Source organism: Microlunatus kandeliicorticis (assembly GCF_014137855.1).
GTDB classification, from domain to species: Bacteria; Actinomycetota; Actinomycetes; order Propionibacteriales; family Propionibacteriaceae; genus Microlunatus; species Microlunatus kandeliicorticis.
On the sequence record NZ_JACGWT010000003.1, the window covers coordinates 1 to 56,912 of the forward strand.

The 56,912-nt window shown below is 72.7% G+C and carries 56 protein-coding genes (1 of these 56 running past the window's edge); 22 read left to right on the plus strand and 34 right to left on the minus strand.

All coding sequences use genetic code 11. The annotated features are described in order from the left end of the window. Positions 1–129: 129 nt before the first annotated feature. Positions 130–900 carry an enoyl-ACP reductase FabI gene (gene fabI, locus FHX74_RS09100; RefSeq protein ID WP_182559842.1) on the minus strand — a complete coding sequence of 257 codons (771 nt, stop codon included), beginning with the start codon at positions 898–900 and terminating at the stop codon, positions 130–132. 64 nt (positions 901–964) lie between these two features. Continuing rightward, positions 965–1,690, minus strand: coding sequence for a beta-ketoacyl-ACP reductase (fabG, locus tag FHX74_RS09105; RefSeq protein ID WP_182559843.1), 726 nt, complete (start codon positions 1,688–1,690; stop codon positions 965–967). A gap of 183 nt (positions 1,691–1,873) precedes the next feature. Between fabG and FHX74_RS09110 the strand changes: the two genes are divergently transcribed. Together FHX74_RS09110 and FHX74_RS09115 are read left to right on the plus strand one after the other, a co-directional pair. Beyond that, a complete protein-coding gene (locus FHX74_RS09110) occupies positions 1,874–2,329 on the plus strand; it encodes a DUF3099 domain-containing protein (protein WP_182559844.1) in 456 nt (151 codons plus the stop codon). 40 nt (positions 2,330–2,369) lie between these two features. Then, on the plus strand, positions 2,370–2,540 hold the full coding sequence (locus FHX74_RS09115) for a hypothetical protein (protein ID WP_328823729.1): 171 nt from the start codon (positions 2,370–2,372) through the stop codon (positions 2,538–2,540). 7 nt (positions 2,541–2,547) lie between these two features. On the opposite strand, the gene FHX74_RS09120 is transcribed toward FHX74_RS09115, so the two are convergent. The 3 genes from FHX74_RS09120 to fdhD form a co-directional block, all read right to left on the minus strand. After that, positions 2,548–3,378: a phytanoyl-CoA dioxygenase family protein gene (locus tag FHX74_RS09120; protein WP_235970539.1), complete on the minus strand. Its 831-nt coding sequence runs from the start codon at positions 3,376–3,378 to the stop codon at positions 2,548–2,550. 74 nt (positions 3,379–3,452) lie between these two features. Beyond that, complete coding sequence (moaA, locus tag FHX74_RS09125; RefSeq protein ID WP_182559846.1) at positions 3,453–4,457, minus strand: GTP 3',8-cyclase MoaA; 1,005 nt, start codon at positions 4,455–4,457, stop codon at positions 3,453–3,455. Positions 4,458–4,473: 16 nt separating this feature from the next. Further along, the gene (fdhD, locus tag FHX74_RS09130; protein WP_182559847.1) at positions 4,474–5,313 is read right to left on the minus strand and encodes a formate dehydrogenase accessory sulfurtransferase FdhD; all 840 of its coding nucleotides are present in this window, start codon (positions 5,311–5,313) and stop codon (positions 4,474–4,476) included. Between the two features lie 15 nt (positions 5,314–5,328). Here fdhD and FHX74_RS09135 point away from each other — a divergent pair, with 15 nt between their 5' ends. The 5 genes from FHX74_RS09135 to FHX74_RS09155 all read left to right on the plus strand — a co-directional run bounded on the left by FHX74_RS09135 (position 5,329) and on the right by FHX74_RS09155 (position 8,795). After that, the gene (locus tag FHX74_RS09135; RefSeq protein ID WP_220483743.1) at positions 5,329–5,583 is read left to right on the plus strand and encodes a DUF6457 domain-containing protein; all 255 of its coding nucleotides are present in this window, start codon (positions 5,329–5,331) and stop codon (positions 5,581–5,583) included. 10 nt (positions 5,584–5,593) lie between these two features. Next, on the plus strand, positions 5,594–6,496 hold the full coding sequence (locus FHX74_RS09140; RefSeq protein WP_182559848.1) for an SURF1 family cytochrome oxidase biogenesis protein: 903 nt from the start codon (positions 5,594–5,596) through the stop codon (positions 6,494–6,496). A gap of 26 nt (positions 6,497–6,522) precedes the next feature. Then, positions 6,523–7,077, plus strand: coding sequence for a GNAT family N-acetyltransferase (locus tag FHX74_RS09145; RefSeq protein ID WP_268926007.1), 555 nt, complete (start codon positions 6,523–6,525; stop codon positions 7,075–7,077). Positions 7,078–7,171: 94 nt separating this feature from the next. Beyond that, positions 7,172–7,933, plus strand: a complete 762-nt coding sequence (locus FHX74_RS09150; RefSeq protein WP_182559849.1) for an SDR family oxidoreductase — start codon at positions 7,172–7,174, stop codon at positions 7,931–7,933. A 22-nt stretch (positions 7,934–7,955) separates the two neighbouring features. Continuing rightward, a complete protein-coding gene (locus tag FHX74_RS09155; RefSeq protein WP_182559850.1) occupies positions 7,956–8,795 on the plus strand; it encodes a putative RNA methyltransferase in 840 nt (279 codons plus the stop codon). Positions 8,796–8,817: 22 nt separating this feature from the next. On the opposite strand, the gene FHX74_RS09160 is transcribed toward FHX74_RS09155, so the two are convergent. The 11 genes from FHX74_RS09160 to FHX74_RS09210 form a co-directional block, all read right to left on the minus strand. Beyond that, positions 8,818–10,746 (minus strand): ABC transporter ATP-binding protein, encoded by a 1,929-nt coding sequence (locus FHX74_RS09160; RefSeq protein WP_182559851.1) that lies wholly within the window; start codon positions 10,744–10,746, stop codon positions 8,818–8,820. Between the two features lie 175 nt (positions 10,747–10,921). Then, positions 10,922–11,743: a helix-turn-helix domain-containing protein gene (locus tag FHX74_RS19825; RefSeq protein ID WP_328823730.1), complete on the minus strand. Its 822-nt coding sequence runs from the start codon at positions 11,741–11,743 to the stop codon at positions 10,922–10,924. Positions 11,744–11,930: 187 nt separating this feature from the next. Continuing rightward, complete coding sequence (locus FHX74_RS09170; RefSeq protein WP_182559852.1) at positions 11,931–13,529, minus strand: ABC-F family ATP-binding cassette domain-containing protein; 1,599 nt, start codon at positions 13,527–13,529, stop codon at positions 11,931–11,933. A gap of 102 nt (positions 13,530–13,631) precedes the next feature. Then, entirely contained in the window at positions 13,632–14,057 is a 426-nt protein-coding gene (locus FHX74_RS09175; protein WP_182559853.1) for a metal-sulfur cluster assembly factor, read from the minus strand. After that, on the minus strand, positions 14,054–14,509 hold the full coding sequence (gene sufU / locus FHX74_RS09180) for a Fe-S cluster assembly sulfur transfer protein SufU (protein WP_182559854.1): 456 nt from the start codon (positions 14,507–14,509) through the stop codon (positions 14,054–14,056). Before sufU ends, FHX74_RS09175 begins: the two co-directional genes overlap by 4 nt. Before the next feature lie 11 nt (positions 14,510–14,520). Next, positions 14,521–15,762 (minus strand): cysteine desulfurase, encoded by a 1,242-nt coding sequence (locus FHX74_RS09185; protein ID WP_182560389.1) that lies wholly within the window; start codon positions 15,760–15,762, stop codon positions 14,521–14,523. A gap of 95 nt (positions 15,763–15,857) precedes the next feature. Then, entirely contained in the window at positions 15,858–16,637 is a 780-nt protein-coding gene (sufC, locus tag FHX74_RS09190; RefSeq protein WP_182559855.1) for a Fe-S cluster assembly ATPase SufC, read from the minus strand. A 33-nt stretch (positions 16,638–16,670) separates the two neighbouring features. Next, a complete protein-coding gene (locus FHX74_RS09195; protein ID WP_182559856.1) occupies positions 16,671–16,991 on the minus strand; it encodes a non-heme iron oxygenase ferredoxin subunit in 321 nt (106 codons plus the stop codon). Further along, positions 16,991–18,217, minus strand: coding sequence for a Fe-S cluster assembly protein SufD (gene sufD / locus FHX74_RS09200; protein ID WP_182559857.1), 1,227 nt, complete (start codon positions 18,215–18,217; stop codon positions 16,991–16,993). The genes FHX74_RS09195 and sufD overlap by 1 nt, the downstream gene beginning before the upstream one ends. 309 nt (positions 18,218–18,526) lie before the next feature. After that, on the minus strand, positions 18,527–19,948 hold the full coding sequence (sufB, locus tag FHX74_RS09205) for a Fe-S cluster assembly protein SufB (RefSeq protein ID WP_182560391.1): 1,422 nt from the start codon (positions 19,946–19,948) through the stop codon (positions 18,527–18,529). 95 nt (positions 19,949–20,043) lie between these two features. Beyond that, positions 20,044–20,820 (minus strand): helix-turn-helix transcriptional regulator, encoded by a 777-nt coding sequence (locus tag FHX74_RS09210; RefSeq protein ID WP_182560390.1) that lies wholly within the window; start codon positions 20,818–20,820, stop codon positions 20,044–20,046. A gap of 177 nt (positions 20,821–20,997) precedes the next feature. Between FHX74_RS09210 and FHX74_RS09215 the strand changes: the two genes are divergently transcribed. Continuing rightward, a complete protein-coding gene (locus FHX74_RS09215) occupies positions 20,998–21,831 on the plus strand; it encodes an ABC transporter permease (RefSeq protein WP_182559858.1) in 834 nt (277 codons plus the stop codon). Beyond that, positions 21,832–23,064, plus strand: coding sequence for an ABC transporter ATP-binding protein (locus FHX74_RS09220; protein WP_328823731.1), 1,233 nt, complete (start codon positions 21,832–21,834; stop codon positions 23,062–23,064). A gap of 35 nt (positions 23,065–23,099) precedes the next feature. On the opposite strand, the gene FHX74_RS09225 is transcribed toward FHX74_RS09220, so the two are convergent. Both FHX74_RS09225 and FHX74_RS09230 read right to left on the minus strand, forming a co-directional pair. Next, the gene (locus tag FHX74_RS09225) at positions 23,100–23,810 is read right to left on the minus strand and encodes a polysaccharide deacetylase family protein (protein ID WP_182559859.1); all 711 of its coding nucleotides are present in this window, start codon (positions 23,808–23,810) and stop codon (positions 23,100–23,102) included. Positions 23,811–23,830: 20 nt separating this feature from the next. Next, a complete protein-coding gene (locus tag FHX74_RS09230) occupies positions 23,831–25,504 on the minus strand; it encodes a glycosyltransferase (protein ID WP_182559860.1) in 1,674 nt (557 codons plus the stop codon). Between the two features lie 203 nt (positions 25,505–25,707). Between FHX74_RS09230 and FHX74_RS09235 the strand changes: the two genes are divergently transcribed. Both FHX74_RS09235 and FHX74_RS09240 read left to right on the plus strand, forming a co-directional pair. Continuing rightward, complete coding sequence (locus FHX74_RS09235) at positions 25,708–26,685, plus strand: UDP-glucuronic acid decarboxylase family protein (RefSeq protein WP_182559861.1); 978 nt, start codon at positions 25,708–25,710, stop codon at positions 26,683–26,685. Further along, positions 26,682–27,674, plus strand: coding sequence for a glycosyltransferase family 2 protein (locus FHX74_RS09240; protein ID WP_182559862.1), 993 nt, complete (start codon positions 26,682–26,684; stop codon positions 27,672–27,674). Before FHX74_RS09235 ends, FHX74_RS09240 begins: the two co-directional genes overlap by 4 nt. Before the next feature lie 16 nt (positions 27,675–27,690). Here the strand turns inward: FHX74_RS09240 and FHX74_RS09245 are convergent, their stop codons facing one another. Then, the gene (locus tag FHX74_RS09245) at positions 27,691–28,773 is read right to left on the minus strand and encodes an ATP-dependent DNA ligase (RefSeq protein ID WP_182559863.1); all 1,083 of its coding nucleotides are present in this window, start codon (positions 28,771–28,773) and stop codon (positions 27,691–27,693) included. Positions 28,774–28,850: 77 nt separating this feature from the next. Between FHX74_RS09245 and FHX74_RS09250 the strand changes: the two genes are divergently transcribed. The 4 genes from FHX74_RS09250 (at position 28,851) to FHX74_RS09265 (ending at position 33,439) form a co-directional block, all read left to right on the plus strand. Further along, complete coding sequence (locus tag FHX74_RS09250; protein WP_182559864.1) at positions 28,851–29,600, plus strand: ABC transporter ATP-binding protein; 750 nt, start codon at positions 28,851–28,853, stop codon at positions 29,598–29,600. Next, positions 29,597–30,373 (plus strand): ABC transporter permease, encoded by a 777-nt coding sequence (locus tag FHX74_RS09255; RefSeq protein WP_182559865.1) that lies wholly within the window; start codon positions 29,597–29,599, stop codon positions 30,371–30,373. The genes FHX74_RS09250 and FHX74_RS09255 overlap by 4 nt, the downstream gene beginning before the upstream one ends. Next, complete coding sequence (locus FHX74_RS09260) at positions 30,361–31,263, plus strand: COX15/CtaA family protein (RefSeq protein ID WP_182559866.1); 903 nt, start codon at positions 30,361–30,363, stop codon at positions 31,261–31,263. The genes FHX74_RS09255 and FHX74_RS09260 overlap by 13 nt, the downstream gene beginning before the upstream one ends. 136 nt (positions 31,264–31,399) lie before the next feature. After that, positions 31,400–33,439 carry an ATP-binding protein gene (locus tag FHX74_RS09265; protein WP_182559867.1) on the plus strand — a complete coding sequence of 680 codons (2,040 nt, stop codon included), beginning with the start codon at positions 31,400–31,402 and terminating at the stop codon, positions 33,437–33,439. On the opposite strand, the gene FHX74_RS09270 is transcribed toward FHX74_RS09265, so the two are convergent. Then, the gene (locus FHX74_RS09270) at positions 33,372–34,220 is read right to left on the minus strand and encodes a helix-turn-helix domain-containing protein (protein ID WP_182559868.1); all 849 of its coding nucleotides are present in this window, start codon (positions 34,218–34,220) and stop codon (positions 33,372–33,374) included. The genes FHX74_RS09265 and FHX74_RS09270 overlap by 68 nt on opposite strands. A 71-nt stretch (positions 34,221–34,291) precedes the next feature. On the opposite strand from FHX74_RS09270, the gene FHX74_RS09275 reads away from it, so the two are divergent. The 3 genes from FHX74_RS09275 (at position 34,292) to FHX74_RS09285 (ending at position 38,742) form a co-directional block, all read left to right on the plus strand. Then, entirely contained in the window at positions 34,292–35,113 is an 822-nt protein-coding gene (locus FHX74_RS09275; RefSeq protein ID WP_182559869.1) for a phytanoyl-CoA dioxygenase family protein, read from the plus strand. Positions 35,114–35,360: 247 nt separating this feature from the next. Then, positions 35,361–37,604, plus strand: coding sequence for an ATP-binding protein (locus FHX74_RS09280; RefSeq protein ID WP_182559870.1), 2,244 nt, complete (start codon positions 35,361–35,363; stop codon positions 37,602–37,604). Positions 37,605–37,644: 40 nt separating this feature from the next. Next, a complete protein-coding gene (locus tag FHX74_RS09285) occupies positions 37,645–38,742 on the plus strand; it encodes a glycoside hydrolase family 172 protein (protein ID WP_182559871.1) in 1,098 nt (365 codons plus the stop codon). A gap of 181 nt (positions 38,743–38,923) precedes the next feature. On the opposite strand, the gene FHX74_RS09290 is transcribed toward FHX74_RS09285, so the two are convergent. The 3 genes from FHX74_RS09290 to FHX74_RS09300 form a co-directional block, all read right to left on the minus strand. Beyond that, a complete protein-coding gene (locus tag FHX74_RS09290) occupies positions 38,924–39,457 on the minus strand; it encodes a 2'-5' RNA ligase family protein (RefSeq protein WP_182559872.1) in 534 nt (177 codons plus the stop codon). Further along, positions 39,458–39,892 (minus strand): VOC family protein, encoded by a 435-nt coding sequence (locus FHX74_RS09295; RefSeq protein WP_182559873.1) that lies wholly within the window; start codon positions 39,890–39,892, stop codon positions 39,458–39,460. It abuts the gene before it with no gap. Between the two features lie 191 nt (positions 39,893–40,083). Then, complete coding sequence (locus FHX74_RS09300; protein WP_328823732.1) at positions 40,084–41,100, minus strand: heme o synthase; 1,017 nt, start codon at positions 41,098–41,100, stop codon at positions 40,084–40,086. A gap of 493 nt (positions 41,101–41,593) precedes the next feature. On the opposite strand from FHX74_RS09300, the gene tkt reads away from it, so the two are divergent. The 3 genes from tkt (at position 41,594) to pgl (ending at position 45,750) form a co-directional block, all read left to right on the plus strand. After that, positions 41,594–43,813: a transketolase gene (gene tkt, locus FHX74_RS09305; protein ID WP_182559874.1), complete on the plus strand. Its 2,220-nt coding sequence runs from the start codon at positions 41,594–41,596 to the stop codon at positions 43,811–43,813. Positions 43,814–43,874: 61 nt separating this feature from the next. Then, positions 43,875–44,987, plus strand: coding sequence for a transaldolase (gene tal, locus FHX74_RS09310; RefSeq protein ID WP_182559875.1), 1,113 nt, complete (start codon positions 43,875–43,877; stop codon positions 44,985–44,987). A gap of 7 nt (positions 44,988–44,994) precedes the next feature. Next, positions 44,995–45,750 (plus strand): 6-phosphogluconolactonase, encoded by a 756-nt coding sequence (pgl, locus tag FHX74_RS09315; RefSeq protein ID WP_182559876.1) that lies wholly within the window; start codon positions 44,995–44,997, stop codon positions 45,748–45,750. A 100-nt stretch (positions 45,751–45,850) separates the two neighbouring features. Here the strand turns inward: pgl and FHX74_RS09320 are convergent, their stop codons facing one another. From FHX74_RS09320 to FHX74_RS09370, 11 genes are all read right to left on the minus strand, one after another. Further along, positions 45,851–46,207, minus strand: coding sequence for an RNA polymerase-binding protein RbpA (locus tag FHX74_RS09320; protein ID WP_182559877.1), 357 nt, complete (start codon positions 46,205–46,207; stop codon positions 45,851–45,853). Positions 46,208–46,319: 112 nt separating this feature from the next. Continuing rightward, positions 46,320–46,565 (minus strand): preprotein translocase subunit SecG, encoded by a 246-nt coding sequence (secG, locus tag FHX74_RS09325; RefSeq protein WP_220483790.1) that lies wholly within the window; start codon positions 46,563–46,565, stop codon positions 46,320–46,322. A gap of 103 nt (positions 46,566–46,668) precedes the next feature. Continuing rightward, a complete protein-coding gene (gene tpiA, locus FHX74_RS09330) occupies positions 46,669–47,460 on the minus strand; it encodes a triose-phosphate isomerase (RefSeq protein ID WP_182559878.1) in 792 nt (263 codons plus the stop codon). Between the two features lie 71 nt (positions 47,461–47,531). Then, positions 47,532–48,722 carry a phosphoglycerate kinase gene (locus tag FHX74_RS09335; protein ID WP_182559879.1) on the minus strand — a complete coding sequence of 397 codons (1,191 nt, stop codon included), beginning with the start codon at positions 48,720–48,722 and terminating at the stop codon, positions 47,532–47,534. Positions 48,723–48,955: 233 nt separating this feature from the next. After that, positions 48,956–49,960, minus strand: coding sequence for a type I glyceraldehyde-3-phosphate dehydrogenase (gene gap / locus FHX74_RS09340; RefSeq protein ID WP_182559880.1), 1,005 nt, complete (start codon positions 49,958–49,960; stop codon positions 48,956–48,958). Positions 49,961–50,227: 267 nt separating this feature from the next. Continuing rightward, positions 50,228–51,211: a DNA-binding protein WhiA gene (gene whiA / locus FHX74_RS09345; RefSeq protein WP_182559881.1), complete on the minus strand. Its 984-nt coding sequence runs from the start codon at positions 51,209–51,211 to the stop codon at positions 50,228–50,230. 76 nt (positions 51,212–51,287) lie between these two features. Further along, positions 51,288–52,250 carry a gluconeogenesis factor YvcK family protein gene (locus FHX74_RS09350; RefSeq protein WP_182559882.1) on the minus strand — a complete coding sequence of 321 codons (963 nt, stop codon included), beginning with the start codon at positions 52,248–52,250 and terminating at the stop codon, positions 51,288–51,290. After that, entirely contained in the window at positions 52,247–53,086 is an 840-nt protein-coding gene (rapZ, locus tag FHX74_RS09355; protein ID WP_328823789.1) for an RNase adapter RapZ, read from the minus strand. The genes FHX74_RS09350 and rapZ overlap by 4 nt, the downstream gene beginning before the upstream one ends. Positions 53,087–53,320: 234 nt before the next feature. After that, a complete protein-coding gene (uvrC, locus tag FHX74_RS09360; RefSeq protein ID WP_182559883.1) occupies positions 53,321–55,306 on the minus strand; it encodes an excinuclease ABC subunit UvrC in 1,986 nt (661 codons plus the stop codon). Positions 55,307–55,390: 84 nt separating this feature from the next. Further along, positions 55,391–56,008: an NAD(P)H-dependent oxidoreductase gene (locus FHX74_RS09365; protein ID WP_182559884.1), complete on the minus strand. Its 618-nt coding sequence runs from the start codon at positions 56,006–56,008 to the stop codon at positions 55,391–55,393. 75 nt (positions 56,009–56,083) lie between these two features. Further along, complete coding sequence (locus FHX74_RS09370) at positions 56,084–56,698, minus strand: Rieske (2Fe-2S) protein (protein ID WP_182559885.1); 615 nt, start codon at positions 56,696–56,698, stop codon at positions 56,084–56,086. A 135-nt stretch (positions 56,699–56,833) separates the two neighbouring features. Between FHX74_RS09370 and FHX74_RS09375 the strand changes: the two genes are divergently transcribed. Then, positions 56,834–56,912, plus strand: partial view of an ADP-ribosylglycohydrolase family protein gene (locus FHX74_RS09375; RefSeq protein WP_182559886.1) — the start only. Its footprint extends 1,805 nt past the window's final position; 79 of the gene's 1,884 nt are visible here — the first part of the coding sequence; the start codon lies at positions 56,834–56,836; the stop codon falls past the right edge of the window.

Sequence of the window (56,912 nt, forward strand, 5' to 3'; positions counted from 1 at the left end):
CGGCCCGGGCGACGTCGAGCTCCAGCAGCGGCCCGATGTCGAGGGTGACCTTGGCCGCCGGCCGCGGGAAGTAGAGGTTGGGTCCGACCAGCAGCCGGAACTCGGTCAGGCTCCGCGGGTCGGGCACGGTCAGGCCCCGGTCGAGTGCAGGCCGCCGTCGACGTGGACCATCTCGCCGGTGGTCCTGGGGAACCAGTCGCTGAGCAGCGCGACCACGGCCTTGGCCGCCGGCACGCCGTCCTTGGGGTCCCAGCCGAGCGGCGCGCGCTCACCCCAGACGTCGTTGAAGGCGCTGCCGCCGCCGATGGCCTTCTTGGCCAGGGTGTCGATCGGGCCGGCTGCGACGAGGTTGACCCGGACGTCGTCCGGACCGAGATAGCGGGCCAGGTAGCGGCTGGTCGACTCGAGCGCCGCCTTGGCCACCCCCATCCAGTCGTAGACCGGCCAGGAGACGGTGGCGTCGAAGGTCATCCCGACCACCGAGGACCCGGGCCGCAGCAGCGACTTGACCGCCATGGTCAGCGCGCTCAGCGAGTACGCCGACACGTGCAGGGCCTGCCCGACGTCCTCCCACGGCGTGCTGAGGAACTTGCCGCCGAGCGCGGTCTCCGGGTTGGCGTAGGCGAGGCTGTGCACCAGCCCGTCGAGACGGTCGGTGTGCTCGGCGATCTCGCCGGCCACCCGCGCGAGGTGGTCTGCGTTGGTCACGTCGACCTCGAGCAGCGGCGGCACCGGGTCGAGCTTCTGGAGCACCCGGCGGGTCAGGCTCATCGCCCGCCCGAAGTTCGACACCAGCACGGTGGCGCCTTCCGCCTGCGCGATCCGCGCCACGTGGAAGGCGATCGAGGTGTCCAGGGTGATGCCCGTGACCAGCACGGTCTTGCCGTCGAGAATGCCCACTGTCCGTCGCTTTCTGTGGTGGTGAGGTCCTGCGGGGATGCTGCTGGCGGTGCGGCCGGGCGGCTCAGTGACCCATGCCGAGACCGCCGTCGACCGGGATCACCGCGCCCGAGACGTAGCCGGCACCGTCGCCGGTCAGCCAGGCCACGGTGTCGGCGACGTCGTCGATGGTGCCGAGCCGGCCAGTCGGGATCTGGGCCAGGTAGGCCTTGACCTGCTCCTCGCTGAGCTCGGCGGTCATGTCGGTCTCGATGAACCCGGGGGCGACCACGTTGGCGGTGACACCCCGGCCGCCGAGCTCGCGGGTCAACGACCGCGCCAGACCGACCAGCCCCGACTTCGAGGCCGCGTAGTTGACCTGGCCGGCCGAGCCGAGCAGCCCGACCACCGAGCTGATCAGCACCACCCGGCCGAACCGCTGCCGCATCATCGCCCGGGTGGCCCGCTTGACCACCCGGAACGCGCCGGTGAGGTTGGTGGCGATCACGGCGTCCCAGTCCTCGTCGCTCATCCGCAGCAGCAGGGTGTCGCGGGTGATCCCGGCGTTGGCGACCAGGATCTCGACCGGGCCGTGCGCCTGCTCGATCTCGGTGAACGCGGCGTCGACCTGCCCGGCGTCGGTGATGTCGCAGGCGATCCCGAGGACGCCCTCGGGCGCCTCACCGCTGCGGGAGGTGGTGGCCACCTTGTGCCCGGCGGCGGCGAAGCGCTGGGCGAGCCCGCGCCCGATGCCACGGCTCCCCCCGGTGATCAGCACGCTGCGGGCGGTGGGGCTGGTCGGCTCGCTCACGGCGTCACGCTATCGAGTTGCACCCCCTGGGGGTGCATCGGGCGAGCCGCCGCCCGTCGAATCAGTCGTGGAGGTCCCTACCGGAGCTGTGACCGAGACCACGGTCCGGGGCCGGACGTCCCGGAGGACGGACGTCGTCCGGACCGATCGGCCTGAGAATCCACCGAGCGTAGGGTGAACGACATGGCAGTGACAGGGCACGACGCGCGGCAGCACCAGCCGAACGTCATCACCACGGCGCGCAGCGGCAACAGCCGGGAGTTCGCGCACCGTCAGCGCCAGTACGTCATCGCGATGGGCATCCGCACCCTGTGCTTCCTGCTGAGCACGATCCTCTTCTTCACCCACGTCATCAACGGCTGGGTGTGTGCCGTGCTGTTCATCGGCGCGGTGTTCCTGCCGTCGGTCGCGGTGGCGATCGCGAACCAGAGCAACACCCGCCACGACGAGCAGGAGCAGTTCCAGACCGTCGCCCCGGCCGACGCCCGTCAGCTGACCACCGGCCCGGAGCCCGAGGTGGTCGAGGGCACCGTCGAGGACGACTTCGGCACCGTGCCCCCGCGCCCGACCACGGACCGGTTCAGCGCCCGGCAGCACGTCCCGGACGACCGCCAGGCCGATGACCGCGGCGCCGCCTGAGCCCACCGTCTGCTCGGCGCGGGGCTGTCAGGCGCCGGCGGTGTGGGACCTTCGCTGGAACAACCCGAAGATCCACACGCCCGACCGGCGCAAGCACTGGCTGGCCTGCGACGAGCACCGTCCGACGCTGACCTCGTTCCTGTCCGCGCGTGGCTTCCTGCGCGAGACCGAGCCGGTCGGTGCCGACGACCCGCTTGACGACGCGACCTGACCCGCGCTCAGCGCTCCCAGAGCACCGGGTTGAGCTCGGAGTCGACCGTGCCGCCCGGCCGGACGCCCGGCATCCAGGTGGCGAGGTCGCGGACCTGGTTGTCGTTGGTCGGTTCGGTGACCACCATGTCGGCGTCGACGTAGATCATCGTCATCACCCGGCGCGGCTGGGTCCCGCTGTTCGCCCCCGCGCGGTGGAACGTCCAGCCGAGGTGGAAGCTGACGTCGCCGAGGGCGTAATCAGTCTCGTCGAGGGGAAAGTCGCGCTCGCTGAGCTCCTGCTGGAGCAGCCGCTCGGACTCGTCGCTGATCGGCAGGTCGCGGCCGAACTCGACGGTGTGGCTGCCGCGGGCGAAGGCGAGCGGGCCGAGCTCGCGCGGGGTGTCCTGGAGCGGGATCCAGACCGTCACGCACCGGTCGGTGGCGAACGGCCAGTAGTACTGGTCGGCGTGCCACGGCGTCACCCCGCCGCCGGGCTCCTTGTAGAGCGCCTGGTCGTGGTACATCCGCACCCCGCGGACGCCGAGCAGCTCGGTGGCCACCCGGGCCAGGTCGGCGGAGAACGCGAACGCCTGCACCTCGGAGCTCTGCTGCCAGATGTTGGAGACCTGGAGGAACGCCTTGCCGTAGGTGTCACGCTCGGCCAATGGCAGGTGCTGGGTGTTGAGCTCCACCACCTTGTCGCTGATCAGCGGCGCCCAGGCGGCCAGCACCGCGGGATCCAGCACGCCGGGCAGCCGGACGAAGCCCTCGCGGTCGAACCTCTCCCGCACCCGGTCCTCGACGGCGAACTCGGTGGTCACGGCGGGCGGGGTCACGGCGGGAGACGGCATCGTCATATATCGATTGTGCGCCCTCACCAGGGACGACGGGGCCGGCCCGGGAGATCGGGCGACCGGTCGTGCCCGCCGGATCAGCCGCCGATGGCCGACATCGGCCGGTCGGGCTGCAGGAACGTCGGGTCGTCGATGCCGTGCCCGGCCCGCTTGGTCGCGACCGCGGCCAGCCACCGCTCGACCAGCGCGTCGTCGTCCGCCCCGGCCCGCAGCGGGGCGCGCAGGTCGGACTCCTCGCGGGCGAACAGGCAGTTGCGGAGCTGGCCGTCGGCGGTCAGCCGGACCCGGTCGCAGGCCCCGCAGAACGGCGCGCTGACCGCGGCGATGATCCCGACCCGGTGCTCGGTGCCGGCCACCCGGAACAGCTCGGCCGGGGCGCTGCCCCGGGCCAGCTGGTCGGCCGGGTCCTCGACCAGCTCGACGTGCTCGCTCAGCCGGGCCCGGATCTCGGCGGCGGTGATCATGGTGCTGCGGCGCCAGCCGTGCTGCGCGTCCAGCGGCATCTGCTCGATGAACCGGAGCTGGACGCCGGTCTCCATCGCCCAGGCCAGCAGCGGCCAGGCCTCGTGCTCGTTGACCCCGCGGAGCAGCACCGCGTTGATCTTGACCGGATCGAGCCCGGCGGCCCGGGCGGCGGCGACGCCGGCCAGCACGTCGGCGTGCCGGGGGCGACGGGTGATCCGCTGGAACAGGTCGGGGTCGAGGGTGTCGAGCGAGATGTTGATCCGGTCGACGCCCGCGGCGGCCAGGCCCTCGGCGCGGGCGGCCAGCCCGATGCCGTTGGTGGTCAGCGCGATCGCCGGCCGCGGGGTCAGCGCCGCGATCGCCGCGACCAGCGGTTCGAGCCCGCGACGCAGCAGCGGTTCACCGCCGGTCAGCCGGACGGTACGGATGCCCAGCCGCTGCACAGCGAGCCCGATCAGCCGGACGATCTCGTCGTCGGTCAGCAGCTCCTCGCGGGCCAGCCAGTCGAGGCCCTCGGCCGGCATGCAGTAGTCGCAGCGCAGGTTGCACCGGTCGGTCAGCGAGACCCGGAGGTCGGTGGCGACCCGCCCGAAGGAGTCCCGCAGCAGTTGCGTCATTTGGAGCGATTCTAGTTTACGGACCGGTGACCCGGTGCGGGTGGCTGTAGACGTTGAGTGTCTCCCCGCGGACGAACCCGGCCAGGGTCAGCCCGGCGCGCTCGGCGAGCTCGACGGCGAGGGTGCTCGGAGCCGACACCGCGGCCAGCACCCCGATGCCCGCCTGGACCGCCTTCTGGGTCAGCTCGAACGACGCGCGGCCGGACACCACCAGCACGGTGTCCGCCGCGGGCACGGCGTCCTGCCCGAGCGCCCAGCCGACCACCTTGTCGACCGCGTTGTGCCGGCCGACGTCCTCGCGGACGCAGAGCAGCTCGGCGGCCCCGTCGGCGTCCACCCGGGCCAGCCCGGCGGCGTGCAGTCCCCCGGTCCGTTCGAACGCCGCCTGGTGCTCGCGGAGCCGGTCGGGCAGCCGCCGGAGCGTCTCGACCGGCAGCACCGGACCGTCGGGCAGCAGCGCCGGCCGGGTCCGGTCGAGCACGGTGTCGATCGAGGTCGTCCCGCAGATCCCGCAGGCGCTGCTGGTCAGCACGTTGCGCCGCAGCCCCGGCTCGGGCGCCGGGACCCCGTCGGCCAGCGCGGCGTCGATCACGTTGTAGGTGTTGAGGCCGTCCGGGCCGGTGCCCAGGCAGTAGCGGAGCGCGCGGACGTCACCGGCGGCCACGACGATGCCCTCGCCGTAGAGGTAGCCGAGCACCAGCTCGAAGTCCTCGCCCGGCGTCCGCATGGTGACCGAGAACGGCTCACCGCCGATCCGGATCTCCAGCGGCTCCTCCACGGCCAGCCGGTCCGAGCGCCGCGACCAGACCTCGCCCGCGAGATGCCGCACCGGTCGGCGCCGGCTCACCTGTGCCATGCGACCATCCTGCCCGTGACCGACGACGCGATCGAACGCTGGCTGGAACGGGCGGCGCAGGCGGCCGGTCTGGACGGTCCCGCGCTCGACCACGCCACCCGGCGGGCGGTCCTCGACCTGGCCCGCGACGCCGCGCACGCCGTCGAGCGTCCGGCCGCCCCGCTGACCACCTACCTGGCCGGGATCGCGGTCGGCCGCGGGGCCGATCCGGCCGAGGTCACCGCCCGTCTCTCGGCACTGGCTCAGGAGGGGCTTCCGGCAGCGGAATAGGCTCGCAGACGTGAGCGACCGGACCGTGGTGCAGACCCCGGCCGACGCCGACCTCGCGCCGGACGAGCAGCCGCCGGGTGGCGCGGCGGCCGGGACGACCGAGGAGCAGACGAACGCGGAGGAGCCGGCCCGCCCGGTGCGCCCGCTGTGGCAGCGCTGGGTGGCGCTGATCCTCTTCGTCGCCGTGATGGGCACGATCTTCGTCAACATGGGCGACTGGCAGCTGCGCCGGCTGCACCAGCGCCGAGCGGCCAACGCCGTGGTGATCGCCAACGAGAACCGGCCGGTGGTGCCGTTCCAGCAGATCTTCACCGCCCCGATCGGCAAGGCCAACGAGTGGAAGCCGGTCTCGGCGACCGGCACCTTCGACGCCGCCCACCAGTACATCGTCCGGTACCGCGACAACGGCGGGGCCAACGGCTACGAGGTGGTCACGCCGCTGATCCCCTCCGACGGGTCGATGGCCGTGCTGGTCGACCGGGGGTTCATCGCCACCGACAACAGCTCCGCCATCCCCACCACCGCGCCCCCGCCGCCGAGCGGGCAGGTCACCCTGACCGGCCGGGTCCGGCGGAGCGAGGCCGGCAACCGGGCGGCGATCACGCCGGTGGACAACCAGATGCGGCTGGTCAACGCCTACGCGATCGCGACGACGCTGCCCTACCCGGTCCGCGACGGCTACATCGACCAGCTCCAGGTCACCCCGGCCCAGACCGGCGGGTTCCAGGTCAAGGTGCTGCCCGAGCTGTCCGACGGACCGCACTTCTGGTACGCGGTGCAGTGGTTCATGTTCACCGGGATCGGCATCGCCGGCGTGGTGGTCTTCATCCGCGGCGACCTCCGCGAACGCCGGGCCGCGCGCGAGGGCGTGCCGCCCACGCCGCAGGGCCAGCGACGACGCCGCCGCCGCTGACCGTCGGGCTGGTCCGGACCGCCCGGCTGCGTCTCGAGCCGCTGGGACCGGAGCACCTCGACGCCGTCCACACCATCTACGCCGACCCGCGGACCTGGCAGCACCTGCCGTCGGCGCGGTTCAGCCGGCGCGCCCAGACCCGGCGGATGATCGCCGGGTCGGTGCTCAGCCGCGAGCTGACCGGGCTGGGCAGCTGGGCGGTCCGGGTGGTGCTCGACGGGACGCCCGGACCGGTGATCGGGACGGCCGGCTGCACCGTGCTCGACGCCGACGCCTGGAACCTCGGGTACCGCTTCGGTCCCGACGCCTGGGGTCACGGGTACGCCAGCGAGGCGGCCACCGCGGCCCTCGACGCCGCGCACCGGGTCCGTCCGGACCTGCCGGTCACCGCCCGCGCCCTGACCAGCAACCCCGCCTCGCTGCGGGTGCTGGCCCGGATCGGGCTGGTCGAGCGCTGGCGCGGACGTTCGGACGAGGCGGCCGTCGCCGACCCCACCGGTGCGCTCGGCGTCCAGCGGGTGGTGGTCGCCGACCGCGAGCTGTCCGACCAGCTGCTGACCGACCTGATCGCCCTGGGCTGACCACACGTCCTCGCCGTGTCGGGGATCTGGCCGCGTCCACCCGGCCGGATCCCCGACACGAGGACGCGGTCAGCCGCAGTGGGAGGATCACGGCATGGACCTGCAGCTGCGCGACCGGACGTTCGTGGTGACCGCAGCCAGCAGCGGGCTCGGTCGGGCGACCGCCGAGGCGCTGGTGGCCGAGGGTGCCTCGGTGGTGCTGGTGGCCCGCCGCGCCGACGTGCTGGCCGAGGTGGTGGCGGGTCTCGGGGAGGACCGTGCCGCATCGCTGACCGCCGAGCTGGGCGATCCGGAGACCGCCGAGACCGCCTGCCGGCTGGCCCTCGACCGGTTCGGCCGGCTCGACGGCGCGCTGGTCAGCGTGGGCGGCCCGCCCGCCGGCCGGGCGCTCGACAACACCGACGAGCAGTGGACCGAGGCGTTCGGCTCGGTCTTCCTGGCCCACCTGCGGGTGACCCGGGCGGTGATCGCGCACGGCACCGCCGACGACCTGGCGATCGCCTGGGTGCTCTCGACCTCGTCCAAGTCGCCGGTCGGCGGACTGGCCGTCTCCAACGGCCTGCGCCCCGGGTTGGCGATGCTGGTCAAGCAGCTGGCCGACGAGTACGGCCCGCAGGGCACCCGGGTGCTCGGGCTGATGCCCGGCCGGGTGGCCACCGACCGGGTCACCCACCTCGACTCGCTGGCCGACGACCCGGAGGCGGCTCGCCGGGCCGGCGAGGCCTCGATCCCGCTCCGCCGCTACGGGCGTCCGGACGAGTTCGGCCGGGTGGCCGCGTTCCTGCTCTCGCCGGCGGCCTCGTACCTCACCGGGTGCGTGATCCCGGTCGAGGGCGGCGCGCTCCGCACGCTCTGAAGTCGGTCGGAGGGTTCGGCCGATGAGCCTCGCCGCGGTCGCCGACCTGCTGGCCTGCCCGCACTGCGCGGCACCGCTGACCCTGGCCGGCCGGCGGCTGACCTGCCCGCGTCGGCACAGCTACGACCTGGCCCGGCAGGGCTACGTCAACCTGCTGGCCGGTCCCACCGGCCTCCGGGCCGACACCGCGGAGATGGTGGCCGCCCGCGACCGCTTCCTCCGCTCGGGCCGCTACGCCGGGTTCGCCGACCGCCTGGCCGACCGGGTGGCGGCGCTGATCGGCGACGGGACGCCGGACGCCCCGGCGGTCCTCGAGAGCGGTGCCGGCACCGGGCACTACCTGGCCGCGGTGCTCGACCGGCTGTCCGCCACCGCGCCCGCTGCCCGCGGGCTGGCCCTCGACCTCTCCGTGCCCGCCTGCCGCCGCGCCGCGCGCGCACACCCCCGGATTGGCGCCGCGGTGGCCGAGACCTGGTCCGGGCTGCCGGTCCGCGACGGCGCCTGCGCGGTGGTGCTCTCGGTCTTCGCGCCGCGCAACCCCGCCGCGTTCGCCCGGGTGCTGGCCCCCGGCGGGGTGGCCGTGGTGCTCGGTGCCGGCCCGGACCACCTGGCCGAGGTCCGCGAGCGGCTCGGACTGCTGGGGATCGAGCCGGACAAGGCCGACCGGCTGCGGACGTCGATGGAGCCCTGGTTCGACACCGGTGGCGAGGAGGAGGTGACGTTCCGGCTCGCGCTGGACCGGAACGCCCTCGCCGACCTGGTCGCCATGGGGCCGAACGCCTTCCACGGCGAGGCTGACCGCGTCGGGGAGGGCGCCGACGTCACCGCCTCGGGGCGGATCGCCTGGTTCCGGCGGCGCTGACCGACCGGACGACGGAGCCGGGTCAGCCGGTGACCAGCGGTCCGGCGTACTCGGCCTCGCGGGCGGCCGCGTCGCGGGTCTGGCCCTCGGCGAACTGGGTCCGGTAGAGCTCGGCGTAGAGCCCGCCCTCGGCCAGCAGGTCGGCGTGGGTGCCGCGCTGGGCGATCCGGCCGTCGGAGACCACCAGGATCTGGTCGGCCTCGCGGACGGTGGACAGCCGGTGCGCGATGACGATGCTGGTCCGCCCCTCCATCGCGGTGTCGAGCGCGCGCTGGACGGCCGCCTCCGACTCCGAGTCGAGGTGCGCGGTGGCCTCGTCGAGCACCACGACCGGCGGCGCCTTGAGCAGCAGCCGGGCGATGGCCAGCCGCTGGCGTTCGCCGCCGGACAGCCGGTAGCCCCGCTCCCCGACCACCGTCTCGAGACCGTCGGGCAGCCGGTCGACCAGGTCGAGCACCTGGGCCGCGGCCAGCGCCTCGCGCATCTGCGCGTCGGTGGCGTCCGGGCGGGCGTAGAGCAGGTTGGCGCGGATGGTGTCGTGGAACATGTGCGCGTCCTGGGTGACGTAGCCGACCGCGTGCTGGAGCGAGGCCAGGGTCAGCCCGCGGACGTCGACGCCCCCGACCTCGACCGTCCCGCCGGTGGTGTCGTAGAGCCGGGCGATCAGGTGGGTGATCGTCGTCTTGCCGGCGCCGGAGGGACCGACCAGCGCGACGGTCTGCCCGGGTTCGGCGGTGAAGCTGATGTCGTGCAGCACCGGCTCGTTCGCCCGCTGCTCGACGGTGGCCACCGACTCCAGGCTGGCCAACGACACCTCGTCGGGCTTGGGATAGGTGAACGCGACGTGGTCGAAGCGCACCGAGGCCGGGCCGGTGTAGTCGCGGGCGTCCTCGGCGTCGGCAATCATCGGCGGCAGGTCGAGCACCTCGAAGACCCGCTCGAAGCTGACCAGCGCGGTCATCACGTCGATCCGCAGGTTGGTCAGCTGGGTCAGCGGCCCGTACAGCCGGACCAGCAGCCCGGACAGCGCGGTCAGGGTGCCGACGGTGAGCGCACCGCGGATCGAGAGGACGCCGCCGACGCCGTAGACCAGCGCGGTGGCCAGCGCGGCCACCAGCGTCAGCGAGGTCATGAAGATCCGGCCGTTCATGGCGATCGAGACGCTGACGTCGCGCACCGCCCCGGCCCGGCCGGCGAACTGATCATGCTCGTCCCGGGGCCGGCCGAACAGCTTGACCAGCAGCGCGCCGCTGACGCTGAACCGCTCGGTCATCGTCTCCGACAGCTCGCCGTTCAGCTGCATCTGCTGCCGGGTGAGGTCGGCGAGCTTGCGACCCATCAGCCGGGCCGGGATCAGGAACACCGGCAGCATCACCAGCGCGGCCAGGGTCAGCGGCCAGCTGAGCACCAGCATCGCGGCCAGCACCAGCACCAGGCTGATCAGGTTCGAGACGACCGTGGACAGCGTCGAGGTGAACGCCTGCTGGGCGCCGATCACGTCGGAGTTGAGCCGGGACACCAGCTTGCCGGTCTGGGTCCGGGTGAAGAAGGCCACCGGCATCCGCGACACGTGGTCGAAGACCCGGGTCCGCAGGTCGTAGATCAGCCCCTCGCCGATCCGCGAGGACAACCAGCGCTCGACCAGTCCCAGCCCGGCGTCGACCACCGCGAGGACCGCGACCACCACGGCCAGCCCGATCACCAGGCCGCGGTCACCGGCCAGCACGCCCCGGTCGATGATCTCCTTGAACAGCAGCGGCGGGGTGACCGACAGCGCGGCGTCGATGATCACCAGGACCAGGAAGCCGACGATCATCCGCCGGAACGGCCGGGCGAAGGCCAGCACCCGGCGCACGAGTCCCGGCGCCAGCCGGTGCCCCTTGGTGTCGACGTCGCGGCCCATCCGGTACATCACCCGGGCGGCGCCGCCCATGCCTCCGCCCATGCTCATGGCGACTCCTCCCGCGCGAACGCTCCCGACCGGTGACCGTACCCCGCAACCCAAGACGGCCCGCCGGGATTCCCGGCCGGCCCCACCGCGGCCGGACGTCCCACCGCCCGGGAACGCCGACAGGGCCCGGCCGGGTGGCCGGGCCCTGTCGGGGCTGACGTCGGTACCGCGCGCCTCAGCTCTTCTTGGCGGCCTTCTTCGCCGTCTTCTTGGCCGGGGCGGCCTTCTTCGCCGGGGCAGCCTTCGTGGCTGCCGCCTTCTTGGCGGGCGCGGCCTTGGCGGTGGTCTTCCTGGCCGGGCTGGTGCTCGCCGACTTCGTCGTCGACCTCGCGGCCGACTTGCTCGCCGACTTGCTCGCCGACTTGGTGGCGCTGGACTTCGTGGCCGCGGACTTCGCGGCGGACTTCGCGGCGCTCTTGGTGGTCGCCCCGGTCTGCTTGGTGGCGGTCTTGCGGGCCGGGGTCGAGGACTTGGTGGCCGGGCTCGACGACCGCTTGGCCGCGCCGGTGGCCTTGCGGGTCGCGGACGACGTGCTCGCCGCGGAGGTGCCGGTGGCCTTCGTCGCCGCCGCCTTGGTCGCGCTCCTGCCGGTCGACTTCGCGGCCGACTTCGCCGGGGTCGACTTGGCGGTCGACTTCGTGGCCGTCGACTTGGTGGCCGTCGACTTCGAGGCGGTCGACTTGCTGGCCGTCGACTTGCTGGCCGGGCTGGAGACCTTCTTGGCGCTCGAGGTCTTCGCGGCGCCGGCGCTCTTGCGAGCGGACGCGGTGCCGCCCGCGGAGGCGGCCTTCTTGGCCCCCCGGGTCGCTCCGCCGCGACCGCGGAGCCCGATCCCGGCCTCGGTGAGCACACCGTGGACGAAGCCGTACGACCGTCCCGCGTCGTCGGCGATCTTCCGGATGCTCTCGCCGGCCGCGTACCGCTTGGCGAACTGTGTCGCCAGGGTCGCCCGCTGTGCACCGGTGATCCGAGAACCCTTGGCTAGAGCCTTGGCCACGCTTCCTCCTGGACAGTCTCCGTGTCGCCGACCACGCCGCCGGGCAACCCCGTGGGACCAATGATCGACTTTCCATGATCACTCGGCAATCGTTTGGGCCAGATTCGCCCAACTTTTTGTCCGGACGAAGTCCGATGATCAGCTGCCGACGCCCCGTCCGGGCGGGCGGCCGGAGCCCGGAGCGGGCTCAGGCGAGGGTGATCAACTCCGCGTACTCGGGGCTCCAGAGGTCCTCGGTGCCGTCGGGGAGCACCAGCACCCGGTCGGGCTCGAGCGCCTCGACGGCCCCCTCGTCGTGGGTGACCAGGACGATCGCGCCGCCGTAGCTGCGAATCGCGCTGAGCACCTCGGCGCGCGAGGCGGGGTCGAGGTTGTTGGTCGGCTCGTCGAGCAGCAGCACGTTGGCCGCCGAGACCACCAGCATGGCCAGTGCCAGCCGGGTCTTCTCGCCGCCGGACAGCACCCGGGCCGGCTTGTCGACGTCCTCGCCGGAGAACAGGAACGACCCGAGCATCTTGCGGACGTCGGTCTCGTTGAGCTCGGGGGCTGCGGTCTTCATGTTCTCGAGCACGGTCCGGCCGACGTCGATGGTCTCGTGCTCCTGGGCGTAGTAGCCGAGCCGGAGACCGTGGCCGGGGTTGACCTGGCCGGTGTCCGGCGGCTCGAGCCCGGCCAGCATCCGGAGCAGGGTGGTCTTGCCGGCGCCGTTGAGACCCAAGATCACCACCTGGCTGCCGCGGTCGATGGCAAGATCAACACCGGTGAAGACCTCGAGCGAACCGTAGCTCTTGCTCAGGTCCTCGGCGGTCAGCGGCGTCCGGCCGCACGGCGCCGGGTCCGGGAACCTGATCTTGGCGACCTTGTCCGAGGCGCGCTCGGCCTCGAGCCCGGCCAGCAGCCGCTCGGCCCGCCGGGCCATGTTCTGCGCGGCCACCGCCTTGGTCGCCTTGGCTCCCATCTTGGCGGCCTGGGTGAGCAGCTGGTCGGCCTTGCGTTCGGCGTTCTGCCGCTCGCGCCGACGTCGCTTCTCGTCGGTCTCCCGCTGCAGCAGATAGCGCTTCCAGTCCATCGCGTAGACGTCGAGCTCGGCCCGGTTGGCGTCGAGGTGGAAGACCTTGTTGACCGTGGCCTCGAGCAGCCCGGTGTCGTGGCTGATCACCATGAGCCCGCCGGTGTAGCCGGCCAAGAAGGTGCGCAGCCAGCTGATCGAGTCGGCGTCGAGGTGGTTGGTCGGCTCGTCGAGCAGCAGCGTCTCGGCGTCGGAGAAGAGGATCCGGGCCAGCTCGACCCGGCGTCGCTGCCCGCCGGAGAGGGTGCGCAGCGGCTGGCCGAGGACCCGCTCGGGCAATCCGAGGTTGCCGGCGATCCGGGCCGCCTCGGACTCGGCCGCGTAGCCGCCGGCCGCGTTGAGCTCGGCGTCGGCGCGGGCGTAGGCCGACATCGCCCGGTCGCGCTCGTCCTCGTCGTCGGAGCCCATCCGCTGCTCGGCCTTGCGGAGCCGGAGCAGCACCTGGTCGAGCCCGCGGGCGGCGAGGATCCTGTCGCGGGCGAGGGTCTCGAGGTCGCCGGTCCGCGGGTCCTGCGGCAGGTAGCCGATCGGCCCGGTCCGGGTCACCGACCCCGACGCGGGCTGCGCCTCGCCGGCCACGATCTTGGTCAGCGTGGTCTTGCCGGCGCCGTTGCGCCCGACCAGCCCGATCTTGTCGCCGGGTCCGACCTGGAAGGAGGTGTGCTCGAGCAGCAGCCGCGCACCCGCACGGACCTCGAGCTCCCTGACCGTCAACATCGCCGCTTACTTTCTCTCCCGCGGCCCGGAGCCGCCAAATCACTGTCCCTGCCGCGCGGCGCTGCGCTCTCCCCGCTCACCGGGCCGGGCCCGGTCCGGAGCTCAGACGTTGAAGCCGAGCGCCCGCAGCTGCTCGCGCCCGTCGTCGGTGATCTTCTCCAGACCCCACGGCGGCATCCAGACCCAGTTGATCCGGGCGTCGGTGACCAGACCCTCGAGCGCGGTCGCGGTCTGGTCCTCGATCACGTCGGTCAGCGGGCAGGCGGCCGAGGTGAGGGTCATGTCGATGGTCAAGGAGTGGTCGTCCTCGATGTGCAGCCCGTAGACCAGCCCGAGGTCGACGACGTTGATCCCGAGCTCGGGGTCGACGACGTCCTTCATCGCCTCGGTGACGTCCTCGAGGCTCGGCGCCGGTCCGGACGCCGGGGCGGGCGTGCCGGGCAGCTCGTCGCGCACGAGGTCGGAGGGACGGGTGCCCTCGGCGGAGCCGTGCTCCGTCGTGCCCGCGGTGGTGGTGGATTCGGTCATGCCTGGCTTCCTTCCTGTCGGCCGCTGGCCTGGATGGCGGCGTCCTTGAACGCCGACCACCCGAGCAGGGCGCACTTCACCCGCGCCGGGAACCGGGCGACGCCCACGAAGGCGACCCCGTCCTCGAGGGTGTCCTCATCGGGCTGGAGCTCGCCCCGGCTCTGCATCATGGCCAGGAACTCGTCGTGCAGTGCGAGCCCGTCCTCGAGGCCCTTGTCGCGGACCAGCCCGGCCATCACCGAGGTGGAGGCCTGCGAGATCGAGCAGCCGACGCCCTCGTAGGACACGTCGGCCACCTTCCCGCCGTCCAGGTGGACCCGCAGCGTCACCTCGTCGCCGCAGCTCGGGTTGACGTGGTGCACCTCGGCCTCGTAGGGCTCGCGCAGACCGGACCATTCCTTCGCCTTGTAGTGGTCGAGGATGATCTCGGCGTACATGTCTTCGACGTTCACACCGATCCGATCTAGCTGAAGAACTTCTGGGTGTACAGCAACGCGTCGACCAGCTGGTCTATTTCCCGCTTCGCCGTGTAGAGGTAGAACGACGCCCGGGTGCTCGACTGGATGCCGAACCGCTCGTGCAGCGGGCGTGCGCAGTGGTGACCGCCGCGGACCGCGACCCCGCGGGCGTCGAGGAACTGGGCGATGTCGTGCGGGTGCACGTCGGTGCTCCCCGCCCGGAGCGTGAACGAGACCGCCCCGCCCCGGTCGACCGGCTCGGTCGGCCCGAGGATCCGCAGCCCGTCGATGCTCTGCAGCCCCTCGAGCGCGTACCGGGTGATCTCCTGCTCGTGCGCGGCGACCCGTTCCATCCCGACCGCCTGCAGGTAGCCCGCCGCGGCGCCGAGGCCGACCGCCTGGGCGATCGGCGGGGTGCCCGCCTCGAACCGGTGCGGCGGCGCGGCGAAGGTCGACCCGGTCATCCGGACGATCTCGATCATCTCGCCACCGCCGAGGAACGGCGGCAGTTCGGCCAGCAGGTCGTAACGCCCCCAGAGCACCCCGATCCCGGTCGGGCCGACCATCTTGTGACCGGTGAAGGCGACCAGGTCGGCGCCGAGGGTGGTGACGTCGGTGGGCAGCTGCGGGACGGCCTGCGAGGCGTCCAGCACCATGGTCGCGCCCACCCGGTGGGCCAGCGCGGCGAGCTCGGTGACCGGGTTGACGGTGCCGAGCACGTTCGAGACCCAGGTGACCGAGACGATCTTGGTCCGCTCGTTGATCAGCCCCTCGGCCTCGGCCTTGGCCAGGTCGAGTCGGCCGTCCTCGGTGACGTCGAACCAGCGCAGGGTGGCACCGGTCCGCTCGCAGGCCAGCTGCCACGGGACGATGTTGGAGTGGTGCTCCATCACCGAGACGACGATCTCGTCGCCCTCGCCGAGACCGCCGGTGAGCGTGTGCGCGCACAGGTTGAGCGCCTCCGAGGCGTTCTTGGTGAAGATCACCTCGGCCGGCTGGGCGGCGCCGATGAAGCGGGCCACCGCCTCCCGACCGCCCTCGTAGGCCGCCGTCGCCTCGGCGCCCAGGGTGTGCATCGCCCGGGCCACGTTCGCGTTGTGGTTGAGGTAGTGGTCCTCGATCGCCTCGACCACCGCGGACGGCTTCTGCGAGGTGTTCGCGCTGTCCAGGTAGGCCAGCGGGTAGCTGCCCACCGTGCGCTGCAGGATCGGGAAGTCGTTGCGGATGAAGTCGACGTCGAAGCCGATGCCGTCGCCGGCCCCCAGTTCCGCACCCTGATCGGGGTCGATCGAGCGGCCGAACTCCGCGGCGGCGTCGGCGAGGTCGTGGGTGCCGGCGCTCATCAGGCCCCCGCGGTGGTCGCGCTCTTGGCGGCCTGCACGTAGCGGTCGTAACCCTCGGCCTCGAGCCGCTCGGCCAGCTCCGCACCGCCCTGCTCGGCGACCCGGCCGGCCACGAAGACGTGGACGAAGTCGGGCTTGATGTAGCGCAGGATCCGCGTGTAGTGGGTGATCAGCAGCACGCCGCGGTCGCCCTGTCCGGTGAACCGGTTGACGCCCTCGGAGACCACCCGGAGCGCGTCGATGTCGAGGCCCGAGTCGGTCTCGTCGAGGATCGCGAACTTCGGGTTGAGCAGCTCGAGCTGGACGATCTCGTGGCGCTTCTTCTCACCGCCGGAGAAGCCCTCGTTGACGCTGCGCTGGGCGAACTCGGGGGCCATCTGCACCCGGTCCATGGCCGCGTTGACGTCCTTGACCCAGGTACGCAGCTTCGGGGCCTCGCCGTCGACCGCGGTCTTAGCGGTGCGGAGGAAGTTGGCCACCGAGACGCCGGGCACCTCGACCGGGTACTGCATGGCCAGGAATAGTCCGGCGCGGGCCCGCTCGTCGACGCTCATGGCCAGCACGTCCTCACCGTCGAGGGTGACCGAGCCGGAGGTGACGGTGTACTTCGGGTGGCCGGCGATCGAGTAGGCCAGGGTGGACTTCCCGGAGCCGTTCGGGCCCATGATCGCGTGGGTCTCGCCGCTGCGGACGACCAGGTCGACGCCGCGCAGGATCTCCTTCGCGCCGTCCTCGGTGTCCACCGAGACGTGCAGGTCGCGGATGTCGAGCGTTGCCATGTGGGTTCGTTCTCCTCGTTCGGGTCGGGTCGGTCAGTTCAGCGGGGCGTCCAGGTCGACCAGGACGTCGTCGCCCTCGACCCGGCAGGGATAGACGGGGACCGGCGCGGTGGCGGGCAGCCCGGTGGGCCTGCCCGTCTCCAGGTCGAACCGGGACCCGTGCAGGTAGCACTCGATCTCGCCGTCGCCGACGTCGCCCTCGCTGAGCGGGATGGCGGCGTGGCTGCACTCGTCGGCCACCGCGTACCAGCGGCCGTTGCTGTGCACGATGGCCAGGTCGAGGTCGTCGACCTCGACGGCCAGCGCGCACTCGGCACCGACCTCGGAGGCCGCGCAGGCGCGTCGGAACGCCATCAGGCGTCCGCCCCGGCGCCGGCCGCGCTGGCGGTCGGCAGCCCGATGTTGACGGCGAGCTCGTGCTCGACCGCGGTCAGCAGCCGCTCCTCGACGTCGGCGACGCCGATCCGGCGGATGATGTCGGCGAAGAAGCCGTGCACGACCAGGCGGCGCGCCTCGTCCTCGGCGATCCCGCGGCTGCGCAGGTAGAACAGCTGCTCGTCGTCGAAGCGGCCGGTGGTGGCGGCGTGACCGGCACCGGCGATGTCGCCGGTCTCGATCTCCAGGTTGGGCACCGCGTCCGCGCGGCAGCCGTCGGTCAGCACCAGGTTGCGGTTGGACTCGTAGGTCTCGATGCCCTCGGCGACCTTGCGGATCAGCACGTCGCCGATCCACACGGTGTGCGCGCCCCGGCCCTGCAGCGCGCCCTTGTAGTCGACGTTGCTGATGGTGTGCGGGGCGTTGTGGTCGACGAACAGCCGGTGCTCGAGGTGCTGCCCGGCGTCGGCGAAGTACAGCCCGAGCAGCTCGGCGTTGCCGCCGGGACCGGCATAGGACACCGCGCTGTTGAGCCGGACCAGGTCGCCCCCGAAGCTGACCGCGACGTGCTTGAGGCTGGCGTCGCGACCGACCCGGGCCTGGTGCTGAGCCAGGTGGACGGCGTCGTCGGCCCAGTCCTGGACGGTGACCACGGTGACCTGCGCGCCGTCGCCGACGGCGAACTCGACCACCTGGGCCAGCTGGGCCGACCCGGTGTGGTTGAGCACGACCGTGACCCGGGCGTGGGCGCCGACCCGGACCGCGACGTGCCCGGCCTCGGCGGTCTGCGCACCCTCGCCGCTGAGCCGGAGGACGACGGGCTCGGTCGGCTCGGCCTCGGCGGGGACGTCGACGACCAGGCTCGCGGCGGTCTCGGCGAACACCCGAGCGCTGGCCCGGTCGGTCGGCACGAACCCGCTGATCCCGCGCCAGTCAGCCGCCTCGGCGCCCTCGACCGCCCGCACGCTCACCCCGTCCGGCGCGCTGCTCTCGGTACGCACCGAGCCGGTGCCGAACGGCGCGTCGGCGTGCAGCCCGCGGAGCCGCTTGAGCGGGGTGAACCGCCAGATCTCCTCGAGGCCGGTCGGCACGGGGTGGTCCTCGACCCGCCAGGACCCCTCGGGGTGCAGGTGGCTGGCCACCCGGTCCGACGTCTCCACCGCGTTGGCCACGTTGGCCACCCGGTCCGTCTCGGTAACAGTCATTCCTCTTCCTCTGGCCACCCCGTCGGTGGCTTCGTCAATCGATCACCGAGAAGCTGCCGCCGCGGTGGGCGACTCGGTGATCATGTTCGGTTGTCGGCCCTTCGACAGGCTCAGGGCACCGTTGAGCAACAGCCGGGGCCGCGGGGGCTGCGGGCACCGGGTCGGGGCGTGGCGGGCGTTGCGCGCTCCGCGGTCGCAGCACCCGAGCCGATCCGCAGACGTGAGCCGCGGAGCGTGCTGGGCGGGACCCGGTGCCCGCAGCTCTCGCGGCCCGCGAACCCGACCACCGCGACCCGACACCGGCGGACCTCAGCCGACGGCGCCTTCCATCTGGAGCTCGATCAGCCGGTTGAGCTCGATCGCGTACTCCATCGGCAGCTCCTTGGCGATCGGCTCGACGAAGCCGCGCACGATCATCGCCATCGCCTCGTCCTCCTCCATCCCGCGGCTCATCAGGTAGAAGAGCTGGTCGTCGCTGACCTTGGAGACGGTGGCCTCGTGCGCCATCGAGACGTCGTCCTCGCGGACGTCGACGTAGGGATAGGTGTCGGAGCGGCTGATCTGGTCGACCAGCAGCGCGTCGCACTTGACCACGGAGGCCGAGTGCTCGGCACCCTCCTGCACCTGGACCAGGCCGCGGTAGGAGGTGCGGCCGCCACCGCGGGCCACCGACTTGGAGATGATCGAGCTCGAGGTGTGCGGCGCGCAGTGCACCATCTTCGAGCCGGCGTCCTGGTGCTGGCCCTCGCCGGCGAAGGCCACCGACAGCGTCTCGCCGCGGGCGTGCTCCCCCATCAGGTAGACCGCCGGGTACTTCATGGTGACCTTGGAGCCGATGTTGCCGTCGATCCACTCCATGGTGGCGCCGGCCTCGCAGGTCGCGCGCTTGGTCACCAGGTTGTAGACGTTGTTCGACCAGTTCTGGATGGTCGTGTAGCGGCAGCGGGCGCCCTTCTTGACGATGATCTCCACCACGGCGCTGTGCAGCGAGTCCGAGGAGTAGATCGGGGCGGTGCAGCCCTCGACGTAGTGCACGTAGGCGTCCTCGTCGACGATGATCAGCGTCCGCTCGAACTGGCCCATGTTCTCGGTGTTGATCCGGAAGTAGGCCTGCAGCGGGATCTCGACGTGGACGCCCTTAGGCACGTAGATGAACGAGCCGCCCGACCAGACCGCGGTGTTGAGCGCGCTGAACTTGTTGTCCCCGGTCGGGATGACGGTGCCGAAGTACTCCTCGAACAGCTCCGGGTGCTCCTTGAGCGCGGTGTCGGTGTCGAGGAAGATCACGCCCTGGCGCTCGAGCTCGTCGTTGATCTTGTGGTAGACGACCTCGGACTCGTACTGGGCGGCGACGCCGGCCACCAGCCGGGCCTTCTCGGCCTCGGGGATGCCGAGCTTGTCGTAGGTGTTCTTGATGTCGGCGGGGAGGTCGTCCCAGCTGGCGGCCTGCTTCTCGGTCGACCGGACGAAGTACTTGATGTTGTCGAAGTCGATCCCGTCGAGCTCGGCACCCCAGGTCGGCAGCGGCTTGCGCTCGAACAGCCTGAGGCCCTTGAGCCGACGCTGGAGCATCCACTCCGGCTCGTTCTTGAGGTGGCTGATGTTGCTCACCACCGACTCGTTCAGACCGCGCTGGGCGGTCGCACCGGCGTCGTCGGCGTCGGACCAGCCGAAGCGGTAACGGCCCAGCGCCTCGAGGTGCTGGTCCTGGGTCTCACCGGTGCCGCCCATCTTCTGGCCGACCGGGGCGAGCTGCTCCGGGTTCTCGCGGGGGTCGGGTTCGACCCGGTCCCCGTCGAGCTGGGTGTGCGGTTCGTGGAGCGAGGTCATATCGACTGCCTTCCCTGCTGGGTGTCGTGCCGGGTGTCCTGCTGGGGTTCGTGCTCGGTTTCCCGCTCGGCCGGGCCGGTGGATTCGGCCGCGGTCCGCGGGACGTGGGTGGTGCAGACGCCGTCGCCGTGGGCGATCGTGGCGAGCCGCTGGACGTGGACGCCGAGCAGCTCCGAGAACAGCTCGGTCTCGGCCTCGCACAGCTGCGGGTAGCGCTCGGCCACGTGCGCGACCGGGCAGTGGTGCTGGCACAGCTGCTCACCGGCGGCGGCGGGCCGGACCGAGGCGACGTAGCCCTCGGCGGTCAGCGCGTCGGCCAGCCGCTGGGCCGGAGCGGCATCCGGGTCGGCCGCGCCGGTGCGGTCGAACCGCCGGCTGAGCGCGGCGAGCCGGCGGCGTCCGAGCCGCCCGATCGCCTCGGCGCCGCCCTGCTCGGCGAGCAGGTCGAGCGCCTGGATGGCGAGCGTGTCGTAGGCCTGAAAGAAGTCGGCGCGGCCGGCGTCGGTGAGTGCGAAGACCTTGGCCGGACGACCGCGCCCGCGGGCGCCGTAGACCCGGCGCTCGCGCGGCTCGACCAGCCCGCGCTCGGTCAGCACGTCGAGGTGCCGGCGGACGCCGGCGGCGCTCAGTCCGAGCCGTTCGGCCAGCTCGGCCGCGGAGGACGGCCCGGCCTCGAGGATCGCCTGCGCGACCCGCTGCCGGGTGGTGGCGTCGGTCTCGTGACCCGCGTCACTCCCGGTCTCTGTGGTCCGGGTACGGCGGTTCCCAGGCACGTCGGTGACGAGCTGGGTGGATTTCACAACGCCAGTGTGCTCTTATTCGCCAAGCCCGTTCAAGCAAGGTCAGCCTTACCCGTGACCAGGCTCGAGGACCGGCCTCACAGCGGGTGGCGACCGGGCGGAACCTCGCGATCGGCCCGCACGGTGACGTCCTGCTCGTTACGATCAACCGTGTCCCGCGCCGAGCCTGCCACCTGGCGCGAGAACGCCGCCGGGACCCGGTCCGCCGAGGCGTCCTCGCGGGTGCTGTGGCAGGCGCGTGAGCTGATCGGTTTCCTCGCCCTCCGCGACCTGCGGGTCCGGTACAAGCAGGCCGGCCTCGGCGTCATCTGGGTGCTGCTCCAGCCGGTCGCCACCGTGGTCGTCTTCACCCTGGTGTTCGGCCGGCTGGCTCGGGTCGGCAGCGACGGCCTCCCCTACCCGCTGTTCGCCATCGCCGGGATGGTGACCTGGACCTACTTCTCGGCCGCGGTGCTGCGGGGCAGTGAGTCGCTGGTGTCCAACCCCGAGCTGGTGACCAAGGTCGCCTTCCCCCGGCTGGCCGCTCCCGCGGCCGCGCTGGTCCCGCCGCTCGTCGACCTCGCGGTCTCGCTGCCCCTGGTGCTCGTGCTGGCGCTGGTCTATCGGGTCGGCCCGCACTGGAGCCTGCTCGCGGTACCGCTGTGGGCCGCGGTCACCGTGCTGACCGCTTTCGGGTTCGCGGCCTGGCTGGCGGCGCTGAACGTCCGCTTCCGCGACGTCCGCCAGGCGCTGGGTCCGCTGCTCCAGATCTGGCTGTTCGCCAGTCCGGTCGCCTACCCGGCCTCGCTGCTGAGCGGCTGGCCGGCCCTCGTCTACGCGGTCAACCCGGTGGTCGGGGTGCTCGGGCTCGGCCGCTGGGCCCTCCTCGGCGCCCCGTGGCCCGGCTGGCCGCTGCTGGTCTCGCTGAGCGTCGCCACGGTCGTGCTGGCCTCGGGGCTGGCCTACTTCCGGTCGGCCCAGCGCTGGTTCGCGGACGTGATCTGAGTGTCCACCGTGATCGAGGTCGAACGGCTGGGCAAGCGCTACCGCCTCGGTCATCGGACCAACGCCCGCGAGACGATCATGGAGGCGCTCGCCCGGCCGTTCCGTGGCCCGGCCGACCCCGGGCAGCTCTGGTCGCTCCGCGACGTCGGCTTCACGGTGGTCGAGGGCGAGTCGATCGGCATCGTCGGCGCGAACGGCGCCGGCAAGAGCACGCTGCTCAAGATCCTGGCCGGCATCACCGCCCCCACCGAGGGTGTCGCGCGCACCCGAGGACGGGTGGCGCCGCTGCTCGAGGTCGGCACCGGGTTCCACCCGGAGCTGAGCGGCCGCGAGAACGTCTTCCTCAACGGCGCCGTGCTCGGTCTGAGCCGTCGGGACATCGCCCGTCGCTTCGACGACATCGTCGCCTTCTCCGGCGTCGAGCGGTTCCTCGACACCCCGGTCAAGCGCTACTCCAGCGGCATGTACCTCAGGCTCGCCTTCAGCGTGGCCGCCCACCTCGAACCGGACGTCCTCGTCGTCGACGAGGTCCTCGCGGTCGGCGACGCCGAGTTCCAGGAGCGGTGTCTCGGGCGGATGCGGGAGGCGGGGCGGGCCGGCCGCACCGTGGTCTTCGTCAGCCACGATCTCGGCGCGCTCGCCCGGCTCTGCCCGCGCTCGCTGTGGCTCGACCGCGGACGGCTCCGAGCCGACGGACAGACCGAGGGGGTGATCCGTGACTACCTCGCCGCCGGGTCGGTGCCGGAGACCGCGCAGGCACTGCCGGAGGTCGAGACCGGCGGCGGACGCGGCCCGGTCCGGCTCCGGAGCGTCGAGGTCACCCGCGGAGGCGCGGACCTCGGGGACGCGCGCGGTGCGGCGACGGTCCTGCTGCGCGGTGACGCGCTGGCCGTCCGGATCGCCTTCGACGTCCTCGACGCGGTGCCCGGACTCGACCTGGCGGTCTACCTGACCGACGGACGCGGGGTGCGGCTGCTCGACCAGACGCTCTCCGACGACCCCGGACGGAGAGGGCTGCGCACCGGTCCGCACCGCCTGGTCTGGGAGCTCCCGCCGATGTTCAACGTCGGAGAATTCTCCGTCGGCGTCTGGGCCGGGACCGCTCACGACGAATACCTCGACCTGCCGGCGGCCGGCCGCTTCACGCTCCGGGGCGGGGACGACGACCGGCCCGACCGGGTGGTCACCACCCGGTTCCCCCTGCACGTCGAACCGGACGACCGGCTCCCCTGATCACCGGTCGACAGCCGCCGACGGCACCGGCCGGATCAACCGAGGGTGGTGAACCGCGTCCCGACCGCGGTCAGCCGTTCGAGCACCGCCGGCAGCGCGCTGAGCGTGGCCCCGCGGGTCAGCGCGCGCGGGTGCCAGGGCTGCTCGATCCAGTCGTGCAGCAGCACCACGTCGCCCGGACGCGACCCGGCGACCGCCTCCTCGACCGCCGAGGCCTCCGCGTCGGGGTGCCAGTCCTGCGGGTCCAGGCTCCACAGCGTCGGGCGGAGCCCGAGACGGCGGAGCTGGACGGCTCGCACCGGGTCGAGCCACCCGCGGGGTGGTCGGAACAGCCGGACGGGCTCCCCCAGCGCCTCCGCCACGGCGAGGTGACCCCGCCGGTAGTCCTCGGCCAGCGCCCGCAGCGGGGCGCGCTGGGGGTCTGGGTGACTCCAGCTGTGCGAGCCGATCGCGTGGCCCTCGGCACGGATCCGTCGCAACAGCCCGGGGTGCGCGACGGCGTTCCGACCGACGCAGAAGAACGTGGCACGGACGCCGGCGTCGCCGAGCAGGTCGAGGACCCGGTCGGTAGTGCCCGGGTGGGGGCCGTCGTCGAAGGTCAGCGCGACCGCGTCGGCCCCGGTGCGCCGCTGTGCACCGGCGAGGGCGTCGACGACCTTGCCGCGGGAGGCCTGGACCCGGGGCCGCACCTCGGCGGCGAGCCGTCGGCGCAGCCGGCCCGGCAGCCGGCGCACCGCGGACCTCACGGGCGGCGTCACCGGCGAGGTCACGACATCGCCCGCGTGGCCCGGACCCCGACCACCAGCGGGTACTGCGGGTCGGTCGGGTCGAGCGCGTCGGCACTCAGCTCGTGCACGGCCAGACCGGTGAGGAAGGCGGTGCTGCTCAACACGTTGCCCCAGCTGCGGACCTCGACCTCGCCGTCGTCGAACACCGGCTCGAACAGCCGCCGCGCGGCCGTCGGCGTCAACGACCAGTACCAGGTCTCGGCCCAGCGGTCGGTCGCCACCTGGCTGATCCCCGGGACGGTCAGCAGCAGCGTCCCACCCGGCCGCAGCAGCCGGTGCAGGGTCCGCGCCGCGGCCTCCAGGTCCCAGATCAGGTGCAGAGTCTGGGTGACGATCAGGCAGTCGAACGAAGCCGAGGCCAGCTGCGGTGCGTCGGCCAGGTCGGCGACCACGGTGGTACCCGGGATGGTTGGGTCGATGTTGAGTACGGCGGAGCTGCGGACCCGGTCAGCGCCGAAGGCTCGGGTGTAGGCGTCGTCCCCCACCTCGAGCACGTCGCCGGACACCAGGTGCGCGTGCTCGCCGAGGAACCTCTCGATGTACCAGCGGTCGATCGGCTGACCCCGGTCGTAGCCGAACTGCCGGCTCGCCGGCTCCAGCCGGCGCGAACAGGTCGCCCGCAGGATCTGCCGCTCGACTCCGACGCGGACCCGCCGGACCGGCGCCTTGACCGGCTCCGGCGTCGCCGATCGCAGCGTGCGCACCACCTGTCCGGCCCGCCTCCTCGCCCTGGCCGTCGGCCGGGCCGCCCGCTCATGCTCGACGAGCTGGCGGGCCACCTCGGTGCGCAGCGCTCGAAGCGTGCCGCTGTCCGGGCCGGAACCGGCCACCAGGTCCGGCGCGGTCAGTCCGTCCTCCGCGAGCCACCGCAGATAGGCCTCCCGCGACGGGTTCGGGTCGACCGGGTGATAGCTGCGGTCGGCCACCGCGCGGGCCGAGGACGACGCGCCGTGTCGGCGGTAGAACGCCGTCTTCGCTCCGCTCACCACCGCCGTCCGGCGCAGGTAGAGCCGGGCCAGCAGCACCTGGTCCTCGTACATCCCGGTGAAGCGCGCGACGCCGCCACCGACCGCGCGCAGCGTCTCGCGACGGACCAGCAGGCTGCAGGTCGGTGTGCTGACCGCCCCGTCCCGGAGGACCGCGGCCAGCAGGTGCGGCGGCGCGACCAGAGCGCCCGGCGCCGCCGGGAGCGGCGACCAGGCGTCGCTCGCGTCCGGGTCGCCCCAGCTGCGCCAGTCGAGCGCGCGACCGACGACGAGGTCGGCCTCCGGATGGGCGTCGAGCAGAGCCACCTCACCGGCCAGGTGGTCGGGAGCCCACCGGTCGTCGGCGTCGAGGAAGGCGACCAGGTCGGCCGACGCGGCCGCGATCCCGAGGTTGCGACTGTGGCTCATCCCGAGGTGGGCGTGGCCCGGGTGCTCGAGGTAGCGCACCCGGTCCGGTGCGGCAGCGGCGCGCGCCCGCGCGAGATCGGTGGCCCGGGCGCCGGACCCGTCGTCGCAGAGCAGCAGCTCGACCGCGGGCAGGCTCTGGACCAGGACGCTGTCGATCGCCTCGGCGAAGAAGTTCGCCGGAGGGTCGCGGAAGATCATCACCACCGACACCCTGGGCCGGTCCACCGCCTCCGCCACGGCGTCCAGGGTGCCAGCCACCGGGCGCGCGCGCTGACGGCGCAGTCGAATCGGACCCGGATCCTGGCCCGGTGCTGTGGATCGGGGCGGTGATGAACCGATCGCCTGACAATGCACCCGGCGCCACCTAGGGTCGGATGGCGTGCCGGCCGGGATCCGGAACCGGGGGCACGCACGGGGATCGGGGCCGGGATGACTGCTGCACTGCTCGACGGGCGCGTCGGATGACGGACGCCGGCCGCGCCCGGTCGCTGGTGACCGGTGGCGGCGGGTTCATCGGTGCGCACCTGGTGCGTGCCCTGCTGGCCCGGGGCGAGCGGGTCACCGTGCTCGACGACTTCTCCACCGGCGACCGGGCGAACCTGGGCGACCTGCGCCACCATCCGCGCCTCTCCGTCGTCGAGGGCGACGTCTGTGACGTCCGCATCCCCGCGGCGGACCGGATCTACCACCTCGCGTGCCCGGCCTCGCCGGTCTGGTACCAGCGCGATCCGATCCGCACCCTGCGCACCTGCACCGTCGGCACGCTCGCCGTCCTCGAGTCCGCGCGTTCGACCGGGGCGACGGTGCTGCTCTCGTCCACCTCCGAGGTCTACGGCGACCCGGCCGTCCACCCCCAGCCGGAGGACTACTGGGGTCACGTCAACCCGGTCGGTCCGCGGGCCTGTTACGACGAGGGCAAGCGCGCCGCGGAGGCGTTGTGCTTCAGCTACCACCGCCAACACGGGACGGCGATCAAGGTGGCGCGCATCTTCAACACCTACGGGCCGGGGATGCGAGCCGACGACGGTCGCGTGATCTCGAACTTCGTCGTCCGTGCGCTGGCCGGGCGCGCGCTGGAGCTCGCCGGAGACGGCTCGCAGACCCGTTCGTTCTGCTACGTCGACGACCTGGTCGACGGGCTGATCCGGCTGATGGACAGCCCGGACGAGGTGACCGGACCGGTCAATCTCGGCAATCCCGAGGAATACACGATCGCCCAGCTGGCCGACCGGGTGCTCGACCTGGTCGGCGGCCCGAGCCGGATCGTGCACGTGCCGCTGCCCACCGACGACCCGGCTCGACGCCGGCCCGACATCAGCACCGCGCGCCGGGTGCTCGGGTGGGTCCCGCACACCGCGCTCGACGACGGGCTGCCCCGCACCGTCGACCACTTCCGCCGCCAGGACCCGTCGACCCGGCAGGCGAAGCGGGCCGGATGACGCAGGAACCCGAGGTGACGCCCGAGGTGACGGTGGTGATCCCGAGCCACAACCGTCGTCGGCTGATGGCCCGGACGCTGCACGCCGTGCTGGCCCAGCGGGACGTCGCGCTCGAGGTGCTGGTGGTCGACGACGGCAGTCGAGACGACACCACCGCCTGGCTCAGCGCGCACCCCGATCCCCGGGTCCACGCGCACCGGCATCCCGAGCCGCGCGGGGTGTCCGCGGCCCGGAACACCGGCCTGGCCTCGGCCCGGGGTCGGTGGGTCGCCTTCACCGACGACGACGACCTGTGGGCGCCCGACAAGCTGCGGCTGCAGCTGGACGCCCTCGCCGACGACCCGGGCACGCGCTGGTCGTGCGTCGGCGCGGTCAACGTCGACCTTGGCGCGCGACCGCACCTCTGGCACCTGCCGCTGGAGAGCCGGGACCTGGGCGTGACCCTGTTGCGCATCAACTGCGTTCCCGGGGGCGGATCCGGTGTCCTGGTCGACCGCGCGCTGGCGGTCGAGCTCGGCGGCTTCGACGAGGCGATCTCCAACCTCGCCGACTGGGACTTCTACATCCGGCTGGGGTTGGCCGCCCCGGTCGCGCCGGTGCACCGGCTGCTGGTCGGGTACCTGGTCGACGCCGGCGGGATGGCTCACGGCATCGGTCGGTCGGAGCGCGAGTACCGCTACCTCGACGTCAAGCACGAGCGCGACCGCCGGGCGCGCGGGGTCGAGCTCGACCGCGTGAACTGGCTCTCCTATCTCGGTGGTCTCGCCTATCACAGCGGCCAGCGGGCCACCGCGACCCGGCTGCACGGCACCCTCGCCGCGCGGCACGGCCAGTCGCGCTCGGTCCGCACCGCCGTCGGCAGCTGGCTGCCGCTCTCGGTCAAACGAGCACGGCAGGCCGCCTGGCTCACGCGAAGCCCGCTGCCCGAGCCGTGTGAGTGGCTGGAGCCCTACCAGTCGGGCTGGTTGGACGACCCGCGCGGCGACTGAGCCCCTCGAGCAGCGCTCAGGCCAGCACGTCGGCGAGGTCGAACCGGACGACCTCCTCGAGCTGGGCGTAGGTGCAGCTGCGCGGGTCGCGGTCCGGACGCCAGCGGTTGAACTGGGCGGTGTGCCGGAACCGGTTGCCCTCCATGTGCTCGTAGCGCACCTCGACCACCAGCTCCGGTCGGAGCGGGGTGAAGGAGAGGTCCTTGCCGCCGGTCCAGCGGCTGCCCTCGGAGTTCCGCGGGGTCCGGTTGCCCTCGAGCTGGCGGGCCCAGGCCCACGGGTGGTCGTCGAAGCTGGTGACCAGCGGCTGCAGCTCGGTGAACAGCTCCTGCCGCCGGGCCATCGGGAAGGCGCCGATCACGCCGACCGAGAGCAGCTGACCCGGCTCGCCCCAGCGGCCGTCGTCGTCGTAGAGGCCCAGCAGCAGCGAGCCGATCGCGTCGTCGCCGGTCTTGTGGGTGCGGTAGCCGGCCACCACGCAGTCGGCGGTCCGCTCGTGCTTGATCTTGGCCATCACCCGCTTGTTCTGCTGGTAGCCGGTGCCCAACGGCTTGGCCACCACCCCGTCGAGGCCGGCGCCCTCGAACCGGTGGAACCAGTCGCGAGCCAGCTCGGCGTCGCGGGTCACCGAGGTCAGGTAGACCGGGGGCTCGGCCCCCTCGAGCGCCTCCTCCAGCCGGGCGCGCCGCTCGGCGAACGGCCGGCCGGTGAGGTCCTCGTCGCCGAGCGCCAGCAGGTCGAAGGCCACGAACCGCGCCGGGGTCTGCTGGCTGAGCAGCCGCACCCGGCTGGCCGCCGGGTGGATCCGCTGCTGGAGGGCGTCGAAGTCGAGCCGGTCCCCGGTGCCGCCGACCACCACGATCTCGCCGTCCACCACGCAGCGCTCGGGCAGGTTGGCCCGCACCGCCTCGACCACCTCGGGGAAGTAGCGGGTCATCGGCTTCTCGTTGCGGCTGCCGATCTCCACCTCGTCGCCGTCGCGGAAGATCACCGACCGGAAGCCGTCCCACTTCGGCTCGTAGCTGTACTCGCCGGTCGGGATCTCCTTGACCGCCTTGGCCAGCATCGGCGCGACCGGCGGCATCACGGGCAGCTGCATCGGCTCAATCTAGGCCCTTCCTCAGGTCCGCGGTCGAGACACCGGGAGGTCGGTGCGGGCGCCCTAGACTCGCAGACGTGACGGACCGGACGACGCGCGCGGAGCCCGCGCTCGAGGCGACCGGGCTGACCGTCCGGTTCGGCGACCGGACCGCCCTCGACGACCTGAGCCTGACCGCGGCCCGTGGCGCGATCACCGCCCTGCTCGGCCCGAACGGCGCCGGCAAGACCACCTTCCTGCGGTGCTGCACCGGGCTGATCCGGCCCTCGGCGGGCCGGGTCCGGGTGCTCGGCCACCCGGCGGGCAGCCCGGCCGCGACGGTCGGCATCGGCTCGATGCCGCAGAGCACCGGCGCCTGGTCCGGGATCCGTCCGCTCGAGCTGCTGCGCCACCTCGCCGGGCTGTACGCCCACCCGCTGCCCGTCGACGCGCTCGCCGCCCGGCTCGGCATCGACGACTTCGCCCGCACCCCCTACCGGCGGCTCTCCGGCGGCGAGAAGCAGGCGGTCAACCTGGCCGGCGCGCTGGTCGGCCGACCCGAGCTGGTCTTCCTCGACGAACCGACCGCCGGGATGGACCCGCACGCCCGCCGCGCGACCTGGGCCCTGCTCGGCGAGCTCCGCGAGGCCGGGGTCAGCCTGCTGCTCACCACCCACGCGATGGACGAGGCCGCCACCCTCGCCGACCGGGTCCACATCGTCGACGGCGGCCGGGTCCGGCTGTCCGGCACGGTGGCCGAGCTGACCGGCGACGGCCGGTCGCTCGAGGACGTCTTCCTGGCCAGCACCTCCCCGCACGCCGTCTCGCCCAGCGGGGCCGAGCGGTGAGCGCCCCGACCGCCCCGGCCCTCGACCTGACGCCGGCACCGGCCGCCGCTCCGGCCCCCTCGCGGGTGCTCCGGCAGGCCCGGACCGAGGCGCTGCTGCTGGTCCGCAACGGCGAGCAGCTGCTGCTCGCTCTGGTCATCCCGCTCGCGGTGCTGGCCGCCGGACGCTTCTTCGAGGCCCGGATCGGCTCGTTCCAGCTGCTCGCCCCGTCGGTGCTGGCCCTCGCCGTCTGGTCGACCTGCTTCACCTCGGTGGCGATCAGCACCGGCTTCGAGCGTCGCTACGGCGTGCTCGAACGACTCGCCGCCACCCCGCTCGGCAAAGGCGGTCTGCTGCTCGGCAAGGCCCTCGCGGTGCTCGCGGTGCTGGTCGGCCAGCTCCTGGTCATCGCGGTCGCCGCCCTGCTGCTCGGCTGGCGGCCGTCGGCCACCGTCGGCTCCGCCGCCACCGGCGTGCTGGCGGTGCTGCTCGGCGGGGCCGCGTTCGTCGCGCTGGCGCTGCTGCTGGCCGGCCGACTGCGGGCCGAGGCCACCCTCGGGCTGGCCAACGTGATCTACGTCCTGCTGCTCGCCGGCGGGGCCCTGCTGGTGCCGCTCGACCGCTATCCGGCGGCCGTCCGCGGCGCGCTCGAGCTGCTCCCCACCGCCGCCCTCGGCGAGGCGGTCCGCGCGGCCGCCACCGGAGGGGCCCTCGGCTGGCCGTTGCTCGTCCTGCTCGTCTGGCTGGCGGTCGCCGGCCTGCTCACCCGGAAGGTGTTCCGTTGGCTGTCCTGACCCCCGACCGCACGACCGAGACGCCGGTCCGCCGCACCGGCGGCGCGCTCCGTGGCCTCGCGGTCGCCACCCTGGTGGCCAACATCGGCATCATCGTCACCGGCGGCCTGGTCCGGCTGACCAGCTCGGGCCTGGGCTGCCCCACCTGGCCGCGGTGCACGCCGGAGAGCTTCGTCACCCACCCGGCCCTCGGCATCCACGGCGCGATCGAGTTCGGCAACCGGCTGCTCACCTTCGTGCTGCTGATCATCGCGGTGCTGACGCTGCTGGCGGCGGTGTTCCACCGCGAGGACGGGCGCCGCCGTCGCGACCTCATCGTGCTGACCGCCGGGCTGCTCTTCGGGATCCCGTTCCAGGGGGTCATCGGCGGGATCTCGGTGCTGACCAAGCTCAACCCGTTCGTGGTCGCGCTGCACCTGATCCTGTCGATGGTGCTGGTCGCGCTGTCGGTCTGGCTGGTCCGGCTGACCTGGCGGGCCCGGGTCACCCCGGTCGGCACCGGCCGGTGGACGCTGACCCGGCTGACCTGGGTCGCGCTGTGGGTCACCGTCTGGCTCGGCACCATCGTCACCGGCACCGGCCCGCACGCGGGCGACGCCAACGCCCCCCGGACCGGGTTCGACGGCCTGCTGGTCACCCACGTCCACGCCGCCTCGGTCTACGTCAGCGTCGCGCTCACCATCGTCGCGCTGATCGCGCTCCGCAGCCGGGCCGCGGTGCTGCTGCTGGTGATCGAGCTGGCCCAGGGCGGCATCGGCTTCTGGCAGTACTTCACCGGGCTGCCGATCCAGATCGTCATCTTCCACCTGCTCGGCGCCGCCGGCACGGTCGCGCTGGCCACCAACCTCGCGCTCTCGGTCCGGCGCACCCGGGTGCCGGCCACCCCCTGAGGCCCGCCCCGCCCCGCCGGAGGTGCGCCGATCCGCGTGGCGTGCGTCGCCACGCGGTTTCCGGGATACTTTCCCCGCGAAAGCCCCTCCACGCCGATGATCGACGCCGATCGGTGGCCCGACGAAAGGCCGCGCGGTGCGCCTCAGACCCCTCCTGCTCTACGGCGGCGCCTACCTGGTGCTGACCCTGGCTGGTCAGCTCGCGCTGCAGCGCGACAACCCGCTGCCCTTCCTCTGGCCGGCCGCCGGCGTCGCGGTCACCTGGTGTCTGCGGGCCCGGACCCGACGTGAGCTCTGGATCGCGCTCGGCGCGATCTGCGTGCTGACCGCCGTCTGGTTCGGGATCGGCGACGGAGCGCCGGTCGCGGCGCTGCTCACCGTGGGGACCTTCGGGATCGCCCTGCTGCCCCGGCTGGTGGTGTCGCTGGCCCGACGGTCCGGGGTCGGGGTCTCCCCCGCGCCGCTGGTGCTCCGCCGGCCGGTCGACTTCCCGGTGCTCGCCGTCGGCTGTCTGGCCGGCGGGGCGACCAGCGCGCTGGCCGCCGGCGGAGCGACCTGGGCGGCGACCGGAGAGGTCGCGGGGACCCAGCTGCTCGGCTGGCTGCTCGGCAACAGCGTCGGCGCGTTCACGGTCGCGGCCACGATCCTCGCCGTGCTCGGGGCCCGGACGGTGCGACCGGCGCCGCTGCCCCGGTGGGCCCGGATCCGCACCGCCGAGCGGGTCGCGGTCTTCGTCGCGGCGATCGCGCTGACTCTCATCATCTTCGCGCCGGGCCAGCGGTTGACGCTGTCCTTCCTGCTGCTGGTGGTGGTGGTCTGGGCCGGGATGCGGCTGCGCCCGGACGAGGCCGCCGTCCTCGGGCTGCTGCTGGTGGTCGCCTCGGTGGTGATGGTGCGCTTCTTCGCCGGCGGCCCGTTCGCCCTGATCCAGCCGCTCGCCCTGCAGGTCGTGGTGCTCCAGGCGTTCGTCGGGGTCGCCTACGGCGTGGCCGTGATGATCTCGCTGGTCGCCGCCGACCGGAACGAGCTCGCGGCCCGGTTGATCGGCTCCGAACAGGCGGCTCGCGAGGACGCCGCCCGGTTGCGCGCGGTCACCGACAACACCAGCGAGGCGATCATCGTCGTCGACCGGGAGGGCCGGCACCTGCTCCGCAACCCGGTGGCCGAGCGGCTGATCGGTGCGATCGACGTGGACGACGCCGCGAACCAGCGGCTCGCCCTCGGCCGGATGTACGGGCTCGACGGCAAGCTGCTCGACTGGCCGCAGATGCCGGTGGTGCGGGCGTTCGGGGGCGAGACGGTCCGCGAGTTCCCGGTCCGGCACAAGGCGTTCGGCGCCTCCCGGGTGTGGGCCATCGACGCGGTGCCGCTGCGCCGCGGCCCGGACGGCACACCCGAGCACATCCTGGTGCTGGTCCGGGACATCACCAGCGAGCAGGAACGGCTGGAGCAGCTGGAGCAGTTCGCCGCCACCGTGGCGCACGACCTGCAGGGCCCGATCGCCGGGGTGATCGGCTGGGCCGAGACCGGTCTCGACCAGCTGGACGCCGACGGCCCGGAGGTCCGCACCGAGCTGGGCAACACCTTCGGCCGGATCCAGCGCTCGGCCCGCCGCGCGCAGCGGTTGATCAACGACCTGCTCGGTTACGCCAGCGCCCGGACCGCGCCGGTCGCCCCCGCCCCGGTCGATCTCGACGCCCTGGTCGACGCGCTGACCCAGGAACTGCTCGAACGCCACCCGGACCCCGCGGCGGCGATCACCCGCGACCGGCTCGGCACCGTCCGGGCGGACGCGGCGATGATGCGTCAGGTGCTCGGCAACCTGCTCGGCAACGCGCTCAAGTACGCCCACCCGGAGCGGAGCGCGCGGGTGCACGTCGGCGCGGCCCGCCGCGACGGCCAGCTGGTGCTCGAGGTCAGCGACAACGGCATCGGGGTGCCGCGGGACCAGCGCGAGCTGATCTTCGACGCCTTCCACCGGGTGGCCGGCTCCGGGAGCGTGTCGGGCACCGGGCTGGGCCTGGCCATCTGCGCGCAGGCGGTCGCCCGGCACGGCGGGACGATCGCGGTCACCGACCGGGCCGACGGGCCCGGGAGCACCTTCGTGGTCACCCTCCCCGACCAGCAGCGTCCCGACCCGGTGCGGACCGGAACGCCGACGGCGAGCGTCCGCTGAACCGCCGGAACCGGGTGGAGAAGTAGAGCGGATCGTCGTAGCCGACCGCCGCCGCCACCTCGGTGACCGTCCGGCCGGTCAGCCGGAGCAGCTGCGCCGCCGCCTGCATCCGCTGCTGCTCGAGGAAGTCCCGCGGCGACAGACCCAGCTGCTCGCTGAACAGGTGGGTCAGCCGGGAGGCCGACAGCCCCACCGCGGCGGCCAGCCCGGCCACGGTCAGCGGCTCGGCCAACCGGGTGCTGATCAGCTCGAGCACGGTGATCAGCCGCGGGTCGGTGCGCCCGGAGCCGGGACGCTGGGTCGAGGCCCAGAGCAGCACCTGCTCGAGTGCGTTCAGCCCGAACAGCTCCGCCCGGGCCAGCCCGCTGCGGCTGAGCGTCACCGTCTGGTCGAACGCCTCGCGCACCCGGCGACCGGCCTCGCCGTCGACCCGGATCCGTCCGAGACCCGGCGCCAGCAGCGGCCAGTCGAGGAGCGGCAGCCACTCGGTCCGCGGGTGGAAGTGGGCGAACTGCAGCAGCCACTCGCCGGCCCCGTCGGCGGTGCCGTAGTCGTGCAGGGTCCGCGGGGCCAGCAGCACCAGGTCACCGGGCTCGCTCTCCACCTCCCCGCCGGCGTAGCCGAACCGGCCGCGCCCGCCGACCGTGTGGATCACCAGCCAGTCCTCGGTGCCCCGCGATCGCCAGGTGTCGTAGGCCGGCCCCTCGGCGAAGCGGCCTGCCTCGAGCCGGTCGAACTGCGGGATCAACGCCTCGACGCGCGGGCGACGGTGGGTGCGCACAGCAGGATCTTCCATGGATCCGGCCGCCTGTGCCATGGCGGGGCCCCGCGACGGCGGACGAAAATCAGGTCATGACCGCACTGACCGCCGAGATCTCCGAGGCGACCGCGCACTACGACCGCGACGGCGTGGTGCTGATCCGTCAGCTGATCAGCCCGGCCGAGATCGCCGAGATCCGCGACACCTTCACCGCCCAGGTCGAGACCGACGACAGCCTCAACTTCGACGACCACCTCGATCCTGACGACATCCTCAGCCGCTACCCGCGCTTCGTGCACCCGCACCGGCACCCGGAGACGGCGGCCGGTCGGATCGCCCGCCGGATGATGACCGACCCGCGGATCATCGAGGTGGTCACCGAGCTGCTCGGGCCGGTCTACGGCGCCCAGTCGATGTTCTACTTCAAGCCGCCCACCGCCCGCGGTCAGGCGCTGCACCAGGACAACCTCTTCCTCCAGGCGCACCCCGAGACCTGTCTGGCCGCCTGGATCGCGGTCGACGACTGCGACGGCGAGAACGGCGGGCTGATGGTGGTGCCCGGTTCGCACCGGATCCAGATCCTCTGCCCCGAGGACGCCGACGAGAGCGAGTCGTTCTCCACCGCCACCGTGCCGGTGCCCGACGACGTCGAACGGGTGCAGACCGTGATGAAGGCCGGCGACGTGCTGTTCTTCCACGGCAGCCTGGTGCACGGCTCGAAGCCGAACACCAGCACCGACCGGTTCCGGCGATCGCTGATCTTCCACTACATCCCGCGGGCCAGCGTCGAGGTCGCCCAGTTCTATCTCCCGCTCGTCGACCCGGACGCCGAGCCCGGCTCGGACGAGGCGTGGATGCAGGCCGCCCCGGAGGGCGGGCCGTGCGGCCTGAGCTGGGCCGCTGAGGGGCACTGACCGGCCCTGACCGGCCCAGCCCGGTGACGGATCGGACGCGACACGTCGGGGTCGGTTTCCGGCGCGGCACTGGATCGTGCCAGCGGCACGCGGCATAATCCCTGCTCGCGTGCCTTTCGAGTCGGTGGAGGCGTTCCTCCGTCGACGCAGGGCCGGGTGAGCAGCTGATCCGGTGATCGGGAGCGCGGATCGTGACGCCCCCCACACGATCGCCGGATCGTGCGGCCGACGAAAGAAGTCCCGCCGCGTGCGTGTTCGTCTCGCCCTGAGCTACGGCAGTGCGTTCCTCGCACTGAGCGTGCTCGGGCGACTCTCGTTGCAGCCGTCGACCGGGCTGGCGTTCTTCTGGCCCGCTGCCGGTGTCAGCGTGGCCTGGCTGCTCCGCTGCCGGACAGTGCGCGAGTCGCTGCAGGCGTGCGGCGTGGTGTTCGTGGCCGCCACCGCGGTGAGCCTGGCCACCCGGGCCGGGCTGCCCGCCTCGCTGCTGCTCGGCGCGGGGAACGTCGCGGTGGCTGGACTTCCCCGGCGGCTCGTGCTGCTGCTCCGCGACCTCTCCTTCGGCTGGCGCCGGTGGCGCGGCACCCACGGACCGCGGCAACTGGGCCCGGCCCTCCCGGTGGTCCAGTCCCCGGCCGACTTCCTGCTGCTGCTCGTCGGTGTCGGCGTCGGTGCGGTGTTCAGCTCCCCGGCCGGCATGCTGGCCCTGCTGGTGCGGGACGCCGGGCCGCGGTGGATCGACTTCGTCGCCTGGATCGTCCGGAACGGGATCGGGGCGCTGGTGGTCGGCGGCACGATCCTCGCCGTCTCGGGAGCCCGTCGCTCAGCGGGCGGCCACCGCCGGGCCCCCGGGGTGGAGATCGCCCTGATCATGCTCGCCACCGTCGGTTCGGTCTGGCTGGTCTTCCGGCCCGGCCAGAGCCTCGTGCTCAGCTTCGTGCCGCTGGGCGTGGTCGCGTGGGCCGGGATGCGGCTGCGACCCGCCTGGGCCGCCGTCCAGGGCCTGCTGCTCGGGGCCTGGGTCGCGGTGGTGGTCCGGTTCTTCGGCCGCGGACCCCTGGGCGGCACCCTCGCGCCGCAGACCGAGGCCCTGGTCATCCAGCTCTACATCGGGCTCACCTTCGGGCTCGCGCTCGGCATCGCGCTGGTGGTCGCCGAACGCGACGCGATCGCGGCCCGGCTGCGACGGAGCGAGCAGCTGGCCCAGGCCCGGGCGGCCCAGCTGCGGGCGATCACCGAGACCATTCAGGAGGCTCTGGTGGTGATCGACCGAGCCGGGCGGGTGGTGCTCCAGAACCCGGTCGCGGCCGACCTGGTCGGACCCGACTCGGGCGCGGCCGCCCTGGAGGGTGTCGGGCTGACCGACGTGGGTGGCCGTCCGCTGGACCCGGCGCACGCCCCCGGCCGACGCGCGTTGGCCGGCGAGACGGTTCGCGACCTCACCGTCGTCGTTCGCGACGACGGTGTCCCGGTGCGCGTCCTCGCCGTCGACGCCGCCCCGTTGTGGCGACCGGAGGAGACCGCGCCGGGCGGGACCACCGCAGCACCCCGGCCGCACCGTCTCTGGGACGGGCTGCGCCCCGGCGCGGACGAGGAGCAGACCCCGCCGCAGCAGGCCGTGCTGGTGTTCCGGGACGTGACCGCGGCGCACGAGAAGGTCGAGCTGCTCGAGACCTTCGCGGCGACGGTCGCGCACGACCTGCAGAACCCGATCGCCAGCGTCCAGGGTTGGACCGAGAACGCCCTGGAGGAGCTCGACGACCGGCTCACCCCCGACCGCGACGGCCGGGTGCGGCGCAGCCTGACGCGGATCGGCAACGGGGCCGACCGGGCGCAGAACCTGGTCAACGACCTGCTCGGTTACTCGACGGCACGGACCGCGCAGATGCGCACCGAACCGGTCGACCTCGACCGGCTGGTCGACCAGATCCGGCGCGAGGTCACCGAGGACGCCGGTGACCGGCGGGTGCAGGTGACCCGCGGTCCGCTCGGCACGCTGCTGGCGGACCGCGGGATGGTGCGCCAGCTGTTGACCAACCTGATCGGCAACGCCGTCAAGTACACCGACAGCACCCGCTCCCCGGAGGTCGACGTCCGCCTCACCCAGGACGGGACGGAGGTGCTGCTGACCGTCACCGACAACGGCATCGGTGTCCCGCCCGCGCACCGCGAGCTGGTCTTCGACGCCTTCCACCGCGCCCCCACCCAGGGGCGCTACCCGGGTACCGGGCTCGGGCTGGCCATCTGCGCCTCGGTGGCCCGGCGGCACGGTGGCCGGATCAGCGTCAGCGATCGTCCCGACGGCCGGAGCGGCAGCGTCTTCACCGTGCGGCTGCCCGCGGACCTCGTCCAGCCGGAGGACCGGGTGACCGAGGGGGGCGCCGCCGCCCCGGCGGGGACCGCCGTGAGGCCGGAGCCGGCCCCGGCCCGTTCGACCTCTGCGGCTCCCCGGAGCGGTTGGGTGGCCGACCCGGCGGTGGCCACCGACGGCTGATCCGGTTGGATCGGCGGACGGGCGAGCGATCGGAGCGGACGTGTTCGGGTGGGACGAGGTGCTGCGGGCGCCGCGTGGGGTGCGCAGCCGGTCGTACAACGCGGAGAACCCCGACGGCGCGCCGGGATCCGCCGCCCGGGCCGCCTCCCCGCTCGGTCCGGGGCGCAAGGGCCGACCGGCCGTCGGTCTGGGATCCGGCGAGACGCTGACCCTGGCCGAGCTCGACGGGCCCGGCGTGGTCCGTCACCTCTGGCTGACCGTCCCCGACGTCACCGCCGCCGGGCCGTGGGTGCTCCGCGACCTGGTGCTGCGGGCGTACTGGGACGGGGCGCTGACGCCGGCGGTCGAGGTCCCGCTCGGCGACTTCTTCTGCAACGGGTTCGGCACCCGCGCGCTGGTCACCTCGGCGCCGATCGTGGTCGCGCCGACCGGCGGGATGAACTGCTGGTTCCCGATGCCCTTCCGAGAGCACGCCCGGCTGACGCTGGAGAACCAGCACCCCGGACGGGTCGACGGGATCTACTACCAGGTCGACTGCTCGGTCGGTGACCCGCTCGAAGCCGACGCCACGGTGTTCTGCGCGCAGTGGCGACGCTCGAACGGATCCACCGCTCCGGGCGAGGACCACGTGCTGCTCGACGGGGTCGAGGGGGCCGGGCACTACGTCGGCAGCTACCTCGGGCTGACCGCGCTCGAGCGCTACTGGTGGGGCGACGGGGAGATGAAGTTCTTCGTCGACGCCGACAGCGCGCACCCGAGCCAGACCAGCACCGGGCTCGAGGACTACGCCGGCGGGGCGTGGGCCTTCCAGGACGCGCTCCGGGTCGACCCGCCGCCGGTGCCGCTCACCTTCAGCGCGCCCTACTGCGGCTACCCGTTCTACGCAGCGACCGACACCACCGGCGCTTCGCCGTTCACCCCGGCGATGCCCCAGTCGCACGGCCTCTACCGCTGGCACCTGCCCGACCCGGTGGTCTTCACCGAGCGGATCCGGGTCACCGTCCAGCAGATCGGCGCCTGGGACCACGGCCTCTTCGAGCGCAGCGACGACGTCAGCACCGTCGCCTACTGGTACCAGACCGGCCCGGTCGCCGCCTTCCCGCCGCTCCCCGACCGGGCCGCCCGCCGCCCCCGGTGACCCCGCTCGCTGACCGGCCGGCCGGCACGCGCGCTGAGCCCGTCGAAGCGCGCTGAGCCTGTCGAAGCGCGCTGAGCCTGTCGAAGCGCGCTGAGCCTGTCGAAGCGCGGTCCGAGAAACGTGTGCTGAGCCTGTCGAAGCGCGCTGAGCCCGTCGAAGCGCGCAGGGCACGGTGGCCGGCTCAGAGCAGCCAGTCCCGCTTGGCCTCGCCGTCCCAGCGCCGGGCCCGGGCGATCCGGGCGTCGCGTTCGGCCGAGTGCCGCTGCCGGGCCAGCAAGCCGAGCGCGGCACCGACCTGGTCGGGGTTCATCCGGCGGGCCAGGGTGACGTGCGGCGTCCAACGTCCGGGGGCGAACTCGGCGCCGAGCCCGGGTCCGGCCGCCGCGACCACCTGCTGCTGGAGTCGGAGCAGCGCGACGCTGGTCACCACCTGCCGGACCAGGATCAGCACCACCTGGTCGCGGCGCCGCTTGGTGAAGACCAGCGGCGCCCCGATCCGGACGGTCAGATCGAGCCCGTCGACCAGTCGCGAGAGCGCGACCTCGGCAGCCTCGTCGATCGCGTCGGCCGCGAGCAGGGTGACGTGCGGCCGGTGCGACGGCGGCGGGTCCGGACGCCGGCTGGTCGGCAACCCGGCGTCCCCGAGCAGGTCCCACTCGACCAGCACCGCGCGTTCGGCCTCGTCGTCGAGCAACAGCTCGACCGACTGGACCACTCAGCCGGCGTCGGGCGAACCCGAGATGTTGACCAGCCAGCTGATCCCGAACCGGTCGACGCACATCCCGAAGCGGTCGCCCCAGGGCGCCTGCTCGAGCGGCACGGTGACCTGTCCCTGGTCGACGAGCTTCTCCCAGTAACCGGTCAGCTCGTCGACGTCGTCGCCGAACAGCGAGACCGAGATCGAGCCGCCCTCGGTCAGCGGCATCCGGTCGGGCACGTCGGCAGCCATCAGCACGTAGCCGTTCGGCGCGATCAGCTGGCCGTGCATGATCTTGTCCGCCTCGTGGGCCCCGACGCCCATCTCCTCGCCGGCGCCGAACTCGCCGAACGCGGTGAAGGTCGGCTCGCCGCCGAACACGGTGGCGTAGAACTCGAGCGCGGCCCGGGCCGAGTCGCGGAAGTTCAGGTACGGGCTCAGGTTGTTGGTCATCGTCGTCCCCCTGGTGATCGAGCGGTGGGACTCATCCTGGCGTCTCCCACCGACAACGGCCACCTTTGGGGCGGCAGCCCGCACACAGTGCGGTGCCCGGCCTCCCCAGAACTCCCGCGAGAAGACCACGAGGAGCTCGGAGCAACCGGGCGACGGCTCGACCACAGCGCTTCGCCGAGCTCAGCGCACGGTCAGCGGATCAGCGGATCGATCGCCGCGGCGACGAAGACCAGCGCCAGATAGCTGTTCGACCAGTGGAACAGCCGCATCGGCTTGAGCAGCGCGTCGGTCATCCCGGCGCGGGCCCGACGGAGCAGACCCACCGACTCCCAGACCAGCGCCGCCCCGGCCACCGCGGCGACCGCCGGGTAGAGCCAGCCGGTCCCGGCGATCGGCCAGAGTGCGAGCGAGACCAGGACGGTGACCACCGAGTAGGCCAGGATCCGGACCGCGACCGCGGTGCTGCTCCTGACCACCGGAAGCATCGGCACCTGCGCAGCGGCGTAGTCGTCGCGGTAGCGCAGCGCGAGGGCCCAGGTGTGCGGCGGCGTCCAGAAGAACACGATGGCGAAGAGCACGAACGGGGCGAGCTCGATCCGACCGGTCACCGCGGTCCAGCCGATCAGCGGCGGGAAGCAGCCGGCGATCCCGCCCCAGACGATGTTCTGGCTGGTCCGTCGCTTGAGCAGCATGGTGTAGCCGAAGACGTAGAACAGGTTGGCCCCGAGCGCCAGCAGCGAGCTCAACCAGTTGACGGCGAACCCGAGCCAGAGGGTGGCCAGCACCCCGAGCACGAGCCCGAAGGCGGTCGCCGCCCGCGGGTCGACGGCGTGTCGCGGCAACGGGCGGCGCCGGGTGCGGCGCATCTGCTCGTCGATGTCACGGTCGAGCACGCAGTTGAAGACGTTGGCCGAGGCCGCGGCCAGGCAGCCGCCGACCAGGGTGGCGGCGACCAGCCAGAGGTCGGGGATTCCGCGGGCTGCGAGGAACATGGCCGGGACGGTGGTGACCAGCAGCAACTCGATGATCCGCGGCTTGGTCAGCCCGACGTAGGCGCTGAGCACGTCGGAGACCCGGGGGCGGCCGCCTCCCGGCTGGGGATCGTGCCGCGGACCCGGCGAACCCTGCGACTGGCCGGACCGGGACGGCCCGTTCCCGCTCGACTCCGGACCGGTGCGAGCCAGTCCGGTGACGTCGATGCTGGTCACGGTGTCGAGAGTCCCTCTCCGTCGTCCTCGCGCGGCCTCGCCGCGTCGGTCAGTCACCTGGTGCCCCGTCGCGCCGCTCTCACCCACGGCGCCACCGGTCGGCCCCGGTCCGATCTGGGAGTCTACGGCGTCGCCCCCGCGCCTCCGAGCCGGCGACAGGTGATTCCCAACTCACTCTCGGTTCACCCCCGGCCCGCCGCCCACTCCCGTCCTATCTCGATCGCCGGCCCGGCCGGATGCGGACCCCCTGATCCCCCGCTGAGCGGTCCCCCTCCCGGGTCCGGGCACGCGGTCCTCCTCCGCCTGCGTCCGGGCTGTGGGCGGGAGGGGTCCTGCCCTCGGCCGTCGCGGCGCGCCGCGCTAGGGTGAGGACGCCCGATCGACGACTGACTCCGGGCTGATCACGACCGCCAGGGTCGGCCCCTCGCCGGAACCCGGGACCACCCCTGCCGGGGTCGTGCGGCGCGGACTCACGGAAGGAACCGCGTTCGCTGTGACCGACTCACCGACTGACCTCAGCTCCTCGGACCAGGCGCTCGTCCCCGACGGGTGGACCGACGTGGACTCGCGCGCGGTCGACACCGTCCGGGTGCTCGCCGCCGACGCGGTCCAGAAGGTCGGCAACGGCCACCCCGGCACCGCGATGAGCCTCGCGCCGGTGGCCTACCTGCTGTTCCAGAAGGTGATGCGGCACAACCCGAACGACCCGCACTGGGCCGGCCGGGACCGGTTCGTGCTGTCCTGCGGCCACTCGAGCATCACCCTCTACATCCAGCTGTTCCTCGGCGGCTTCGGGCTCGAGCTCGAGGACCTGCAGAGCCTGCGCACCTGGGGCTCGAAGACCCCGGGTCACCCCGAGTACGGGCACACCGCCGGCGTGGAGATCACCACCGGTCCGCTCGGCCAGGGCATCGCCAACGCGGTCGGGATGGCGATGGCCAGCCGTCGCGAGCGGGGTCTGCTCGACCCGGACGCCCCTCAGGGCGAGTCGCTGTTCGACCACCAGATCTACTGCCTGGCCTCCGACGGCGACATCGAGGAGGGCATCTCCTCCGAGGCGTCATCGATCGCCGGGACCCAGCGGCTGGGCAACCTGACGCTGATCTACGACAACAACAAGATCTCGATCGAGGACGACACCAACATCGCCCTGACCGAGGACACCGCCGCCCGGTACGAGGCCTACGGCTGGCACGTCCAGACCGTCGACTGGACCAACGCCGAGACCCACTACGCCGAGAACGTCCGGGCCGTCGCCGAGGCGCTCGACGCGGCCCGCGCGGTCACCGACCGCCCCAGCTTCATCAGCCTGCGGACCATCATCGGCTGGCCGGCCCCGACCAAGCAGGGCACCGGCAAGGCGCACGGCAGCGCGCTGGGCGACGACGAGGTGGCCGCGACCAAGAAGGTGCTGGGCTTCGACCCGGAGAAGACGTTCGAGGTCTCCGAGGAGGTCCTCGCCCACACCCGTGCGCTGCGCGAGCGCGGGCAGCAGGAGCAGGACGCCTGGCAGCAGAAGCTCGACGCCTGGGCGGCCGCGAACCCCGAGGCCCACGCGCTCTACCAGCGGCTCGAGGCCCAGGAGCTCACGCCGGGCTGGGAGGACGCGCTGCCGACCTGGGACGCCGACGCCAAGGGCGTGGCCACCCGGGCCGCGTCGGGCAAGATCCTCACCGCGATCGCGCCGAAGCTGCCGGAGCTGTGGGGCGGATCGGCCGACCTGGCCGAGTCGAACAACACCACCCCGGAGGGCGAGCCGAGCTTCCTGCCCACCGACCGGCAGACCAAGATGTTCTCCGGCGGCCCCTACGGCCGGGTGCTGCACTTCGGCATCCGCGAGCACGCGATGGGCGCCATCCTCAACGGGATCAAGGCGCACGGCGGCACCCGCCCCTACGGCGGCACCTTCCTCACCTTCAGCGACTACATGCGCGGCGCGGTCCGGCTGTCGGCGCTGATGAAGCTGCCGGTCACCTACGTCTGGACCCACGACTCGATCGGGCTCGGCGAGGACGGCCCGACCCACCAGCCGATCGAGCACCTCGCGGCACTCCGGGCGATCCCCGGGCTGGACGTCGTCCGCCCGGCCGACGCCAACGAGACCGCGGCCGCCTGGAAGACGATCCTCGAGCACAAGGACCGGCCCGCCGGGCTGATCCTCACCCGGCAGAACCTGCCGATCGTCCCGCGCGGCACCGACGGGTACGCCGACACCGAGGGCGTGGCCCGCGGTGCCTACGTCCTCAAGGACTTCGGCTCCGCCGACGCCGAGCAGTTCGTCATCCTGATCGGCACCGGGTCCGAGGTGCAGTACGCGCTCGGCGCCGCCGAGAAGCTGGCCGACGAGGGCATCGCCGCCCGGGTCGTCTCGATGCCCTGCCGCGAGTGGTTCGACGAGCAGGACGAGGGGTACCGCAACTCCGTGATCCCGCCGGAGATCAAGGCCCGGGTCAGCGTCGAGGCGGGCGTCAGCCAGGGCTGGCGGGACGTCGTCGGCGACGCAGGCCGGATCATCAGCATCGAGCACTACGGGGCCAGCGCCGCCGGGGCGCTGCTCTTCGAGAAGTTCGGGTTCAGCGCCGACACCGTCGCCGCCGCCGCCCGGGAGAGCCTGGCCCACGTCGACGAGAGCGGTGCACCCGCCCGACCGGCGGCCGCCGGGTCGAAGACGACCGGTGACCACACCGACGACCCCGGCGTCACGGTCCGCTGAGCCGGATCCCGCAGCACCCACCCGCGAACCGTCCGGTTCGCACCTCGCACGAGGAGACGACATGAACGACCGACTCAAGGCACTCGCCGACGCGGGTGTGTCCATCTGGCTCGACGACCTGTCGCGTGAGCGACTCGACTCGGGCAACCTGTCCAAGCTGATCGCCGAGGACTCGGTGGTGGGCGTCACCACCAACCCGACCATCTTCGCCAGCGCGCTCAGCAAGGGCGAGGCCTACGACGTCCAGCTCAAGGACCTCGCCGCCGACAGCGCGACCGTGCCGGACGCGATCAAGGCGGTGACCACCACCGACGTCCGCAACGCCTGCGACGTGATGGCCGCGACCGCCTCGGCCACCGGCGGCGTCGACGGCCGGGTGTCGCTCGAGGTGTCACCCAAGCTGGCCCTCGACACCGACGGGACGATCGCCGAGGCCCGCGAGCTGTGGAGCACCGTCGACCGGCCCAACCTGCTGATCAAGATCCCGGCCACGAAGCAGGGCATCCCGGCGATCCGCACGGCGATCTCGGAGGGCATCAGCGTCAACGTCACGCTGATCTTCGGCCTCGGCCAGTACGAGAACGTCATCGAGGCCTATCTCTCCGGTCTCGAGCAGGCCGCCGAGGCCGGGCACGACCTGAGCCGGATCCACTCGGTGGCGTCGTTCTTCGTCAGCCGGGTCGACACCGAGTACGACAAGCGGCTCGACGCGATCGGCACCGACGAGGCCAAGGCGCTGCGGAGCAAGGCGGCCATCGCCAACGCGCGGCTCGCCTACGAGCTCTACGAGAAGTCGTTCGCCGGTGACCGCTGGGCGGCGCTGGAGGCCAAGGGGGCGCACGTCCAGCGTCCGCTTTGGGCCTCGACCGGCGTCAAGGACCCGAACCTGCCCGACACCCTCTACGTCACCGAGCTGGTGGTGCCGCACACCGTCAACACCATGCCGGAGAAGACCTTGCTGGCCTTCGCCGACCACGGCGAGGTCAAGGGCGACCGGGTCACCACGATGTACGACGACGCGCACCGGACCATGGACGCGCTCGCCGGTCTCGGGATCGACTACGACGAGGTGATCGACACCCTGGAGAGCGAGGGCGTCGACAAGTTCATGAAGTCGTGGGACGAGCTGACCGACTCGGTCGAGCACTCGCTCCACGAGGTCAGCGGCAGCTGACCGCCCGATGACCGAGCTGGAGGACAACGTCCAGATCCTGGTGCACCCGTCGGCGGACGCCGTCGCCGAGGCGATCGCGGCCCGGTTGATCGCGCGGATCGCCGAGGTCCAGGACCAGGGCCGGGTGCCACAGGTCTGCCTGACCGGTGGTCGGATCGCCACCCAGGCCTACCAGCACGTGGCCGACGACGGTCCGCGCAGCCCGGTGGACTGGCGTCGGGTGGAGCTCTGGTGGGGGGACGAGCGCTGGGTCGCCGCGGACAGCGACGACCGGAACGACGCCCCCACCCTGGCGCAGTGGCAGGGCGTCCTGGATCTCGACCCGGAGCGGGTGCACCGGATGCCGGCCACCGACAGCGGGCTGAGCCTGGACGACGCGGCCGACGCCTACGCCGCCGAGCTCGGTGACCGGCGGTTCGACGTCTGCCTGCTCGGGGTCGGCCCGGACGGCCACGTCGCCTCGGTCTTCCCCGAGCACCCGAGCAGCTACGCCGAGGGTCGGGTGATCGGAGTGCGCGCCTCACCCAAGCCACCGCCGGAACGGCTCAGTCTGACCGCCGAGGTCATCAACACCTCCCGCGAGGTGTGGTTCACCGTGGCCGGCGAGGACAAGGCGGCGGCGGTCGCGATGGCGTTGCTGGGTGGTGGCGCGGTGCAGGTGCCGGCGGCCGGGGTGCACGGCACCGACCGGAGCCTGTGGCTGCTCGACCGCGAGGCCGCCTCGAAGCTGCCGTCCGATCTGGTGCAGCGTGGCGTGATCTGAGCCGACGGGACCAGAACCGCAGCAACGACCACGAGCGGCCCACCGTGAGGTGGGCCGCTCGTCGTCTGACCGCTGTCTCTGCTGGCCGCTGGCTCGGCGCTCAGTAGATGAGCTCGCCGCGGGCGCGACGATCGCGAAGCGTCTTGAGCGCCTCGGTGAGGATGGCGTCGGCCTCGGAGTCGCTGCGGCGCTCCTTCACGTAGGCCAGGTGCGTCTTGTAGGGCTCGATCTTCGGCGGCGGCGGCGGGTTGGCGCTGTCGAGGTTGGCCGGGAGCCCGCACCGCGGGCAGTCCCAGGTCTCGGGCACCTGGGCGTCCGCGGCGAACGCCGGACGCGTCTCGTGCCCGTGGGCGCAGAAGTAGGAGACGACCAGCCGGGGTGCGGCGTCGCCACGCTCCGCCTCCCCCATCGGGCCGGCGCCGACACGACTCCCGCGGATAGCACTGCCACCAGCCATGATCTGTTCCCCCCAAGGATTGGATCCGTCATTCGGTTGTCGGATTCGGTTGTCGGTACAGCGTCGGGCTCTGCTCGTCCCTGCGGGCCGGATGCGGGTCCGGCCGGAGGACTCAGCCCTGGAGCTTGTAGAGCAGGCCGAGCGCCACGATGCAGGCCAGCCAGATCACCCCGAGGATGATCGTCAGGCGGTCGAGGTTGCGCTCGGCGATCGACGAGCCGCCGAGCGACGACGAGATCCCGCCGCCGAAGAGGTCGGACAGCCCGCCACCGCGGCCTTTGTGCATCAGCACGAAGAGCGCGAGGATCACGCTCACCACGACCAACACGATGGAGAACGCCAGGATCGGCACGCTCATCATGGGAACCACTGCAATCACGGGCTGAGCCTAATACACCGGGCCGGGACGCCGAGAAGGTCTCGACCGACTCCGAAGGCCACGCCGCCGGTGCTGGTGCCGCTCAGCCGACCGCGGGCAGCGCGTAGAACCGGGCGATCGCCGAGAACTCGTCGATCTGCAGGCTGGCCCCGCCCACCAGGCAGCCGTCGACGTCGGGCTGGTCCATGATCTGCGCGACGTTGTTCGACTTCACCGAGCCGCCGTAGAGGATCCGGACCCGGTCGGCGACGTCGGCGCCGAAGGCCTCGGCCAGCAGGCCGCGGATCGCACCGCAGACCTCCTGGGCGTCCGCCGGCGTGGCGACCTCACCGGTCCCGATCGCCCAGACCGGCTCGTAGGCGATGACCACCGAGGCGGCCTGCTCCGCGCTCAGCCCGTCGAGCGCCGCGCGGACCTGGGCCAGGGTGTACTCGACCTGGTTCCCGGCCTGGCGGACGTCGAGGCCCTCGCCGACGCAGACGATCGGGGTGATCCGGTGCGCCAGCGCCTGCTTGGTCTTGGCGTTGACCAGGGCGTCGTCCTCGGCGTGGTAGGTCCGGCGCTCGGAGTGGCCGACCGTGACGTAGCGGCAGTTGAGCTTGGCCAGCATCTCCGCCGAGACGTCGCCGGTGTAGGCACCCTTGTCGTGCGGCGAGAGGTCCTGCGCGCCGAACCCGAGCTCGAGCCGGTCCCCCTCGATCAGGGTCTGCACGCTGCGGATGTCGGTGAACGGCGGCAGCACGACGACCTCGCACCGGCCGGAGTCGTGCTTCTTGTCCGACAGCGTCCAGGCCAGCTTCTGCACCAGCCCGACCGCCTCCACGTGGGTCAGGTTCATCTTCCAGTTGCCGGCCATCAGCGGCGTACGGGCCATCTCGGACTGCTCCTCAGTCGGGTGGTGGATCTCGGAACGCGGTGGGACCGGCCCACGCGGGCCGGTCGGGCTCAGTCCTCGAGGACCGAGAGACCCGGCAGCGTCTTGCCCTCGAGGTACTCGAGGCTCGCGCCGCCGCCGGTGGAGATGTGACCGAAGGCGTCGTCGGCGAAGCCGAGATCACGGACGGCCGCCGCGGAGTCGCCGCCGCCGACCACCGAGAGGCCGTCGACCTCGGTCAGCGCCTGGGCGACGGCGCGGGTGCCGCCGGCGAAATTCTCCCACTCCGCCACGCCCATCGGCCCGTTCCAGAACACGGTCCGGCCCTTGCTGATCACCGCACCGAACACGGTCTGCGCATCCGGTCCGATGTCGAGACCCAACTGGTCGGCGGGGATCTGGTCGGCGGGGACGACGGTCGGCGGGGCGTCGGCCTTGAACTCGGGGGCCACCACGATGTCGGAGGGCAGCACGATCTGCTTGCCTCCGGCCGCGGCCTGGTCGAGGTAGCCCTTGACCGTCTCGATCTGGTCCTCCTCGAGCAGGCTCTTGCCCACCCCGTGGCCCTGGGCCGCGAGGAAGGTGAAGACCATGCCGCCGCCGATCACCAGGGTGTCGGCGGTCTTGATCAGGTTGGCGATCACCGCGAGCTTGTCCGAGACCTTGGCCCCGCCGAGCACCACCACGTAGGGCTTCTTCGGCGCCTCGGTGAGCTGCTGGAGCACCTCGACCTCGGCCTGGACGAGCAGCCCGGCCGCGCTGGGCAGCCGCGAGGCGACGTCGTAGACGGACGCCTGCTTGCGGTGCACGACGCCGAAGCCGTCGGACACGAACACGTCGCCGAAGGCGGCGTACCGGTCGGCCAGCGCACCGCGCTCGGCCTCGTCCTTGGACTCCTCGCCCGGCTCGTAGCGGACGTTCTCGAGCATCGCGACGTCGCCGTCGGCGAGCCCGGCGACGGTCTCCTGGGCGGAATCGCCGACCACGTCACCGGCCAGCCGGACCTCGACGCCGAGCAGCTCGGAGAGCCGGGCGGCGGCGGGCGCCAGCGAGTACTTCGGGTTGGCCTCGCCCTTGGGCCGGCCGAGGTGCGCCATGATCACGATCTTGGCGCCGGCCTCGCGGAGCCGGTTGAGCGTGGGCAGCGAGGCCCGGATCCGCCCGTCGTCGGTGATCCGGTCCCCGTCCAGCGGCACGTTGAGGTCGCAGCGGATCAGGACGCGCTTCCCGCGCAGGTCACCCAGGTCGTCGATCGATTTCACAGCTTCTCCCAGTGTGTTCGCGCACGCCGCCGGGGCACCACGTACGTCTGCGAGCGTCCTCCGAGCCGCGCCGGGCCGTTCTGCACGACGAGGCTCTCGGGCGCCAGGGTTGGGTCACCTCGCACCGCCCGCCGAACGGCCCGCCCCGCCCCGAGAACGAGGAGGAAGAACGGGCCGTTCAGCGCGGCGTGCGCGAGCAGACTCAAGGGAGTCCGCGAGCGGACTCAACTAGCTCAGAGCGACTTGCCGACCAGCTCGACCAGGTTGACCAGCCGGTTGGAGTAGCCCCACTCGTTGTCGTACCAGCCGACGACCTTGACCTGGTTGCCGATCACCTTGGTCAGCCCGGAGTCGAAGATGCACGAGCTCGGGTCGGTCACGATGTCGGAGGAGACGATCTCGTCCTCGGTGTACTTCAGGTAGCCCTTGAGTGCACCCTCGGCGGCGGCCTTGACCGCGGCGTTGACCTCGTCGACGGTGGTCTCGCGACCCACCTCGACGGTCAGGTCGGTGGCCGAGCCCGTGGGCACAGGCACGCGGAGCGCGTACCCGTCGAGCTTGCCCTTGAGCTGCGGGAGCACCAGCCCGATCGCCTTGGCGGCACCGGTGGAGGTCGGCACGATGTTCAGGGCCGCGGCGCGGGCGCGACGCAGGTCCTTGTGCGGGCCGTCCTGCAGGTTCTGGTCCTGCGTGTAGGCGTGGATGGTGGTCATCAGGCCCTTGACGATGCCGAACTCGTCGTCGATCGCCTTGGCCATCGGCGCCAGGCAGTTCGTGGTGCACGAGGCGTTGGAGATGATGTTGTGGTTCGCCGGGTCGTACTCGCCGTCGTTGACGCCGAGCACCACGGTGAGGTCCTCGTTCTTGGCCGGAGCCGAGATGATCACCTTCTTGGCGCCGCCGTCGAGGTGCGCCTTGGCCTTGGTGGCGTCGGTGAAGAAGCCGGTGGACTCGACGACCACGTCGACACCCAGGTCGCCCCAGGGCAGCGCGGCCGGGTCACGCTCGGCCAGGATCTTGATGGTGTGGTCGCCGATGGCGATGCCGTCGCCGGTCACGGTGATCTCGGCCGGGTAGCGACCGAGGATCGAGTCGTACTTCAGCAGGTGGGCCATCGTGGCCAGGTCGCCGAGGTCGTTGGCGGCCACCACCTCGATGTCGGAACCCGCGGCCGCCGCGGCGCGGAAGAAGTTACGTCCGATCCGGCCGAAGCCGTTGATCCCTACGCGAACGGTCATGCGTGAACTCCTCAGTGGTGCTCAGTCGTGGGACATCCAAACGCCGTCCACACTAACCAATCGCGACCAGCCGAACCCGGACCGCATCCGGTGCTGGTAGCAACCTCAGACCACCCGCCAAATTGGTTCGTTCGCACACGCCGCGCTGCTACGGCTCGTTCTTCCTCCTCGTTCGCGAGGACGGAGAAGCGTGTCCTCGCGAGCCTCGTCGTGCAGAACGACCCGGCGCGGCTCAGAGGATGCTCACGAACGAGGGTGAGCTCGGGACTAGTCGTCCTCGAGCATGTCCTGGGGGAGGTTGGCGGTGGTGTTGTCGATGCCGAGCTCGGCGGCCCGCTTGTCGGCGGTGGCCAGCAGCCGGCGGATCCGGCCGGCGACGGCGTCCTTGGTGAGCTGCGGGTCGTGCAGCTGGCCGAGCTCCTCGAGGCTGGCCTGCTTGTTCTCCAGCCGGAGCACGCCGGCCGCGCGCAGGTGCTCGGGGACGTCCTCGCCGAGGATCTCGAGCGCCCGCTCGACCCGGGCGCTGGCGGCCACCGCGGCCCGCGCCGAGCGGCGCAGGTTGGCGTCATCGAAGTTGGCCAGTCGGTTGGCCGAGGCCCGGACCTCGCGGCGCATCCGGCGCTCCTCCCAGGCCAGCAGCGACTCGTGCGCCCCGAGCCGGGTGAGCAGCTGGCCGATCGCCTCGCCGTCACGGATGACCACCCGGTCGACGTTGCGGACCTCGCGCGCCTTGGCCGAGATGCCGAGCCGACGGGCGGCGCCGACCAGGGCCAGGGCCGCCTCCGGACCCGGGCAGGTCACCTCGAGGGCCATCGACCGGCCGGGTTCCGTCAGCGAGCCGTGGGCGAGGAACGCGCCACGCCAGGCGGCCACGCACTCGTCCAGCCCGCCGCTGACCACCTGGGCGGGGAGCCCGCGGGCCGGGCGTCCGCGCGAGTCGACCAGCCCGGTCTGCCGGGCCAGCGCGTCGCCGTCCTTGATGACCCGGACGACGTAGCGGGTGCCGCGGCGGATGCCCGCGCCGTTGACGATGACCAGCTCGCTGGGGTGGCCGAAGACGTCGGCGATGTCGGTCCGGAGCCGTCGGGCCACCGCGCCGGTGTCCAGCTCGGCCTCGATCACGATCCGTCCGCTGACGATGTGCAGCCCGCCGGCGAAGCGCAGGGTGGCGGCGACCTCGGCCTTGCGGGCACCGGGCTTGCTGACCTTGATCGTCGCCAGCTCGGCCTTCACCTGCGCGGTCATCGCCATTGACGCATCTTGTCATGCACGGCAAGCACCGACCGAGTCGACGGCAGAATTCCCTTGCCTGGTTGACTTTGCCGGGTCAGATGCCCATGATCCCGGCGTACGCGGAGGCCAGCCGCAGCGGGTCGTGGCGCGCCGAGCCGTCGCGCGCGGCCAGCTCCTCGACCACCAGCTCGGCGCCGAGCGAGTGCGCGTAGGCCTCGAGGTGGTCGTCGTCGCCGACGAACCGGCTGTCGGCCAGCACCACGTCGAGCCGCAGCTTCGGGGCGTGCTCGGCCAGCAGCTCGATGTGCCGGGCGGCACTGAACCCGTGGGTCTCGGCGTCGGTCCGGACGTTGAGGGTGAGCACCCGCTTGGCCGGCGTGGTGAGGATCGCCGCGGCCAGGTCGGGCACCAGCAGGTGCGGGATCACCGAGGTGAACCAGGAGCCGGGACCGAGCACCACCCAGTCGGCGTCGAGCACCGACTCGATCGACTCCGGGCAGGTCGGCGGGTCCACCGGCAGCAGCCGGACGTTGCGGACCTCGCCGGTGGTCATCGCCACCCGGTGCTGACCGTGGATCACCGAGGTCTCGTCCGGGGAACGCGGGTCGACGCCGAGCACGTCGGCCTCGATCTGCAGCGGCACCGAGGACATCGGCAGCACCCGCCCCTTGGCGCCGAGCAGCCGGGCCACCATGTCGAGCCCGGCCACCGGGTCGCCGAGCCGCTCCCACAGCCCGGCGATCAGCAGGTTGCCGATCGCGTGCTCGCGCAGCGAGCCGTCACCGGTGAACCGGTACTGCAGCACGTCGGCCCAGGTGCGGCCGGACTCGTCGTCTCCGCAGAGCGCGGCCAGCGCCATCCGCAGGTCGCCGGGCGGCAGGCAGTCGAGCTCCTCGCGGAGCCGGCCGGACGACCCGCCGTCGTCGGCCACGGTGACCACCGCGGTCAGCCGGTCGGTGATCCGGCGCAGCGCGGTCAGCGAGGCGGCCAGCCCGTGGCCGCCGCCGAGGGCGACCACGGCGGGGAGCAGCCCGAGGCTGCCGACGGGCTCGCTCATGCCTGACCGACGTCGCGGTGCAGCACCTTGGTGGGCATCCCCGAGGCCCGCAGCCGGCGGCCGAACTCCTCGGCCATCGCCGTGCTGCGGTGCTTGCCCCCGGTGCAGCCGATGGCCACGGTGGCGAACCGCTTGCCCTCCCGGACGTACCCCTCGGCGGTCACCTCCAGCAGCGCCTCGAGCCGGTCGAGGAAGGTGGTGGCACCCTCCTGGGCCAGCACGTACTCGCTGACCTCGGGGGTCAGCCCGGTCAGCGGCCGCAGTTCGGGCACCCAGTGCGGGTTAGGCAGGAACCGGACGTCGACCACCAGGTCGGCGTCGACGGGGATGCCGTTCTTGAAGCCGAAGCTGAGCACGGTCACCCGCAGCCGCTCGTGATCGCCGTCGCCGTAGGCGTGGGTCACCCGCGAGGTCAGCTGGTGGATGTTGATGGCCGAGGTGTCGATGACCAGGTCGGCCGCGGCCCGCAGGGTGGCCAGGCTGCGCCGCTCGGCCAGGATGCCGTCGAGCAGCCGGCCGTCGCCCTGCAGCGGGTGCGGACGCCGGACCGACTCCTGCCGCCGGACGATGACGTCGTCGCTGGCCTCGAGGAAGAGGATCTCGGGCCGCACTCCCCCGTTCCGCAGCTCGGAGAACATCGCCGGCAGCTGCTCGAAGAACGACCGGGTGCGGACGTCGAGCACGACCGCCAGCCGGTGCCAGCCGGACTCCGCGGCGAGCGCGCACACCTCGGGCAGCACGTTCGGCGGCAGGTTGTCGACCACGTACCAGCCCAGGTCCTCCAGCGCGTTGGCCGCGGTGCTGCGACCGGCTCCGGACATCCCGGTCACCACCACCAGCCGGACGCCCTGGCCGAGCGCACCGGTGCCGGTGGGGCCCGCTCCGGGCTCGGCGGTCTCGGCGCCGGGCAGGCCGGCGCCGAAGCGTTCGGTCGCCTCGTCGGCCGGGCCGTCGGTGGCGGCGGGGGGCTCGAGGTCGTCCGGTCGGGGGGACGCGGTGTCCACCGGTGTCTCGGTGCTCACCGGCCCATTATCGGGGTCGACGACCCGCGTGCCGCCCGCGCGACCGACTCAGCCCTCGATGATCTCGCCGGTGGCGGTGTTGACCGACTCGCGGACCGGCTTGGCGTCCAGCGCGGCCTTAACCGAGATCGCGGTCTTGGTGCCGAAGCCGGGCACTGCGGCGATGTCCTCGACGGTCGCCGCGCGGAGCTTCTTGAGCGAGCCGAAGTAGGCCAGCAACGCCTTGCGCCGCACCTCCCCCAGCCCGGGGATCTCGTCGAGGGTCGACTCGACCATCGACCGGCTGCGCCGGCTGCGGTGGTGGGTGATGGCGAACCGGTGCGCCTCGTCGCGGAGCCGCTGGAGCAGATAGAGCCCCTCCGAGGTGCGCGGCAGGATCATCGGGTCGTCCTCGTCGGGCAGCCAGACCTCCTCGAGCCGCTTGGCCAGACCGCAGAGCGCGACGTCGGTGATGCCGAGCTCGCGCATCGCCTGCGCGGCGGCGGCCACCTGCGGCGGCCCGCCGTCGACCACGATGAGCTGCGGGGCGTAGGCGAACTTCTTCGGCGCCCCGGTGGTCGGGTCGACCAGCAGCGCCCCCTCCGCCCCGGTGCCGTCGCCGTGCTCCTGCATGGCCAGGCGGTCGTCGAGCAGCCTCCGGAACCGGCGGGTGATGACCTCGTGCATGGCGGCGACGTCGTTCTGCCCGTCGACCCCGCGGATGACGAACCGGCGGTACTCACCCTTGCGCGGCAGCCCGTCCTCGAACACCACCATCGAGGCCACCACCTCGGTGCCCTGGAGGTTGGAGATGTCGTAGCACTCGATCCGCAGCGGCGCGCTCGGCAGGTCGAGCGCCTCCTGGATCTCCTCCAGCGCCCGGTTGCGGGTGGAGAGGTCGGCGGCCCGCTTGGTCTTGTGCCGGATCAGCGTCTCCTGCGCGTTCCGGCTGACCGTGTCCATCAGCGTCCGCTTGTCCCCGCGCCGCGGGACACGGATGTGCACCGGACCGCCGCGCTGTTCGCTGAGCAGGTCGGAGACCACCTCGACGCTCGGCGGCAGCGCCGGGACCAGGATCTCGCGCGGGATCGCCTGCTCGGGCGTCGCGTCGGCGCCCGCGGCGTCGCCGTAGAGCTGGAGCAGGAACCGCTCGATCAGCTCGGCGGTGTCGCCCTCGTCGACCCGGTCGGCCACCCAGCCGCGTTCACCGCGGACCCGGCCGCCGCGGACGTGGAAGATCTGCACCGCCACCTCGAGCGGGTCCTCGGCCAGCGCGATGACGTCGGCGTCGGTGCCGTCCATGAAGACGATGGCGTTCTTCTCGAGGGCGCGCTGGAGCGCGCCGAGGTCGTCGCGGAGCCGGGCCGCGCGCTCGAACTCGAGCGCCGCACTGGCCTCCTTCATCTCGGCCGTCAGCCGCCGGATCACCGGCTGCGTCTGCCCGGACATGAAGCGGCAGAAGTCCTCGACGATCTCGCGGTGCTCCTCGGCGCTGACCCGGCCGACGCAGGGTGCCGAGCACTTGTCGATGTAGCCGAGCAGGCAGGGCCGGCCGACCTGGCCCGCGTTGCGGAACACCCCGTTCGAGCAGGAGCGCATCGGGAACGCGCGGAGCAGCAGGTCGACGGTCTCGCGGATCGCCCAGGCGTGGCCGTACGGACCGAAGTAGCGGTTGCCCTTGCGCTTGGGACCGCGACCGACCAGCACCCGCGGGAACTCCTCGCTCAGCGTCACCGCCAGCCAGGGATAGGACTTGTCGTCGCGGTACTTGACGTTGAACCGCGGGTCGTACTGCTGGATCCAGGTGTACTCGAGCTGGAGCGACTCGACCTCGGTCTGGACGACGGTCCACTCCACCTTGGCCGCCGTCATCACCATCGTCCGGGTGCGGAAGTGCAGCGAGGCGGGGTCGGCGAAGTAGGAGTTCAGCCGTTGGCGCAGGTTCTTGGCCTTGCCGACGTAGATGACCCGGCCGTCCTGGTCGCTGAACCGGTAGACCCCCGGCTGTTCGGGGATCGCCCCCGGGGCGGGTCGGTAGGTCGAGGGGTCAGCCACGCCCCCAGATTAGGCGCGGCCGCCGACAGTCGAGCGGGTCGGGGACGCGCCGGGCGCACGCCGGCGACAGGATCGCGGTGCCGGTCAGCGGGCGGCGCCGGAGACCCAGGCGGCGGCCCGGGCGGCACCGTCGAGCCAGCGCCGGCGTCGGTCGTCGTCGGCCGCGTTGACCTGCGGGAACACCATCCGCTCGACGTCCGGACCGCCGAGGGTGGGCGCGACCGCGCGGCGCCAGAGCAGGTCGAGCGGGTCCCCGGCGCCGTCGCGGTCCGGCGGGCTGTCGGTGGTGGTGACCACCAGCAGCCGTCGGACGCCGAGCAGCGGCTCGATCGGCGCGGTCGGTCCGTGGTCGCGGTAGGCGACGCCCGGTGCGAGCACCCGGTCGAGCCAGCCGGCCAGCACGGCGGGCGGCTTGCCCCACCAGTTCGGGTGCACCACCACCAGCGCGCGGGCGACGGCGAGCTCGCGTCGGTGGGTGTCGACCAACGGGTCGGCGGTCGGACGGGCGCCGCCACCGGGTCCGGGCAGCCGCGACTCGTCGGCGGTGAGCAGCGGGTCGAACCCCTCGACGTAGAGGTCGTGCCAGCCGACCCGGGCCCCGGCCTCGGTCAGCGTGGCGCGGATCCGGGCGGCGGCGGCGTGGCAGAAGCTGTCGGCGCGCGGGTGGCCGAGCACGACCATCGCCGGGCTCAGCAGGCGCATCGGCTCAGGATAGGGCGGCCCGGCCGGTGCCGCTCCCCTCGAGACGGCACCGGCCGGGGTCCGGGGCGGGGGCGCTCAGCTGACGAAGAGGTTGCTCCCCGACTGCTCGACGTTCTTGGCGGCCAGCGGCTGGTTGGCCGGACCGCGCTTGACCGACCCGTCCTCGATCGAGAACTCGCTGCCGTGGCAGCGGCAGAGGATGATCCCGTCCTGGACGGCGCTCACCGGGCAGCCCTGGTGGGTGCAGATCCCGCTGAACGCCTTGTAGGTGCCCGAGGTCGGCTGGGTGACCACCAGCTTGTCCTTGATCACGCCGCCGCCGACCGGGACCTCGGTCTTGGCGAACTCGGTGCCGGTGGGCTGGCTGGACGTCGAGCCCGACGCGGACCCGGAGGACGAGGACGACGGGGAGTCGGACGCGGAGGGGCTGCTCGCGGCGCTCGACGGTCCGGCGGCGGGCGACCCCGAGCTGCCGCCGGCCGGACCGGCCGAGCTGTCGGTGCCGCCGCAGGCGGCCAGTGCGGCCACGCCACCGCCGGCCAGGGCGACCAGCGAGGCCCGGCGGAAGAGCTCGCGGCGGTTGCTGCCGGCCGGAGTGGATCCGTCGGCCGCGAGGCAGCCGGCGCAGGCGTGCGGGGTGGGGTCCTCGGTGCCGGGCTCGGTGGAGAGGCGGTCGGGCGAGGTGGTCATCGGAGGCTCCGCTCGGTCGTTCGGACTGCTGTCTCACTGTGTGCACGAACGGGATCGGTTGATCGTTCATCGACCTCGCTGTGAGTTCCGGGGTGACCACCCCGGGCCGGCGCCGGGCGGGCAGAATCCGGGCCCATGGCGGTCGGCGAGGACAGCTGGAGCATCGACCTGCACGGCGAGGCGTACACCGACAAGGTGCTCGGGTGCTGGCTGG

Coding starts and splice junctions, on each gene's coding strand:
- tal (WP_182559875.1), top strand. CDS start 43,875: ATGAACGACCGACTCAAGGCACTCGCCGACGCGGGTGTGTCCATCTGG.
- secG (WP_220483790.1), bottom strand. CDS start 46,565: ATGAGCGTGCCGATCCTGGCGTTCTCCATCGTGTTGGTCGTGGTGAGC.
- FHX74_RS09275 (WP_182559869.1), top strand. CDS start 34,292: ATGACCGCACTGACCGCCGAGATCTCCGAGGCGACCGCGCACTACGAC.
- pgl (WP_182559876.1), top strand. CDS start 44,995: ATGACCGAGCTGGAGGACAACGTCCAGATCCTGGTGCACCCGTCGGCG.
- FHX74_RS09120 (WP_235970539.1), bottom strand. CDS start 3,378: ATGACGATGCCGTCTCCCGCCGTGACCCCGCCCGCCGTGACCACCGAG.
- FHX74_RS09295 (WP_182559873.1), bottom strand. CDS start 39,892: ATGACCAACAACCTGAGCCCGTACCTGAACTTCCGCGACTCGGCCCGG.
- whiA (WP_182559881.1), bottom strand. CDS start 51,211: ATGGCGATGACCGCGCAGGTGAAGGCCGAGCTGGCGACGATCAAGGTC.
- FHX74_RS09175 (WP_182559853.1), bottom strand. CDS start 14,057: ATGACCGAATCCACCACCACCGCGGGCACGACGGAGCACGGCTCCGCC.
- sufD (WP_182559857.1), bottom strand. CDS start 18,217: ATGACTGTTACCGAGACGGACCGGGTGGCCAACGTGGCCAACGCGGTG.
- FHX74_RS09350 (WP_182559882.1), bottom strand. CDS start 52,250: ATGAGCGAGCCCGTCGGCAGCCTCGGGCTGCTCCCCGCCGTGGTCGCC.
- FHX74_RS09170 (WP_182559852.1), bottom strand. CDS start 13,529: ATGTTGACGGTCAGGGAGCTCGAGGTCCGTGCGGGTGCGCGGCTGCTG.
- sufB (WP_182560391.1), bottom strand. CDS start 19,948: ATGGGCGGCACCGGTGAGACCCAGGACCAGCACCTCGAGGCGCTGGGC.
- FHX74_RS09245 (WP_182559863.1), bottom strand. CDS start 28,773: ATGCAGCTGCCCGTGATGCCGCCGGTCGCGCCGATGCTGGCCAAGGCG.
- FHX74_RS09195 (WP_182559856.1), bottom strand. CDS start 16,991: ATGGCGTTCCGACGCGCCTGCGCGGCCTCCGAGGTCGGTGCCGAGTGC.
- FHX74_RS09110 (WP_182559844.1), top strand. CDS start 1,874: ATGGCAGTGACAGGGCACGACGCGCGGCAGCACCAGCCGAACGTCATC.
- FHX74_RS09240 (WP_182559862.1), top strand. CDS start 26,682: ATGACGCAGGAACCCGAGGTGACGCCCGAGGTGACGGTGGTGATCCCG.
- FHX74_RS09155 (WP_182559850.1), top strand. CDS start 7,956: ATGAGCCTCGCCGCGGTCGCCGACCTGCTGGCCTGCCCGCACTGCGCG.
- FHX74_RS09320 (WP_182559877.1), bottom strand. CDS start 46,207: ATGGCTGGTGGCAGTGCTATCCGCGGGAGTCGTGTCGGCGCCGGCCCG.
- moaA (WP_182559846.1), bottom strand. CDS start 4,457: ATGACGCAACTGCTGCGGGACTCCTTCGGGCGGGTCGCCACCGACCTC.
- tpiA (WP_182559878.1), bottom strand. CDS start 47,460: ATGGCCCGTACGCCGCTGATGGCCGGCAACTGGAAGATGAACCTGACC.
- FHX74_RS09365 (WP_182559884.1), bottom strand. CDS start 56,008: ATGCGCCTGCTGAGCCCGGCGATGGTCGTGCTCGGCCACCCGCGCGCC.
- FHX74_RS09235 (WP_182559861.1), top strand. CDS start 25,708: ATGACGGACGCCGGCCGCGCCCGGTCGCTGGTGACCGGTGGCGGCGGG.
- FHX74_RS09370 (WP_182559885.1), bottom strand. CDS start 56,698: ATGACCACCTCGCCCGACCGCCTCTCCACCGAGCCCGGCACCGAGGAC.
- FHX74_RS09150 (WP_182559849.1), top strand. CDS start 7,172: ATGGACCTGCAGCTGCGCGACCGGACGTTCGTGGTGACCGCAGCCAGC.
- FHX74_RS09160 (WP_182559851.1), bottom strand. CDS start 10,746: ATGAGCATGGGCGGAGGCATGGGCGGCGCCGCCCGGGTGATGTACCGG.
- fdhD (WP_182559847.1), bottom strand. CDS start 5,313: ATGGCACAGGTGAGCCGGCGCCGACCGGTGCGGCATCTCGCGGGCGAG.
- sufC (WP_182559855.1), bottom strand. CDS start 16,637: ATGGCAACGCTCGACATCCGCGACCTGCACGTCTCGGTGGACACCGAG.
- gap (WP_182559880.1), bottom strand. CDS start 49,960: ATGACCGTTCGCGTAGGGATCAACGGCTTCGGCCGGATCGGACGTAAC.